General features: G+C 67.4%; 51 protein-coding genes (1 of these 51 only partly in view). 37 read left to right on the top strand and 14 right to left on the bottom strand.

Annotated features, from left to right (window positions below):
• Positions 1-49 precede the first annotated feature (49 nt).
• Complete coding sequence (locus RIE31_12030; protein MEQ8641314.1) at positions 50-673, top strand: copper chaperone PCu(A)C; 624 nt, start codon at positions 50-52, stop codon at positions 671-673.
• A 47-nt stretch (positions 674-720) separates the two neighbouring features.
• Here RIE31_12030 and RIE31_12025 read toward each other — a convergent pair whose 3' ends face one another.
• Together RIE31_12025 and RIE31_12020 are read right to left on the bottom strand one after the other, a co-directional pair.
• Entirely contained in the window at positions 721-1,593 is an 873-nt protein-coding gene (locus tag RIE31_12025) for a DMT family transporter (protein ID MEQ8641313.1), read from the bottom strand.
• A gap of 34 nt (positions 1,594-1,627) precedes the next feature.
• On the bottom strand, positions 1,628-2,488 hold the full coding sequence (locus tag RIE31_12020) for a LysR substrate-binding domain-containing protein (protein MEQ8641312.1): 861 nt from the start codon (positions 2,486-2,488) through the stop codon (positions 1,628-1,630).
• 184 nt (positions 2,489-2,672) lie between these two features.
• Here RIE31_12020 and RIE31_12015 point away from each other — a divergent pair, with 184 nt between their 5' ends.
• From RIE31_12015 to RIE31_12005, 3 genes are all read left to right on the top strand, one after another.
• Entirely contained in the window at positions 2,673-2,909 is a 237-nt protein-coding gene (locus tag RIE31_12015) for a DUF1127 domain-containing protein (protein MEQ8641311.1), read from the top strand.
• Positions 2,910-3,003: 94 nt separating this feature from the next.
• A complete protein-coding gene (locus RIE31_12010) occupies positions 3,004-3,405 on the top strand; it encodes a DJ-1/PfpI family protein (GenBank protein ID MEQ8641310.1) in 402 nt (133 codons plus the stop codon).
• 36 nt (positions 3,406-3,441) lie between these two features.
• Positions 3,442-3,606, top strand: coding sequence for a hypothetical protein (locus RIE31_12005; GenBank protein ID MEQ8641309.1), 165 nt, complete (start codon positions 3,442-3,444; stop codon positions 3,604-3,606).
• A 58-nt stretch (positions 3,607-3,664) separates the two neighbouring features.
• Here RIE31_12005 and RIE31_12000 read toward each other — a convergent pair whose 3' ends face one another.
• Positions 3,665-4,387, bottom strand: a complete 723-nt coding sequence (locus RIE31_12000) for an alpha/beta hydrolase (GenBank protein MEQ8641308.1) — start codon at positions 4,385-4,387, stop codon at positions 3,665-3,667.
• Between the two features lie 257 nt (positions 4,388-4,644).
• Between RIE31_12000 and epsC the strand changes: the two genes are divergently transcribed.
• The 8 genes from epsC to RIE31_11960 all read left to right on the top strand — a co-directional run bounded on the left by epsC (position 4,645) and on the right by RIE31_11960 (position 12,730).
• Positions 4,645-5,451, top strand: a complete 807-nt coding sequence (gene epsC / locus RIE31_11995; protein ID MEQ8641307.1) for a serine O-acetyltransferase EpsC — start codon at positions 4,645-4,647, stop codon at positions 5,449-5,451.
• 50 nt (positions 5,452-5,501) lie between these two features.
• Entirely contained in the window at positions 5,502-6,668 is a 1,167-nt protein-coding gene (locus RIE31_11990; protein ID MEQ8641306.1) for a cysteine desulfurase family protein, read from the top strand.
• Positions 6,668-7,930 (top strand): aminotransferase class V-fold PLP-dependent enzyme, encoded by a 1,263-nt coding sequence (locus RIE31_11985; GenBank protein ID MEQ8641305.1) that lies wholly within the window; start codon positions 6,668-6,670, stop codon positions 7,928-7,930. The genes RIE31_11990 and RIE31_11985 overlap by 1 nt, the downstream gene beginning before the upstream one ends.
• 85 nt (positions 7,931-8,015) lie before the next feature.
• Positions 8,016-8,348 carry a ferredoxin family 2Fe-2S iron-sulfur cluster binding protein gene (locus RIE31_11980; protein MEQ8641304.1) on the top strand — a complete coding sequence of 111 codons (333 nt, stop codon included), beginning with the start codon at positions 8,016-8,018 and terminating at the stop codon, positions 8,346-8,348.
• Positions 8,349-8,353: 5 nt separating this feature from the next.
• Positions 8,354-9,154, top strand: coding sequence for a TenA family protein (locus RIE31_11975; GenBank protein MEQ8641303.1), 801 nt, complete (start codon positions 8,354-8,356; stop codon positions 9,152-9,154).
• Between the two features lie 146 nt (positions 9,155-9,300).
• Complete coding sequence (locus RIE31_11970) at positions 9,301-10,044, top strand: hypothetical protein (protein MEQ8641302.1); 744 nt, start codon at positions 9,301-9,303, stop codon at positions 10,042-10,044.
• A 233-nt stretch (positions 10,045-10,277) separates the two neighbouring features.
• Entirely contained in the window at positions 10,278-10,757 is a 480-nt protein-coding gene (locus RIE31_11965) for an FKBP-type peptidyl-prolyl cis-trans isomerase (GenBank protein ID MEQ8641301.1), read from the top strand.
• Positions 10,758-10,918: 161 nt separating this feature from the next.
• Positions 10,919-12,730, top strand: a complete 1,812-nt coding sequence (locus tag RIE31_11960) for a HAMP domain-containing sensor histidine kinase (GenBank protein MEQ8641300.1) — start codon at positions 10,919-10,921, stop codon at positions 12,728-12,730.
• Here the strand turns inward: RIE31_11960 and gpmA are convergent.
• On the bottom strand, positions 12,727-13,449 hold the full coding sequence (gene gpmA / locus RIE31_11955; GenBank protein ID MEQ8641299.1) for a 2,3-diphosphoglycerate-dependent phosphoglycerate mutase: 723 nt from the start codon (positions 13,447-13,449) through the stop codon (positions 12,727-12,729). The genes RIE31_11960 and gpmA overlap by 4 nt on opposite strands.
• 93 nt (positions 13,450-13,542) lie before the next feature.
• Positions 13,543-14,319: a peroxide stress protein YaaA gene (yaaA, locus tag RIE31_11950; protein MEQ8641298.1), complete on the bottom strand. Its 777-nt coding sequence runs from the start codon at positions 14,317-14,319 to the stop codon at positions 13,543-13,545.
• A 266-nt stretch (positions 14,320-14,585) separates the two neighbouring features.
• Here yaaA and RIE31_11945 point away from each other — a divergent pair, with 266 nt between their 5' ends.
• Both RIE31_11945 and RIE31_11940 read left to right on the top strand, forming a co-directional pair.
• A complete protein-coding gene (locus RIE31_11945) occupies positions 14,586-15,260 on the top strand; it encodes a hypothetical protein (GenBank protein ID MEQ8641297.1) in 675 nt (224 codons plus the stop codon).
• A gap of 183 nt (positions 15,261-15,443) precedes the next feature.
• Positions 15,444-16,979 carry a trimethylamine methyltransferase family protein gene (locus RIE31_11940; GenBank protein ID MEQ8641296.1) on the top strand — a complete coding sequence of 512 codons (1,536 nt, stop codon included), beginning with the start codon at positions 15,444-15,446 and terminating at the stop codon, positions 16,977-16,979.
• Between the two features lie 43 nt (positions 16,980-17,022).
• Here the strand turns inward: RIE31_11940 and RIE31_11935 are convergent, their stop codons facing one another.
• From RIE31_11935 to RIE31_11925, 3 genes are read right to left on the bottom strand one after another with little or no spacing between them, the layout of a single operon-like run.
• On the bottom strand, positions 17,023-17,949 hold the full coding sequence (locus tag RIE31_11935; protein ID MEQ8641295.1) for a polysaccharide deacetylase family protein: 927 nt from the start codon (positions 17,947-17,949) through the stop codon (positions 17,023-17,025).
• Positions 17,949-18,866, bottom strand: a complete 918-nt coding sequence (locus RIE31_11930; protein ID MEQ8641294.1) for a polysaccharide deacetylase family protein — start codon at positions 18,864-18,866, stop codon at positions 17,949-17,951. The genes RIE31_11935 and RIE31_11930 overlap by 1 nt, the downstream gene beginning before the upstream one ends.
• 4 nt (positions 18,867-18,870) lie before the next feature.
• Positions 18,871-19,818, bottom strand: a complete 948-nt coding sequence (locus tag RIE31_11925; GenBank protein ID MEQ8641293.1) for a polysaccharide deacetylase family protein — start codon at positions 19,816-19,818, stop codon at positions 18,871-18,873.
• Between the two features lie 153 nt (positions 19,819-19,971).
• Here RIE31_11925 and RIE31_11920 point away from each other — a divergent pair, with 153 nt between their 5' ends.
• Genes RIE31_11920 through RIE31_11910 form a run of 3 tightly spaced genes read left to right on the top strand, consistent with a single transcriptional unit; the run spans position 19,972 to position 25,374 of the window.
• Positions 19,972-23,490 (top strand): FAD-dependent oxidoreductase, encoded by a 3,519-nt coding sequence (locus tag RIE31_11920; protein MEQ8641292.1) that lies wholly within the window; start codon positions 19,972-19,974, stop codon positions 23,488-23,490.
• The gene (locus RIE31_11915; GenBank protein MEQ8641291.1) at positions 23,487-24,410 is read left to right on the top strand and encodes a fatty acid desaturase; all 924 of its coding nucleotides are present in this window, start codon (positions 23,487-23,489) and stop codon (positions 24,408-24,410) included. Before RIE31_11920 ends, RIE31_11915 begins: the two co-directional genes overlap by 4 nt.
• A 22-nt stretch (positions 24,411-24,432) precedes the next feature.
• Positions 24,433-25,374 carry a D-2-hydroxyacid dehydrogenase gene (locus tag RIE31_11910; GenBank protein MEQ8641290.1) on the top strand — a complete coding sequence of 314 codons (942 nt, stop codon included), beginning with the start codon at positions 24,433-24,435 and terminating at the stop codon, positions 25,372-25,374.
• Between the two features lie 78 nt (positions 25,375-25,452).
• On the opposite strand, the gene RIE31_11905 is transcribed toward RIE31_11910, so the two are convergent.
• Positions 25,453-27,039, bottom strand: coding sequence for a trimethylamine methyltransferase family protein (locus RIE31_11905; GenBank protein MEQ8641289.1), 1,587 nt, complete (start codon positions 27,037-27,039; stop codon positions 25,453-25,455).
• A gap of 285 nt (positions 27,040-27,324) precedes the next feature.
• Here RIE31_11905 and RIE31_11900 point away from each other — a divergent pair, with 285 nt between their 5' ends.
• From RIE31_11900 to RIE31_11875, 6 genes are read left to right on the top strand one after another with little or no spacing between them, the layout of a single operon-like run.
• Positions 27,325-28,575 carry a sarcosine oxidase subunit beta family protein gene (locus RIE31_11900; GenBank protein ID MEQ8641288.1) on the top strand — a complete coding sequence of 417 codons (1,251 nt, stop codon included), beginning with the start codon at positions 27,325-27,327 and terminating at the stop codon, positions 28,573-28,575.
• 11 nt (positions 28,576-28,586) lie between these two features.
• The gene (locus tag RIE31_11895) at positions 28,587-28,970 is read left to right on the top strand and encodes a sarcosine oxidase subunit delta (protein ID MEQ8641287.1); all 384 of its coding nucleotides are present in this window, start codon (positions 28,587-28,589) and stop codon (positions 28,968-28,970) included.
• Positions 28,967-32,014 (top strand): sarcosine oxidase subunit alpha family protein, encoded by a 3,048-nt coding sequence (locus tag RIE31_11890; protein MEQ8641286.1) that lies wholly within the window; start codon positions 28,967-28,969, stop codon positions 32,012-32,014. Before RIE31_11895 ends, RIE31_11890 begins: the two co-directional genes overlap by 4 nt.
• Positions 32,007-32,678, top strand: a complete 672-nt coding sequence (locus RIE31_11885) for a sarcosine oxidase subunit gamma family protein (GenBank protein MEQ8641285.1) — start codon at positions 32,007-32,009, stop codon at positions 32,676-32,678. Before RIE31_11890 ends, RIE31_11885 begins: the two co-directional genes overlap by 8 nt.
• Positions 32,675-35,122, top strand: coding sequence for an FAD-dependent oxidoreductase (locus RIE31_11880; GenBank protein ID MEQ8641284.1), 2,448 nt, complete (start codon positions 32,675-32,677; stop codon positions 35,120-35,122). The genes RIE31_11885 and RIE31_11880 overlap by 4 nt, the downstream gene beginning before the upstream one ends.
• 26 nt (positions 35,123-35,148) lie before the next feature.
• Positions 35,149-37,146: an FAD-dependent oxidoreductase gene (locus RIE31_11875; GenBank protein MEQ8641283.1), complete on the top strand. Its 1,998-nt coding sequence runs from the start codon at positions 35,149-35,151 to the stop codon at positions 37,144-37,146.
• Positions 37,147-37,696: 550 nt separating this feature from the next.
• Here the strand turns inward: RIE31_11875 and RIE31_11870 are convergent.
• Entirely contained in the window at positions 37,697-38,635 is a 939-nt protein-coding gene (locus RIE31_11870) for a methylenetetrahydrofolate reductase (protein MEQ8641282.1), read from the bottom strand.
• Positions 38,636-38,721: 86 nt separating this feature from the next.
• Entirely contained in the window at positions 38,722-40,290 is a 1,569-nt protein-coding gene (locus RIE31_11865) for a trimethylamine methyltransferase family protein (GenBank protein ID MEQ8641281.1), read from the bottom strand.
• A gap of 316 nt (positions 40,291-40,606) precedes the next feature.
• Between RIE31_11865 and RIE31_11860 the strand changes: the two genes are divergently transcribed.
• From RIE31_11860 to RIE31_11835, 6 genes are all read left to right on the top strand, one after another.
• A complete protein-coding gene (locus tag RIE31_11860) occupies positions 40,607-41,311 on the top strand; it encodes a B12-binding domain-containing protein (GenBank protein MEQ8641280.1) in 705 nt (234 codons plus the stop codon).
• Between the two features lie 49 nt (positions 41,312-41,360).
• Positions 41,361-42,056, top strand: a complete 696-nt coding sequence (locus RIE31_11855; GenBank protein MEQ8641279.1) for a DUF1638 domain-containing protein — start codon at positions 41,361-41,363, stop codon at positions 42,054-42,056.
• 2 nt (positions 42,057-42,058) lie between these two features.
• A complete protein-coding gene (locus RIE31_11850) occupies positions 42,059-42,364 on the top strand; it encodes a virulence factor (GenBank protein MEQ8641278.1) in 306 nt (101 codons plus the stop codon).
• A gap of 84 nt (positions 42,365-42,448) precedes the next feature.
• Positions 42,449-43,357, top strand: a complete 909-nt coding sequence (locus tag RIE31_11845) for a methyltetrahydrofolate cobalamin methyltransferase (protein MEQ8641277.1) — start codon at positions 42,449-42,451, stop codon at positions 43,355-43,357.
• 138 nt (positions 43,358-43,495) lie between these two features.
• Complete coding sequence (locus RIE31_11840) at positions 43,496-45,508, top strand: ASKHA domain-containing protein (GenBank protein MEQ8641276.1); 2,013 nt, start codon at positions 43,496-43,498, stop codon at positions 45,506-45,508.
• Positions 45,505-46,431: a metFprotein gene (locus tag RIE31_11835; GenBank protein MEQ8641275.1), complete on the top strand. Its 927-nt coding sequence runs from the start codon at positions 45,505-45,507 to the stop codon at positions 46,429-46,431. The genes RIE31_11840 and RIE31_11835 overlap by 4 nt, the downstream gene beginning before the upstream one ends.
• Here RIE31_11835 and RIE31_11830 read toward each other — a convergent pair.
• Both RIE31_11830 and RIE31_11825 read right to left on the bottom strand, forming a co-directional pair.
• Positions 46,400-47,446 (bottom strand): GlxA family transcriptional regulator, encoded by a 1,047-nt coding sequence (locus RIE31_11830; protein MEQ8641274.1) that lies wholly within the window; start codon positions 47,444-47,446, stop codon positions 46,400-46,402. The genes RIE31_11835 and RIE31_11830 overlap by 32 nt on opposite strands.
• Before the next feature lie 118 nt (positions 47,447-47,564).
• Entirely contained in the window at positions 47,565-48,140 is a 576-nt protein-coding gene (locus tag RIE31_11825; protein ID MEQ8641273.1) for a hemerythrin domain-containing protein, read from the bottom strand.
• Positions 48,141-48,312: 172 nt separating this feature from the next.
• Between RIE31_11825 and RIE31_11820 the strand changes: the two genes are divergently transcribed.
• Genes RIE31_11820 through RIE31_11810 form a run of 3 tightly spaced genes read left to right on the top strand, consistent with a single transcriptional unit; the run spans position 48,313 to position 52,528 of the window.
• Positions 48,313-50,037 carry a thiamine pyrophosphate-binding protein gene (locus RIE31_11820; GenBank protein ID MEQ8641272.1) on the top strand — a complete coding sequence of 575 codons (1,725 nt, stop codon included), beginning with the start codon at positions 48,313-48,315 and terminating at the stop codon, positions 50,035-50,037.
• The gene (locus tag RIE31_11815; protein MEQ8641271.1) at positions 50,034-51,545 is read left to right on the top strand and encodes an aromatic amino acid lyase; all 1,512 of its coding nucleotides are present in this window, start codon (positions 50,034-50,036) and stop codon (positions 51,543-51,545) included. Before RIE31_11820 ends, RIE31_11815 begins: the two co-directional genes overlap by 4 nt.
• Entirely contained in the window at positions 51,542-52,528 is a 987-nt protein-coding gene (locus RIE31_11810) for an amidohydrolase family protein (protein ID MEQ8641270.1), read from the top strand. The genes RIE31_11815 and RIE31_11810 overlap by 4 nt, the downstream gene beginning before the upstream one ends.
• 26 nt (positions 52,529-52,554) lie before the next feature.
• Here RIE31_11810 and RIE31_11805 read toward each other — a convergent pair whose 3' ends face one another.
• A complete protein-coding gene (locus RIE31_11805) occupies positions 52,555-53,382 on the bottom strand; it encodes an aldo/keto reductase (GenBank protein ID MEQ8641269.1) in 828 nt (275 codons plus the stop codon).
• Between the two features lie 170 nt (positions 53,383-53,552).
• Here RIE31_11805 and RIE31_11800 point away from each other — a divergent pair, with 170 nt between their 5' ends.
• The 5 genes from RIE31_11800 to RIE31_11780 form a co-directional block, all read left to right on the top strand.
• Positions 53,553-54,314, top strand: a complete 762-nt coding sequence (locus tag RIE31_11800) for an ABC transporter ATP-binding protein (GenBank protein ID MEQ8641268.1) — start codon at positions 53,553-53,555, stop codon at positions 54,312-54,314.
• Positions 54,311-55,054 carry an ABC transporter ATP-binding protein gene (locus RIE31_11795; GenBank protein MEQ8641267.1) on the top strand — a complete coding sequence of 248 codons (744 nt, stop codon included), beginning with the start codon at positions 54,311-54,313 and terminating at the stop codon, positions 55,052-55,054. The genes RIE31_11800 and RIE31_11795 overlap by 4 nt, the downstream gene beginning before the upstream one ends.
• A complete protein-coding gene (locus RIE31_11790; protein MEQ8641266.1) occupies positions 55,051-55,941 on the top strand; it encodes a branched-chain amino acid ABC transporter permease in 891 nt (296 codons plus the stop codon). The genes RIE31_11795 and RIE31_11790 overlap by 4 nt, the downstream gene beginning before the upstream one ends.
• Before the next feature lies 1 nt (position 55,942).
• The gene (locus RIE31_11785) at positions 55,943-56,899 is read left to right on the top strand and encodes a branched-chain amino acid ABC transporter permease (GenBank protein ID MEQ8641265.1); all 957 of its coding nucleotides are present in this window, start codon (positions 55,943-55,945) and stop codon (positions 56,897-56,899) included.
• A gap of 77 nt (positions 56,900-56,976) precedes the next feature.
• Positions 56,977-57,087 carry the start of an ABC transporter substrate-binding protein gene (locus RIE31_11780; GenBank protein MEQ8641264.1) on the top strand. It continues 1,107 nt past the right edge of the window, so 111 of the gene's 1,218 nt are visible here — the first part of the coding sequence; it begins with the start codon at positions 56,977-56,979; its stop codon lies beyond the right edge, outside the window.

Raw genomic sequence — 57,087 nt, 5'->3', positions numbered from 1 at the left:
CGGTGTTCCGGCTGGTCCGTACACCCACCGATCATAGGAGGACTCCCTGATGCGCCGTTTTCTGGTTCTGGCCGGCCTGGCCGTCATTGTTGTTGTGGGCGCCATCGTGCTGCTGCGCGAGTCCTCGCCGGACCACGGCCAGTCGATGGACACAATGTCCGGCGACACCATGTCCACTGACACCATGTCCGGCGATGCCAGCATGGCGGATGAAGCGCTGGCGGAAGGCATGGTCGCGGCGGAGCTTGGCGATCTCCAGATCCTGGCGCCCTTCGCCCGGGCCAGCGCCGGCGCCAATGGCGCGGCCTATTTCACCATCCGCAACACCGGCGCCACCGACGATGTGCTGGTCAGCGCCCGCGCTTCTGTCAGCCAGGCGGTGGAGCTGCACAGCGTTCGCATGGACGATGACGGCGTCATGGCAATGATGCCCCTGGCCGACGGCATTCCCGTGGCCGCCGGTCAGATCGTTGTGCTGGCGCCCGGCGGTCTGCATGTGATGTTTGTTGGTCTCAACGATCCGCTGACGGAAGGCGGCAGTGTCAGCCTCACCCTGGTCTTCCGCGATGCCGGTGAAACCACCATCACCGTTCCGGTGGGTGACCTGGGCGCCGGAATGGCGATGGACGGGAACACGGACGGGGATGCAACGACAGACAGCGGCGACAACTAGCGCTCGCCTGCCACGGGCGGTGGCGTTTGCGCCGCCGCCCGTGGCAACTACCGCACTTTCCCGGCCCCTGTCGCCAACGCTACGGCAATCAGGGTTACCACCATGCCGCCAAGCTGCACCGGGCTCAGCGCTTCTCCGAACAGCAGCCAGGCGAACAGCACCGAAACTCCGGGCACCAGATACAGGTAGGTCGCCGCCTGCGATACGCTGCCGTCGCGGATCAGGATCATCATCAGGCTGATGGCGCCGATGGACAGCGCCAGCACCAGCCAGCCCAGCGACAGCATGAAGGCCGGCGTCCAGTCCACCGCCATGCTCTCGCCGAGCCACGCTGCGCCACCGACCACCAGCAGGGCGCCCAGATACTGAAAGACCGACCCGGTACGCAGGTCCATGCGCGCGCCGAACCGTTTTTGGTGAATGGAGCCAAGCGTAATGGCGGCAACCGCCCCCAGTGTCGCGCTGACCGTGGCCAGGGTGATGCCGCCGGCGCCGTCACCAAAGCGCGGCCACAGCACCAGAAGCAGGCCGGCCAGCCCCAGCCCGAGCCCGGCCCAGTGGCGCGGCCGGGTGCGCTCGCCCAGCATCAGACCGGCCAGCACCGCCGTCAGGATCGGCTGCAGCCCCAGGATCAGTGCCGACACACCAGCCGGCATGCCGCGGTCAATCGCCCAGAACACGCCGCCCAGATAGAGGCCGTGGATCAGGCCACCGGCGACCATGGCGTCCAGGGCCGGGCGTCGCCGTGGCCACGGTGCGCGAAAGATCAGCGCCACAACCGTCAGCACCACGATCACCAGGCCGAAGCGCAGGGCCAGAAAGGTGAACGGTTCGGCATAGGGTACGCCGGCCTTGGCGCCGATGACGCCGGTCGCCCACAACACTACGAAGGTTGCCGGCAAAAGCCGTGTGGCGGTCATCGCGGGTGCGTCTGTATCGGCCGCCAGGGGTGGCTCAACCGGCCGCCGCCGGCGCCATGCTGTCGCGGGCGAAGCTGTGCGCCACATAATCGGCGAAGCGCTGCGCCCCGGGGCTGAGGTTGCGGCCACGCAACAGGCCGAAGGTCTGGTCGGGCAGTGGCGGCAGGCCGTCCTCCGGACCCAGCACATGCAGTCCCGCCGGCACCGTGCTGCGCGGGATGGCGGTGATGGCGATGCCCGCCTGCACCGCGCACAGCAGTCCCACATGGCTGGGGCTCGAATAGACCAGGCGATAGGGCCGGCCGGTTCGGTCCAGCGCTTCGCACACCGCTTCGCGGCACGGACAGCCGGGGTCGAACAGAGCCAGGGGCAAGGGCTCCGTCTCATGCGCCAGGTGGCGCTCTGAGGTCACCCACACCAGCGGTTCATGGGCCAGGATTTCGGCTTCGCGCACCACCCCGCCGACGGTCACTACCGCCACGTCCAGCAGGCCGCCGGCCTGCATCCGGACCAGCTCGCTGGTCGGCCGACAGGTCATCTCGATCTCGATCTGCGGCATCTCGCGATGACAGCCGGCCAGGATCGGCGGCAGGAAGCGCGCCACATAGTCGTCCGGCATGCCGAACCGGACGGTGCCTTTCAGCTCCGGTTCGGCAATGGCGGCAATGGCCTCGTCATGCAGTTTCAGAATGCGCCGGGCATAGCCGGCAAAGGCAGTGCCTTCGACCGTCAGCGTGACGCCGCGATCGCCCCGTTCCAGCAGGCGCTTGCCCACAAGGGCTTCCAGCTTGGCCATCTGCTGGCTGACCGCCGGCTGGGTGCGCAGCACCATTGCCGCGGCGCGGGTGAAGCTGCCGGTGTCGGCGATGGCGGTAAAGCTGCGCAGCACGTCCATGGGGACTGAGGGCGGCACGGCGGGTCGCGCGGCGACAGGCGGCGCAACCGCGGGCGGGGAGGGGGTCGCAGTCATGACCAGAGAATAAGCAGTACTAATCGAAACGAAAAGAACTATTTGTTGGACGAATATAGTGGCCGTGGCCAGTGTGGCGTTTGCACGACCCACGGGACCGGAGGCCCCCATGACCCTGATCCGCTCCTTCGCCCGGCCTGCCGGCGGCCAGACCATCGGCGGCCGGACCGTTCTTGCCGCCGCCGGCCGGCTTGCGGCCGCCGCCATGGCGACGGTCGGCCTCTGGCGCCGTCGCGCCCGCGGCCGCCGTGATCTGGCCAGTTTGAGTGATCGCGACCTGCGCGACATCGGTATCGATCGCTTCACCGCCCGGCGGGAGGCGGCCAAACCGTTCTGGCGTGCCTAGGGGACGCTGAGTGACTGTCGCCACTGGCTTAGATGGAGAAAGCACGCTCTATGACCCACTGCATGAACGGTCGCTCAGAGGCTGATCGCACCCCATGACCCGCCGCACCCTTGGCGCACTGGTCTTTCCCGGTTTCGAACTTCTCGACCTGTTCGGCCCGCTGGAGATGTTCGGCATGTATCCGGACGCGTTCAGCGTACGGATCGTCGCGCAATCGCCTGGGCCGGTGGCCAGCACCCGCAATGGCCCGTCCGTCGCGGTGGATGACCTGCTGGCGGACGCGCCGCGCTATGACGTTCTGCTGGTGCCCGGCGGTCCGGGGACACGGAATGAGGTCGCTAACCATGCGCTTATCTCGTGGCTTGGCCAGGCGGCGGCGGAGGCGGAACTGATCTTCTCGGTCTGCACCGGCAGCGTGCTGCTGGCCCGCACCGGCATGCTGGACGGGCGGCGCGCGACCTCCAACAAGCGGGCGCTTCACTGGGCCAGGAGCTAGGGAGCAGGCGTACTGTGGCAGGACAAGGCGCGCTGGGTGGAGGACGGCGATATCGTCACCGCCAGCGGCGTCTCCGCCGGCATTGATGCGGCGCTGGCGGTCATCGCCCGCTTGCTGGGAGGTGAAGCGGCGCGACAGGCGGCGCTATGGGCAGAGTATGAGTGGCGGGGCGACCCGGCGCGTGATCCCTTCGCGTATTGAGGTGCGCGCAGTTATGCGAAAAGTGGCTCAGCGTTGACGCAAGTTTGGTAGGGTGCTTCTACCGCGCCGCTGCCTTCGCTTTATCACTGGCCGCCTTGGCGACTTCTTCCGCCTCCAGGGCGGCGGCCTCGGCGGCAGCGATCCGTTCGCGCGCGCTGAGCAGATAGCGCTCCACCACATTGCTCACATCGTCGGTGTGATTCTGGAACAGGTGATTGGCCCCCTCGATCAACGCCATCTCGATGGCGATGCTGCGTTGCCGGGTCAGCTTCTCGCCAAGCTTGGCCACTTCTTCCGCCGGCACGATCTCGTCGGCCGTGCCGTGCATGAACAGACCCGATGCCGGGCACGGCGCCAGGAAGCTGAAGTCATACATGTTGGCCGGCGGCGCCACCGCTATGAAACTGGTGATCTCCGGCCGCCGCATCAGTAGCTGCATGGCGATCCACGCGCCGAAGCTGAAGCCGGCGATCCAGCACTGCGCCGCGCCGGCGTTATAGCCCTGCAGCCAGTCCAGGGCCGATGCGGCATCCGACAGCTCGCCCTCGCCATAGTCGAAGGCGCCGACCGAGCGGCCGACACCGCGGAAGTTGAAGCGCAGGGTAGAGAAGCCCTGCCGCACAAAGGTCTGGTGCAGGGCGAACACCACCCGGTTGTTCATGGACCCGCCATAGCGCGGATCGGGATGGAGGATCAGCGCAATGGGCGCCGCCGGCGTGTCGGAGTGGGTATAGCGGCCTTCGAGCCGGCCTTCGGGGCCGTTGAAAATGACTTCGGGCATGGCGACTGTGTCTGGCCTCCCAGGGCAAACCGGTTCACTGTGGCGGGTGGTCGGCCGTTTGACCGGCTCCGTTCCGCGCTCTATATCCCGCTTGATGAACGGGCCGACGCGCCGTGGCGCCATGTCTCTGCCGTCGGGCAGGGGGGCTGGTGGCGCTGGCGGGCAGGCGCCGTCCGGACGGGTCCGTAGCAGGCGCTGATTGCCCGATGACTATAGGTGATGCGCCGGTCCAATACAACAATTGACGCGAGTTCACTATGTATTTCAAGGACTTGCAGAGGGATATCCAGGCGTTTATGCGGCGCGATCCGGCCGCCCGCTCGGCTGCCGAGGTGGTGCTGCTCTATCCCGGCTTCCACGCCATCTTCTGGTACCGGCTGTCGCACCGGCTGTGGCTGTGGCGGCTGCGCTTTCCGGCCCGCTTCATCTCCCTGTTCGCGCGCTTCCTCACCGGCATAGAAATCCATCCCGGCGCGGTCATCGGCCATGGCTTCTTCATTGACCATGCCACCGGCGTGGTCATCGGTGAAACGGCGGAAATCGGCAATGATGTGACGCTCTATCACGACGTCACCCTGGGCGGCATCTCGCCGGCAGTGGATTCCGCCGCGCAGGTCAATCAGAAGCGCCACCCCACCCTGCTGGACGGGGTGATCGTCGGTTCGGGCGCACAGATCCTGGGCCCCATTACCGTTGGCCGAAACGCCCGCGTCGGCGCCAATGCGGTGGTCCTCAAGGACGTGGCCGAGAACACCACAGTCGTCGGCATCCCGGCTCGCGCCGTCGGCCCCCGGCCCAGTGACGAGGTGACGCAGTTTGCCGCCTATGGCACGCCGGCCGGCGCGCCCGACCCGGTGGCCCGCGCTCTGGACGGCCTCAACCAGAAGGTGGCGGAGCTGACCCGCCGTCTGGCGGAGATGGAAAACGCCCGATCCGGCAAGGAATCTGCCGGTTCAGACGTCAGCGACCCGGCGGGTGCTGGTGGCACTACCGGCACTACCGGTAAGCTGGCCGGATCCGGTGCGGTGGCGCCCGATCAGCGTCGTTCCTCCTGCGGTGGCTAGGCCGGCTGCCTCTTGTCCGGCTTTTCGACCAGCCTGCTGACTAGGCGCCCATGACCGCTCCGCCCATGATTACTGCGCCGGCCGCGCCGCTGACCTATCTCGACTGGAACGCCACGGCGCCCCTGTCGCCGGTGGCGCGGGCAGCTGTCATTGCCGCACTGGAGGTGACGGGAAATCCCTCCTCGGTCCATGGCGCCGGCCGCGCCGCCCGCCGCCTGGTGGAGGATGCCCGCGAGCAGGTCGCCGCGCTGGCCGGTGTTGCGCCCTCGGGAATCGTCTTCACCGCGAGTGGCACGGAGGCCAATGGGCTGGCCCTGCACCAGGCGCCGGCCGGCCGTCCCGTCGCCGTCTCGGCCATCGAACATGACAGCCTCCTGGCGCCGCTTGGCGCCCTGCCGGCGGCGCGGCGGGTCCACCTGCCGGTGACCGCGACGGGCCGGCTGGACGTCACCGCGGCGGCCGAACTCATCGCCCGCCACCGGCCGGGTCTGGTGTCGCTCATGCTGGCCAATAACGAGACCGGCGTCATTCAGCCGGTGGCCGAGGTCGCCGCCCTGGCCCGCGCCGTGGGCGCCCTGGTTCACTGTGATGCGGTGCAGGCGCCGGGCCGCATGGCCTGTGACCTGCTGGCGCTGGGGGTGCACATGATGTCCCTGTCGGCCCACAAGCTGGGTGGTCCCAAAGGCGCCGCGGCACTGGTTCTGGCCGATGGGCTGGAGATCCGGCCGCTGCTGGCGGGCGGCGGCCAGGAGCGCCGGCGGCGGGCCGGCACGGAGGCGGTGCCGGCGCTGGCCGGCTTCGGTGCCGCGGCGGCGCAGGCGCTGGCCGGCTGGCGCCCTGCGGCCGGCCACATGACCGCTCTGCGCGACCGGCTGGAAGCGGCGGCGCTGGCCGCCGTACCGGCCGCCACGGTCTGGGGCCGGGATGTCCCGCGCCTGCCCAACACTACCGCGCTGGCCCTGCCGGGGGTTGCCGCCGAGACCCAGGTCATTGCCCTCGACCTGGCGGGAATCGCAGTCAGCGCCGGCAGTGCGTGCTCTTCCGGCAAGGTCGCCGCGTCCCCTGTGCTGGCGGCCATGGGGGCCGGTCGGCTGGCCGGCCAGACCGTGCGCATCAGCCTTGGCCCGACCACCAGCGAGGCGGCGGTGGATCATTTCCTGGCCGCCTGGATCCGCCTCGCCGCCGACGCCGCCGGGCCAGCCGTGCAGGTGGCCTGATGGACGGCGAGCGCTCGCGGCCTCTGATCTATCTCGATCATCACGCCACCACGCCGCTAGACCGGCGGGTGCTGGACGCCATGCGGCCGTGGCTGGAGGCGGAGTTCGCCAATCCGGCGTCCATCGAACATGTCATGGGCCGTACCGCCGAGGCGGCGGTGGCCACCGCGCGGCGGCAGGTGGCCGATCTGATCAACGCCGATCCGCGCGAGATCATCTTCACCAGCGGCGCCACCGAAGCCAATAATCTGGCGATCAAGGGCACGGCGATGTTTCACGTGAAACATCGCGCCCGCATTGGTGAGCTGCCGGGCCACATGGTCACTTTCGCTACCGAGCACAAATGTGTGCTGGAGAGCTGCCGCCGGCTGGAGGGTGAGGGCTGGCGCGTGACCCGCCTGGCGCCGGGCGCGGGCGGTGTGCCGGACGCGGCGGCGGTGGCGGCGGCGCTGCAGCCGGATACGCGGCTGGTGTCGGTGATGGCCGCCAACAATGAGATCGGCGTACTGGCGCCGCTGGCGGAGATCGGCCGGCTGACCCGCGCTCGCGGCATCCTTCTGCACTGCGATGCGGCGCAGGCCTTCGGCAAGGTGGCGCTGGACGTGCAGGCGCAGAATATCGACCTGATGAGCCTGTCGGGCCACAAGATGTACGGCCCCAAAGGCATTGGCGTTCTTTATGTACGGCGGCGGCCGCGGGTGCGCCTGGAGCCGCTGTTCGACGGCGGCGGCCAGGAGCAGGGGCTGCGCGCCGGTACCCTGGCCGCGCCGTTGATCATCGGCCTGGGCGAGGCGGCGCGCCTGGCCGGCCTGGAGATGGCGCAGGACGCGGCCCGCCTCGACCGCCTGGCGCAGCGCCTGCACCAGCGTCTGGCGCAGGAGGCGGGCGGCATCAGCCTCAACGGCGCCGGGCAGCCGCGTCTGCCAGGCAGCCTCAATCTGCGGGTGGCGGGCGTCGCCGCACAGGACCTGTTGGCGGCCGTGCCGGAGCTGTGCCTGTCCACCGGTTCGGCTTGCGCTTCCGGTGCGCCGGAGCCGTCCTATGTTCTGACCGCGCTGGGCCTCGACCGGCAGGCGGCAATGGAGAGCTTTCGCCTGGCCATCGGCCGCTTCACCAGCGATGACCAGGTGGCGCGCGCCGGCGACCTGCTGACCGCCGCCATCGGCCGTCTGCGCCGGGCCACACCGCCAGCCGCCGCGTCCGGCCAGGCGTCCGCCGCGCCGGCCAGCACCTCCGGCAAGGCTTCCGGCACGGCGACGTGAGTGCTACCAACCTGTCACGTATGCGGCGCCCGACCGATGCGCCGCGTGTGCCGTATTTCCGACCCGCCGAACCTGCAGGACCGCTATGCCGAAACTGACCTTCATCGACCCCGACGGCACCCGCCACCACGTGGACGCGCCGGTCGGTCTGTCGGTCATGGAAATCGCCCACCGTCACGGCATCAATATCGAGGGCGCGTGCGAGGGCTCGCTGTCGTGCTCGACCTGCCATGTGATCGTCGCGCCGGAAGACTATGAGCGGCTGGCCGAGGCCAGCGAGGACGAGGAGGACATGCTGGACCTGGCCTTCGGCCTGACCGCCACGTCGCGCCTCGGCTGTCAGATCATCATGACCGAAGAGCTGGACGGGCTGACGGTGCGTCTGCCGGACGAGGTCAACAACCTGCTGCTGGGCTAGACCCCATGGACTATGCGCCTCTGCCGGCGGATGCCTTCGCCGACCTCTACGGGGCGGACAGCCTGTTCGCCCGGCTGCGGGCCCGCAGTGCCGGAACGTGGCAGGCCCATGTGGGCCATCGCTTTGTCGCTGCGCTGGCCGACGGCAGCCTGCCCGCAGCGGCGTTCCGCACCTATCTGGCGCAGGACCATCTCTACATCGTGCAGTTTGCCCGCGCCCATGCGCTCGCCGCGGTCAAGGCGGATACGGTGGCGGCCATGCGGCACGCGCTTAACTCGGCGGTCAGCCTGCTGGAGGTTGAGGGCGGCATGCAGGATGACATGGCCGAGCAACTGGGCGAGAAGACGCCCGACACGCCCGGTGACGCGCCTGATAGTGGGCCCGATAGCAGGCCTGATGACGGGGGCGACGACTCCGCCGACGGTTGGCGGCCGCGCGCCATGCACCCGACGACGCTGGCCTATACCAGCTTTCAGATGGAACGCGGCATGTCCGGCGATCTGCTGGACCTGCGGGTGGCGATGACGCCGTGCACGGTGGGCTATGCGGAGATCGGCCGCTCGGTCGCCCGCGCCCTGGGCGACGGCCGGAACGGCGCGCCGTTCGATCCGGCCGGTCACCCCTATGGCCAGTGGATCGCCACCTATGCCGGCGAGGCGTATCAGACGGTGACGCGCCAGCACCTGGCGGAGCTCGACCGGTTGTGGAAGAGCCGCGGCGGCGACGCGCGCTTCGCCTCGCTCAGCGCCATCTTCGATCAGGCCGCCCGCTTCGAGGCGGCGTTCTGGGAGATGGGACTGGAATAGGGTCGCCAGCGGCGCAGGTGCAACGCCGGCTAGCCTGCCGGAAACGGCAACGGCGGGCCGCTCAGTTCTTGGGCTGCTCAGGTTGAGCGGGTCATGACCTAGAATGCAGCAGATTTTCCCCAACCGAGTAAACAGCCCCGAACGATATGCCAAGCGAAGCAATCCCTGAGAATCTCAAGTGCCTGCATACCCAGGAGGAACAACTACGCGAGAAGGCGCTGGCTCTGGTTAAGTCTGATGACCGCCTCTCCATACACCTTTTTGTCGTTGAAAGTGCGATGGATTTGGCTGACGTACTTCGACAATTTGAGACCGATGAGGAGGATATGAAGGTAGTTCAGATTCTCGGGATGCGAATGTTCAATGCGTTTGGCGCAAGCCTCAAGTTAGCGCTCTCCGGCTATGTGCAAAACAGCACTCTGATCATGCGCGACGTTTTGGAAACGGTCTTTCTTCTGGATTTATTCAAGACAGACCGAAACGCCATCAAGCGCTGGCGGTTTGCCGACAAACGAGAACGTATGAAAGAGTTCGCTCCAGTTAAAGTGAGAGATGCCCTAGACAAGCGTGACGGATTTAAGAGTGGGAGGCGCACGGAACTTTACGCACAGTTTTCTGAACTCGCAGGTCATCCGAGTATGAAATCGGTACACATGATGTGTCCAGAGAAGGGTAGCGATGCCGTGATTGGCCCCTTCATGGAGGCCACCGCGCTTGAAGCTGTTTTGTCAGAAATGGGACGTCTTGCCATTCAGGCTGGCGAGCATTTGGCTGCTTTCTTCCCGCCAGAGTGGGGCCACGGTAAGTGCTCGCGCGATGCCTTTACTAGAGTGAAGCTGGAATGGATTGGCAGATTCTACCCCCAGGCAACATCGCTAGGAGAGAGGTGACTGCCGCTCCGGGCGCAAAATGAGATAGCACCTCACGCAGCCGCGCCATGCCCGTCATCCTCAGGTGACGGGCATGGCGCGGCCAGCGGTGGGCGGATAGGCTCTTGCGGTGGCGTTCCGCCGGTTGCGCCGTAACACTTTGCCGCTCACATTGGCGCTGCACCCAGTGCGTTGCTGGCCAGCCCAACTCTCAACACACCTCCCCCCCAACGAACAGTCCCGGGAGTCACCTCATGCCACGCGGTCAGGCAACCCTTCTGATCCTCGCCGTTCTGGCGGCCATCGTCGCCATCGGTATCTACGCCTTTCGCGTCACCGACGGCGGCGGCCGGATGGACGGCGCCCAGGACGGCGCAGCGAGCAGCACCATGGCGGCGCCGGCGGACCTGCTGGTGAGTGACGATGCGGCGGGCGAAGGCGCGGTGGCCGAAGCCGGCCAGCGGGTGCGGGTCCATTATACGGGCTGGCTGTATCGCGACGGCGCGCGCGGCGAAAAGTTCGACAGCTCGCTGGATCGCGGCGAGCCCTTCAGCTTTGTCCTGGGTAGCGGCCAGGTCATCCGCGGCTGGGACCAGGGAGTCGCCGGCATGGCCGTGGGCGGCAAGCGGACCCTGATCATTCCGCCGCATCTGGCCTATGGCGCGCGCGGCCGCGGGCCGATCCCGCCCGACGCCACCCTGCTGTTCGAGGTGGAGCTGCTGGAGGTGCAGTAGGCCGGGCCTGTCCCTCCGGCGGGGGCAAAGCAGAGAATTTTGTGAACCAGTTAACATCGCTTAAGGAATAGTTGGTCAGTCTGGCGCAGCTTAGAACCCTTGCCTGCCGCCTGACCGGACCCCATGACCCTATTCCCCCTATTCCTGTGACAGCCTGCCCCATGCCAGCCTCCCCCACGCTTGTTTCCAACATGCCAGTTTCCACCACGCCTGTTTCCACCACGGGCGCTCCGGCCATTCCTGCCTGCGCCCCGCTGGCCAATGTCGATGCGTCCGACGAGGGGCAATCCACCGTATTGCGGACAGCCGCGTGGCCGGGCGCGGCGCAGTCCCCGGCCGGTAGACCGGCCACGGGGCCAGCCGCCAGCGATTCAGACGACGAGCTCAGTCCGGCCAATCCGGACGGACTGGCCGGTGCGCGTTCCAAGCTGCTGCGTTTTCGTCTTGAAGGCATGTGGGGCCGCGTCGCGGTCGTTCTGGCCAATCCGCTGGGCACCGGGCTGGTCGTCGCCTTGTTTCAGGACAGTGCGCCGCAGAACGGCCTGCTGATCTGGCTTGCGGCGGCAGTGGCGGCGGCGGCGGTGCGCATCGCCCACCTGCACAGTGTCGCCGGCCGGGCCTTTGCCCTGCGCGGCGCGGCGCGGCGGCGGGCCTATCGGGTCGCGGTCGCCGGCGCTACCGCCTCGGGCCTGGTGTGGGGCATCGGTGCGGCGTGGCTGGTGATGACCGTGCCTGGCCTGACCCCGGTCCTGCTGCTGGCGGTCATCCTGATCGGCATGACCATGGGCGCGCTGGCGTCATCCATTGGCGCGCTGGCCCCGTTCATGGGCTATCAGCTCGGTGCGCTGCTGCCGTTCGCGGCCGGATTGATGACCTGTCCCAGCCCGTGCCGTGAGATCGGCTTCTTCGCGCTGATGTATGCGGCGGTTCTGACTTATCTGGGGCGCAACATGGCGCGCCAGGCGCGGCGGGCGGAAGAAGCCCGCATCCGCATCGATCGTCTGGCCCGCCGGCTGTCGCGGATGCGCCGTGATCTGGTTCTGGAGCGGCGCGAGCGCTGGCGTGTTCTGGCCCACCTCAGCCACGAGCTGCGTACGCCGCTGAACGCGGTCAACGGGTTTGCCGATCTGATGGCCGAGGAGACCATGGGGCCGCTGGGCATGCCGGTCTACAAGGACTATGCCCGCAGCATTTCCCGCAGCAGCGGCCAACTGGTCGAGATGGTGGATCGTCTGACCCAACTGGCCGCGGCGGAAACCAGCGGCCTGGCGCTGACCATGCATCGCACGGATATCGAGAGCCTGGCCCGTGAAACCCTCGGCCGCTTCGCCCGCGCCGCGGTGGCGCGGGGTGTCACCCTGCGCGTCCATGCGGACAGCGCGATGCCGGCGGTGGCCAGCGATGCCACCCGTCTGGGCGAGGCGCTTGCGGCCCTTCTGGAAAACGCCATCGATCATTCGCCGCCGGGCGGCCAGGTGGTCGTGCGGCTGACGCAGGAAAGTGACGGGCGCGGTGTGCGTGGCGTTTGCCTGGCGGTGGTGGACACCGGCAGCGGCATGAGCGCGGAAGACCTGGAACGCGCCATCCTGCCTTTTGCCAGGCTGCGCGACCCGTCGTCGGCTGGCGCGTCGGGCATCGGCATCGGTCTGACCTATGCGCGACGCGTGGCGGCGCTGCATGGCGGCCGGCTGGACATCGACTCGGCGCCGGGTGTGGGCACCCGCGCCAGCCTGTGGGTGCCGCTGGCCGCCGGCAGCGCCGTCGCGCCGCAGGCCAGCGAGGCCGGCCCCGACGATTCATCAACCGCAAATGGCGCCCCAAATGACGCCCCAAATGACGCCTATGATGAAGCGGACGACGCAGACGACGGGGACAGTCCGGACGACGGGGCGCGGCACAGCCGGACCGTCGGCGCCCGCGAACGCCGCGAGCGTTTCGTGGCCTCCGGGTCCGTCGCTCCCGGATCGCCCTAGTCGGCGGTCGGCGCCGCCAGGGGCGGTGCCTCGTGCAGATAGCCGTGGGACAGCGGCTGCATGGCATCGTCCAGTTCATAGACCAGCGGCCGGCCGGTCGGAATCTCCAGGGCCGGCACATCCTCCGGCGACATGCGGTCAATATGCATGATGAGGGCGCGCAGGCTGTTGCCGTGGGCCGAGATCAGGACCGTGCGCCCGCCGCGCAGGGCGGGGACGATCTGGCCGTCCCACACCGGCACCACGCGCTTGACCGTATCGGCCAGACTCTCGGTGGCCGGCCATGCCGCCGGGCCGAGATCCGCATAGCGCGGGTCCAGCCGGGGAAAGCGCGGATCGTCCTCGGCCAGGGGGGGCGGGCGCTCGCCATAGCTGCGACGCCAGGCGCGTACCAGGTCCAGACCGACTTCCGCCGCTACCTCTGACCGCAGCCGTCCCTGCAGCGCGCCGTAGTGCCGTTCGTTGAGCCGCCAGTCGCGGATCACCGGCAGCCACATGAGGTCCATCTGCTCCATGACGATCCACAGGGTGCGAATGGCGCGGCGCAGATACGAGGTAAAGCAGACGCCCGGCGTGATGTGGTTGCGACGCAGCAGCGCGGCCGCGTGCTCGGCCTCTCGCACGCCGGTTTCGGTCAGGTCCACGTCAGCCCAGCCGGTGAACCGCTTTTCGTGATTCCACTGGCTTTGGCCGTGACGCAGGAGGACCAGACGGGGCATCGGCAGCCTTCAACGGATGGCGGGGGCCGGCGCGGGGCAGGCGGGTTCAGACGAACGCAGGTGGGGCGACAATTCCCCGAACCGCCGGTCGGGTCAATCGCCCTTGCGCAGAAAGATCCACTGGCTGTCATCGGACAGGGTCGACTGATAGCGGTAGCCGCCGTCACGGAAATCGCGCAGGCCGGCCGTCTCATTGATGCGCTGGCGGACGATGTAGCGGGCCATCATGCCGCGCGCCTTCTTGGCCGGAAATCCCTCGCTTTTGATCTTGTCGCCATAGCGAATTTTGAAGACCGGGGTAACCACCGGCAGGTCGAGAGCGGCCTGCGGCAGAGCGCGGAAATATTCATTGGAGGCCAGGTTGACGATGGTCCGATCACCGTCACTGGCGGCCACCGCCTTGCGCGCCGCCGCCGCCAGCTTGTCGCCCCAGAAATCGTAAAGAGTGGCGCCGCGGTCGGTCTTCAGACGGGTGCCCATTTCCAGACGATAGGGCTCTATGGCGTCGAGCGGCCGCAGCAGACCATAGAGGCCGGAGAGAATGCGCACATGGTCCTGCGCGAAGGCCAGATCCTCGGCAGTGAAATCATCCGCGGCCAGACCAAGATAGGTGTCGCCGCGAAAAGCGCGGATGGCCGGCTGCGCCGCCGCCCGCGACGCCTTGTCGCCCAGTGCCTGGAACCGTTCGCGAGTGAGGTCGGCCAGAGACTCGCTGAGCCGCATCAGGCGCGCGATGTCGGACCGTTTTAACTGTTTGACCCGCTGCACCAGCTCCGCGCTGTCACGGGAGAGCGCCGGTCGGGTCGGCGCCAGCGGCAGCGGCGCCGGCGTGAAATCCAGCTTCTTGGCGGGTGACAGGATGACCAGCATGGAGCCTCACAGGTGATGCGGGGGTGCGGCGCAAACATGGCCGGGTGGCCAATGGCCGGGAAGACGGCCATGGTCGCGCAAGCGGCCCGGCCAAGACAAGGGCGGTGGACGCAATCGGGCCGAATCAGGGCCCGGTGCCGGACAGCGCGGCGGCCGGCCGAAGGGCACCGGGAGCGGATGGTGAGGCTTTCCAAAGCTTCGCGGAATGTCGTAGGGTGCCACCCTGAGGGGCCCCGCGGGGGGAGTAACTATAAAAGGTCGGACCTATGAGCAGGAAGATCAGAAACATTTCGTCGCTTCTGGCGGCACCAGTCGTGGTGATCGGCCTTATGCTGGGGGCGGGGCAGGCCTCGGCCCAGGAGGCGCACGCCCACATCGGTCACATTACGACCACATGGGCGCTGGCGCCGAACCAACTGGGTCTTTTGCCGGCGGCCAATGCGGAAGCCTTCATGGCTCTGTCGCAGGCCGGCCTGATGGTGGCCAATCTGTCGGACCTGGCGAAGGCGCAGGAGCATGCGCGCAACGTCATCCACGCCATTGACCCGGCGTTCCAGGCGGAAGGTCCGGCGCTGAACTACGGCGTGCGCGCCGCGGCGCAGGACATCATCACCCACGTCAATCTGGCGGCGGCCAGTCCCGATGCCAGTGACAATGTGAAACTGCATGCCGAGCATGTGGCGACCAGCGCGCAGAACGTCATCGAGCGTTCGGAACTGCTGGTGGCGCAGGCTCTGGGCGTTCTGGCGGCCAGTTCCAGCCGGCAGGCGGCGCCCTTCGCCCGCGCGGCGGCGACCCTGGCCGATCAGATCATCGTCGGCGTCGACGTCAATGGCGATGGCCAGATCACATGGGCTGCCGGTGAGGGCGGCCTCAACCAGGTCAGCCAGCACATGGATCTGATGGTTGCCGGCGAAGACATGATGATGTCGGACCAGTAGACCTGTTGCGCCGGCCATCGGCCGGCAACAAGCAGAACAGAGGCGCCGCGGCCGGCTTGGCCGCGGCGCCTTTTTTTGGTGGGGCAGGCGGGTTGGCGGCGGATCGCGCCAGGGCCTTGCCCGCGGTCCGGTGCGCGGTCATCGTGCGGTCGGACACGCCAGAAGATATGTGAGGAGAGCCCCATGACCCGCACCCCCGCCGCCGGCCGCCGCCGCCGCCAGGACGCCCGCCCCACCGGCCTTACGGTCCGCCAGTTGCCGGCGCGTCGCCTGCGCCACCAATGGGAGCCCATGCGGGTCCTGAGCGACGATCAGATCGAGGACATCCACCGGGCCAGCCTCAGGGTGCTGAAGGAGACCGGCGTCGAGGTCATGGATCCGGAAGCCTGCCGGATTCTCCACGCGGCCGGCTGTGCCGTGAACCACACTACCGGTCGGGTGCGGTTCGAGGCGGACTTCATCGAGACCCAGATCGCCAAGGCGCCATCATCCTGGACCCACCGGGCCCGCAATCCTGAGCGGTCGGTGGAAATAGGCGGCCCTAATCTGGTGTTCAGTCCGGTCGGCGGTCCCGCCTTCATGAGCACCCTGGACATCCCGCGCCGGCGCGGCACCCATGCGGAGTGCCAGGACTTCCTGCGTCTGACCCAGCACCTCAATATCCTGCACCGGGCGGGCTCCGGCTTCGTGCCGCATGACCTGCCGGCGGAGACCCGCGGCTATGACCTGATGCTGGACAGCATCATCCTGGCCGACAAGCCCATGTATGGCGGCGCCTTCGGCCGGGCCGACGCGCGGCGCGGCATCGAGATGGCGGCCATCGCCTTCGGTGAGAGCGAGGAGGCGTTCTGCCGTCATACCAATGTGGATGGCGTGGTCAACATGAACTCGCCGCTGCGTCTCGACAAGGAGATGAGCCAGGGGCTGATTACCCTGGCGCGGCACAATCAGACGGTGATCTTTACGCCGTTTACCCTGGCCGGCGCCATGTGCCCGGTCAGCCTGGAAGGCGCCCTGGTACAGCAGAACGCCGAAGCCCTTATGGGCATTGCCCTGGTGCAGACGGTGCGCGCGGGATCCCCCGTCATGTATGGCGCGTTCACCTCGAACGTGGATATGCGGACCGGCGCACCGGCCTTTGGCACGCCGGAATATACCCGCACCACCATCGCCTCGGGCCAGCTTACCCGGCGCTATGGCGTGCCCTACCGGTCAAGCAATGTGACGGCGTCCAATGCGCCGGATGCCCAGGCGGCCTATGAGGCGGAGATGAGTCTCTGGGGAATTATCCTGGGCCGGGTCAATTTCGTCCTGCACGCCGCCGGCTGGCTGGAAGGCGGCCTCACCGCCAGTTTCGAGAAGCTGATTCTGGACGCGGAAATGCTGCAGATGGTGGCCGAATTCATGAAGCCCTTCGACACCTCGGAGGAAAATCTCGGCGTCGAGGCCATTGCCGGGGTCGGCCCCGGCGGGCATTTCTTCGGCAGCCCGCACACGATTCAGCGATACAACACCGCCTTCTACGAGCCCATGGTCAGCGACTGGCGCAACTTCGAGAACTGGTCGGAGGACGGTGCCCTCACCGCCACCCAGCGGGCCAACGCCATCTGGAAGCAGATGCTCAAGGACTATGAGCAACCGCCCCTGGACCCGGCTATCCGCGAAGAGCTGGAGGCCTATGTGGCCAGGGGCAAGGAAGCGGTGAAGTCCGCCGCGTGACGGCAGATGTCCTAATCTGGCGGCGGGTTGAACCGCCAGGATCCTAGCCCGCCGGCGGGTGGACCCTTCGCCAGTGGTCGGCGATCTGTTCGCGGCGGCAGAACCAGACATCGGGCCTGGCGGTCATGTGGTCGAGCAGGCGGGTCAGGCCGGCGATGCGGCTGGCATGGCCGATCAGCCGGCTATGCAGGCCGACGGTCATCATGCGAGGCCCCATGTCGCGGGCGCCCTCGTCATACAGCCAGTCGAAGTGATCCCTGAGGCAGGTGAAATAGTCGTCGGCGAAGTTGAACCCGGCACCGCGCAAATAGCGCGTGTCGTCGGTGTTGAGAGTCTCGGGAATAACCAGGAAGGGACGGCCCGCCACCGTCACCCACAACGGAATCTCGTCGCTATAGTCGTCGCAGTCATACTCATAGCCAGCCTCCATCGCCAGGCGGCGGGAATTGGGGCTGGGCAGGCCGGCATAGAAGCCACGCGGCCGTTTGCCGGTGAGGCGCGTAATGGCGTCGGTGGCGCGCGCCATCTGCTCGCGCTCCGTATCTTCCGCCATGGTGGCGTGGTCAATCCAGCGCCAGCAGTGATTGACCATGTCGCAATCGGCCTGGCCGAAGGCGGCGGCCACGACGGGATTGAGCTCCAGCGCCCGGCCGACCGCATAGACCGTGAAGGGCAGGTCAAAGCGCCGCAGAATCCTGAGCAGCCGCCAGACACCGATGCGCGCGCCGAAGTCATAGAAGGACTCCATGTTCTGGTCGCGCCGGCCGATCATCGGCTGCGGGTTGTATAGGTCCGACAGGCGGGTTTCCGACTGGCCGTCGCCGTTGAGGATGGTGCGCTCCGCCCCTTCCTCGTAATTGACCACGATATTGACCGCCACACGGGCGCCGCCCCGCCATTGCGGGTCCGGCGGATGCTCACCATAGCCGATCAGGTTGCGCGGATAGTTGTCGTGGCTGTGGATGGTCATCACGGGGCGTCCGGCGGATGGTTGGCGATCCAGTGGTCGGCGATCTGGCTGCGCTGGCAGAACCACACCTTGTCGTGCTTCATCATATAGTCGATGAGGCGGGCCAGCCCGGCGATGCGGCCGGGATGGGCGATGACCCGGCAGTGGAGAAAGACGCTGAGCAGGCGCGGCGTTTCCTCGCCCTCTGCATAGAGCCAGTCGAAGGAGTCCTTCAGGTAGGTGTAGAAGTCGTCGGCCAGGTCAAAGCCGTGGCCGCGGGCATAGCGGGTATCGCCGCTGTTGAGGTTGCCCGGAATGACCAGGAAGGGCTGCTCGCCGACGCGCACCCAATAGGGAATATCGTCGTTATAGGCGTCGCAGTCGAAGTCATAGCCGCCATGGTCCATGACCAGGCGGCGGGTGTTGGGGCTCGGCATGCCGGCGTAATAGCCGCGTGGCCGCTTTCCCGTCAGGCGGGCGATGGCGTCGGTGCCATGGGCGATGTCGGCCCGTTCCGCCTCCTCGGCCATGAGTGAATAGTCGAGCCATCGCCAGCAGTGGTTGACCATGTCGCAATCGGCTTCGCCCAGGGCCGCGGCGGCGGCCGGGTTGAGCTCCAGCGCACGGCCCACCGCATAGGTGGTAAACGGCACACCGCGGGATTCCAGCAAGCGCAGCAACCGCCACACACCGACCCGGCTGCCATACTCATAGGCCGATTCCATGTTCTGATCGCGGCGGCCGATGAGAGGAGCGGGATTGTAGATGTCGGAGAGGCGGGTTTCCGACTGGCCGTCGCCGTTGAGGAGGGTACGCTCGGCCCCTTCTTCATAGTTGAGGACGATATTGACCGCGAGGCGCGCGCCGCCGGGCCAGGGATCGCGCGGCGGATTGGCGCCATAGCCGGTGAGGTCGCGCGGATAGGAATCGATGGTCACAGGCTCAGCCCCCTGTCGCGGTCGGATGGGCAGGCCGGCCGGCCGGTGGGTGAGTGCGCCGCCAGTGATCGGCGATTTCCTCACGGCGGCAGAACCACACGTCCGGTTTGGTCAGCATATAGTCAAGGGTTCGGGTGAGTCCGGCGATGCGGCTGGGATGGCCGATCAGCCGGCTATGCAGGCCGAGCGACATCATGCGCGGTCCCAGGTCACGGTCCGCTTCATCATAGAACCAGTCGAAGGTGTCCTTGAGGACGGTGAAATAGTCGCGGGCAAAATTAAAGCCGTGACCGCGGGCAAATCGCGTGTCGCCATTGTTGAGGCTGGCCGGCAGGACGAGGAAGGGGCTGCCGCCGAGGTCCACCCAGAACGGGATCTCGTCGCTGTAGTCGTCGCTGTCATAGTCATAGCCTGCCGCCATGATCAGGCGACGGGTGTTGGGGCTTGGCATTCCGGCGTAGAAGCCGCGCGGCCGCTTGCCGGTGGTGCGGGTAATGACGTCGGTGCCGTGGGCGATCTGCTGGCGTTCGGTGTCTTCCGCCATCAGGGAGTGATCAATCCAGCGGTAGCAGTGATTGACCATGTCGCAATTGCCCCGGCCGAATGCTTCCGCCACGGCGGGGTTGAGTTCCAATGCCCTGCCCACCGCGTACACCGTGTAGGGCAGGTCATAGCGGCGGAGGATTTTCAGCAGACGCCAGACGCCGACCCGGCTGCCGAAGTCGTAGGCCGATTCCATGTTCTGGTCGCGCAGGCCTATGCGCGGCGCCGGGTTGTAGAGGTCCGACAGGCGGGTTTCCGACTGGCCGTCGCCATTGAGGATGGTACGTTCGGCCCCTTCCTCATAGTTGATGACGATATTGACGGCGATGCGCGCGCCGCCCGGCCAGCGCGGGTCCGGCGGGTGTTCGCCATAGCCGGTCAGATTGCGCGGATAACTGTCGATGGCCATGGCTGCCTCGGATTAGCGGGTGCCGCATCACTCTAGGCAAGGGCGGGCAGGGCGAAAATCCCGGCCGTCGCGCATTGCCGGGGCCGCTTGCCGGCCATAGTTTACCGGCCGAATGCCGCACGCCGCTTACAAGCCGGGGCCAGCGCCTGTCTCATGTCCGAACTCACGCTCGCCCACGGCCTGGCATTTGCCGATCTATATGACGATACGGGTCTGGGCCGCATCGACGCCCTGTTTGTCGAGCATCTGAACGCCGCCGACGACGGTCTGGCGGCGCAGATGGCGGCCGGCCGGGCCGATCCGGACAGTTTGGATGACAAGGCGGAATCCGACCTGCTGATTGCCCTGGCGCCGCACCTGGAGGATTTTCTGGCCGGCCTGTTCGCCATTACGGCGGAGGCCGGAGCCCTTGCCGCGCGCCACCACGAGCTGGCGCCGCTCTACCGGTGCAAGCGGCTGTTCGTGCAGCGCCGCGCCGCGCGCCAGGTAAAGCCAGCCGAGGCCCTGACCCTGGATGGCACGGTCCTGCGGGAGGGACTGGCGGCAGTGCTGGGGCCGGATTTCGGCGAACCGGATTTCGCCGGCGCGGTCATGGGCTGGCTGGACGACGAGGCGGCGCACACCGAGCGGCTGGACCTGGCGACCCGCTATGCCGGTTGGGCCCTGTTTCATCCGGAAGGGCGGGCCCGGCATGGCGACGGCGTGCTGTTCCAGGTGCCGGAAAAAGTGGACGGGTCCGATCTGGTGCCGGATGCCGTGCGCGCCTGTGACCAGGATGCGGACGTCGCCGCGTGGCGTCTGGCCGACGGTCATCTGCGGCGGCGTGAGGGCTTTGGCCTGACCGATCCGGGCTTTGACCTGACCCATGCGCTGGACGAGACCAACTACTGCATCTGGTGCCACAACCAGGGCCGCGACTCGTGCGCGCGTGGCCTCCGCGACCGGCGCAGCGGCGCGGTCCTGGAGAATGCTCATGGGGTGCGGCTCAACGGCTGTCCGCTGAGCGAGAAGATCAGCGAGTTCCAGTGGCTGAAAAGCGAGGGCGTACCTATCGGTGCGCTGGCCATGATTGCGGTGGACAACCCGCTGGCCGCGGCCACCGGCCACCGCATCTGCAACGACTGCATGAAGTCGTGCATCTATCAGAAGCAGGCGCCGGTGGACATTCCCCAGGCCGAGACGCGGACGCTGAAGGATGTGCTGGGCCTGCCCTGGGGGTTCGAGATCTACGGCCTGCTGACCCGCTGGAATCCGCTCAATCTGCGGCGGCCGCTGCCGCGCCCGGCGAGCGGTCGCACGGTGCTGGTGGTCGGTCTGGGGCCGGCCGGGTTCAATCTGGCGCACCACCTTCTTAACGACGGCCACCGGGTGGTGGCGGTGGACGGCCTGAAGATCGAGCCGCTTGCGGCGGACCTGTCGGGGGTGGCGGCGGATGGATCGCGGGTGCCGTTCCGCCCGGTGCGCGACCTGGCGGAGCTGGCCGAACCGCTGGCCAGCCGCGTCATGGCCGGCTTCGGCGGCGTGGCGGAATACGGCATCACCGTGCGCTGGGACAAGAACTTCCTGAAGATCATCCGGCTTTGCCTGGAGCGCCGCCGTCCGTTCGCCATGTTCGGCGGTGTGCGGTTCGGCGGAACCCTGACCACCGAGGATGCCTTCGCTCTGGGCTTCGATCATATTGCGCTTTGCGCCGGCGCCGGCCGGCCGACCATCCTGGACATGCCGAACGGTCTGGCGCGCGGTGTGCGTGCGGCGTCGGACTTTCTGATGGCGCTGCAACTGACCGGCGCGGCGCGCGCGGATTCCATTGCCAATCTGCAACTGCGGCTGCCGGTGGTGGTGATCGGCGGCGGCCTGACGGCGGTGGATACGGCGACCGAGGCCATGGCCTATTACCCGGTGCAGGTTGAGAAGTTCCTGGACCGTTTCGAGACGCTGACCGCCGAGCGCGGCGAGGATGCGGTGCGCGCCGCGTGGAGCGCCGAAGAAGCGGAGATCGGCGAGGAGTTCCTGGCGCACGGCCGCGCCGTGCGGGCCGAGCGTGCGGCCGCGGCGAAGGAGGGCCGGCCGGCCCGCGTGCGCGAGCTGGTGCAGGGCTGGGGCGGCGCCACAATCGCCTATCGCCGCGGCCTGCATGAGGCGCCGAGCTATACGCTGAACCACGAAGAAGTGCGGCTGGCGCTGGAGGAAGGCATCGCTATTGCGGACGGCCTGACCCCCATCGCGGTGGACAGCGATGCGCAGGGCCACGCCCGGGGGCTGACCTGCACCCGCCAGGCGCCGGGCGGGGATCCGGAGGCCATCACTCTGCCGGCGCGGGCCATTCTGGTGGCCGCCGGCACGCGGCCCAATACGGTTCTGGCGCGCGAGGAGCCGGGCCTCTATCACCTGGAGGGGCGTTTCTTTCAGGCGGTGGACGGGGCCGGCCAGCCGGTGGCGCCGGAGCGCAACGCCAAGCCGGCGACGGTTGAGGTGTTGCTGCACAGGCGCGATGACGGCCGCGCCATCAGCTATTGGGGCGATCTGCATCCGTCCTTCGCCGGCAATGTGGTGAAGGCCATGGGCGGCGCCAAGCAAGGCTTTCCGGTGGTGACGCGGGTTATGGGCGAACAGCCGCCGGTGACGGCAGGGGCCGCAGGGTCGCCGGGGCCGCAGGCCAGCGACCTGTTCGCCCGCCTGAACGGCGATCTGCGCGCCGTGGTCCATGCGGTGAACCGTCTGGCACCGACCATCGTCGAGGTGGTGGTGCGGGCGCCGGCGGCGGCCCGCGCCTTCCGGCCGGGGCAGTTCTTTCGCCTGCAGAACTATGAGAGCCACGCGCGCCGCGACGACGGCACGGTTCTGGCCATGGAAGGGCTGGCGATGACCGGCGCCTGGGTGGATGTGGCGGCCGGGCTGGTCGGCGTGATCGTGCTGGAGATGGGCGGGTCATCGGACCTCTGCGCCCACCTGCAACCGGGTGAGCCGGTGGTGCTGATGGGGCCGACCGGCGAGCCGACGACAATCGCCGCCAAAGAGACGGTGCTGCTGGCCGGCGGCGGTCTCGGCAATGCGGTGCTGTTCTCTATCGGCGCGGCGTTCCGCGCCGCCGGCAGCCGGGTCATCTATTTCGCCGGGTATCGCAACATGGCCGACCGCTACTATGTGGAGCGCATCGAGGCGGCGGCCGATCAGGTGGTGTGGTGCAGCGACCATGCGCCGGGCTTTGCGCCGACGCGCCAGGGCGATCTGTCCTTTGTCGGCAACATCGTGGACGCCATGGTGGCCTATGGCGAAGGGCGGCTGGGTCAGGCCAGCATACCGTTGCAGGCGGTGGACCGGATTATTGCCATCGGCTCCGACCGCATGATGGCGGCCGTGGCGACGGCCCGGCACGGCGCGCTGAAGCCGCACCTCAAGCCTGGCCACCGGGCCATCGGTTCCATTAACTCGCCGATGCAGTGCATGATGAAAGAAATCTGTGCGCAGTGCCTGCAGATTCATCGTGATCCGGCGACTGGCCAGGAGACGGTAGTGTTCTCATGCTTTAATCAGGACCAGCCATTGGACCTGGTGGACTTTTCCTGTCTGCACGAACGGCTGGGGCAGAACAGCGTCCAGGAAAAGCTGACGGCACAGTGGATTGATCGCAGCCTCAAGCGGCTGAACCTACGGGAGGAGGGCCGACCATGAGCAGCGATGCGGCGCCGCCGGTCAATATCCAGACCCTGGTGGGGGCGGAGCGCCTGCGCCGGCTGGAGCGGCTGCGCAACGGTCCGGGGCTGTTGTTCCTGGCTGGCCATTTCGCGGTGCTTGGTCTGAGCGGCGTCCTGGTATGGGCCAGCCGGGACAGCCTGTGGCTATGGCCGGCGATGTTCGTCCATGGGGTGGTGCTGGTGCACCTGTTCGGGCCGCAGCACGAGGCGGCGCACATGACCGCGTTCAAGAGCCGCTGGCTCAATACCGCCGTCAACTGGATCACCGGCGTACTGATTTTTGATCAGCCCACATACTTCCGGCTGGAGCATTCCGCCCATCATCGCTTTACCCAGGACGTGGAGCGCGATCCGGAGCGCATTCCGGCGGCGGACAGTGTTGGCGGCTATTTCTGGTATCTGACCGGCCTGCCGTATTACTGGGCACTGGCGACGACCCTGGTGCGCACGGCTCGCGGCCGCTTCATCAAAAGCGAGGAGGCGTTCATCCCGAAGTCGTGGCGCGGCCGGGTGGCTCGCCACAGCGCCATCATGCTGGCGATCTATGGGGTGGCGATCATCGCATCGGTGGCTCTGATGAGTGATGCCATCCTGGTCTACTGGGCCTTGCCGCTGTTGCTGGGGCAGCCGGTGCAGCGGGCGATCCGCATGACGGAGCATGGCGGATGTGACAAGTCACCGAACTTCCTGCGCAACACCCGCACCACCCTGACCAATCCCGTGCTGCGGTTGCTCGGCTGGAACATGGCCTATCATGCGGAGCATCACGCCATGACCACCGTGCCGTTCTTTCGTCTGGGCCGCGCCCATGACGCGGTGAAGGACCATTTGCAGTTTGTCGCTCGTGGCTATGGCGCGGCGACGGCGGACGTGCTGCGGCGCGCCCGCGGCTCATGACCACGACAAAGCGGAATGGCCTATGAAGGTTCTGATTCACGACGACCGGCCGGACCTTTATCAGGATCTGATGGCCGACCACCTGGCCGGCGATACCACCGCCATCTGCCAGACCTATGACGGACTGGCCGCGGCCGCCGCGGCGGCGCAGCCGGAGGTCGTCTATAGCTGCAAGTTTGCCGGGGTGCCCTATCCCCACGCCGCGATCACCGGGCTGGACAGCGTCAGGTGGATTCACGTGGCGGGGGCGGGCTTCGACCATCTGGAGCCATGGGACCGCGACCGCATGGTCATGACCAACTCGGCGGGCTCGCAGGGCGAGGCCATGGGCCAGTATGTGCTGGGCGCGGTCTATGGCCTGAACTTCCGCTACCACACCTTCCTGCGCCAGCAAGCCGACCATGTGTGGCGCCAGGAAGATGTTCATACGACGCTGGGCAAGACCATGCTGATCGTCGGCCTTGGCCGGATCGGCCGTGTCGTGGCGCGCTATGCGCAGAGTGTCGGCATGACCGTGATCGGCGTCCGCACACGGGCCGAGCCGGTGGCGCCGGTGGACGAGGTGCACGCCATCGCCGACCTAAAGGCGGTGCTGCCGAAGGCCGATTATGTGGTGGTGCTGACGCCGCTCAATGAGACGACGCGCGGTCTGTTCGATGGGGCGGCGCTGGCCGCCATGAAACCGGGCGCCTATCTGATCCATATTGCCCGTGGCGGTATCGTTGACGAGGCGGCGCTGGTGCAGTCGCTGGCCGCCGGCCACCTGGGCGGGGCGGTGGTGGACGTGTTCGATCGTGAGCCGCTGCCGCCGGAGAGTCCGCTGTGGACGGCGCCGAACCTGATCGTGACGCCCCATGTGGCGGCCATCTTCGTCGGCTGGCAGCGCGCCTGTTTCGAGATTTTCGTGCAGAATCTGGCCCTGTGGCGGGACGGCAAGCCGCTGATTAACCGGGTCGGGGCCTAGGGCGCGCGGAAGGTTGACGGCGCCGTCGGCTCCATAGCGGATGGGTATTTTCCGGCGGGATGGCGACCGCTTTCCGTCCTAAATCCCGTCTTTGGCGATCTCTTCCTTGCGCTTTGCCACATAGGCCGCCAGTTCCTCGCGGCGGTCGACCGCCATGGCGGGCTCTTCATATTCGTCCAGGAGCTGCTTCCACAGGGCGGTGGCGCGCTGGGTGGCGGTCAGGCCGCCGGCGATTTCCCAGTTCTCATAGTTGCGCCAGTCCGACAGGAAGGGCGCGTAGAAGGCCGTCTCGTAGCGCGCCATGGTGTGGGGCTCGCCAAAGAAATGCCCGCCCGGCTTGACACCCTTGATGGCCTCGAAGCCCAGCTCGTCCTCGTCGAACTTGACCGGCTTAAGAAACTCCATGACCTGCTGGATCAACTCGGCGTCGAGCATCAGTTTCTCGTAGGAGAAGAGCAGGCCACCTTCCATCCAGCCGGCCCCCTGATAGACGATGTTGGCGCCGCCCAGCACCGCGCCCCACAGCGAATTGAGCGACTCATAGGCGGCCTGGGCGTCCACCGTGTTGGCCGAACAGGCATTGGACGAGCGGTAGGGCAGGTTGTAGCGGCGCGCCAACTGGCCGCCGCCCATGGCGGCAACCATGTATTCCGGCGTGCCGAAGGCCGGCGCGCCCGATTTCATGTCCACGTCCGACACATAGCAGCCATAGGCCACAGGCGAGCCGGGGGCGGCGATCTGGCTCAGCACCACGCCGGTCAGGGCCTCCGCGTTCTGCTGTGACAGGGCGGCCGGTATAGACACCGCCGTCATGGCGCCCATCAGGGTGAAGGGCGTGATGATCGACGGCTGGCCGGCCTTGGCCATGGCGACCAGGCCCTCGGCCATGGGGCCGTCGAAGCGGCGCGGCGAATTGACCGAGATGACCGTGGTGACACCGGGGTCCTTGGCCATCTCATCCACGGTCATGCCACGGGAAATGGCCATCATGTTAATGCCGTCCATGGCGCGGTTGGCGCCGATGGCGGTGGTGTGATAGCTGCGGTCGGTCAGGGTCAGGTTGGCGAAGTAGCAGTCCAGATGGCGGCTTTCTGCCGGCAGATCGATGGGCGCGATGACCTGGTTGCCCACATAGTGGATGCAGTTGAGCTGCTGGGCGATGCGCAGAATGTTCTCAAAATCCTTGAAGTTGGCAGGGCGGCGGCCGCGTTCGGCATCGTGCACGCTGGCCGCACCGGCCATCAGGGAAAAGACGACGCTGTTGTCGCCGATGGTCAGCCGCCGCTCCGGGTTGCGCGACGTCAGCGTGAAGGTGCTGGGCGCCCTGGCCACATACTCCATGACCATGGCGCGGTCGAACTTGACCAGCCCGGTGGAGTCGTTCACATCGGCGCCGGCCTTGCGCAGCATATCCAGGGTCACCGGGTCCATGAACTCGATGCCCAGCTCTTCCAGAATACGCATGGAGTTGTTGTGGATGGCCTCGATCTGGTCCTCGGAGAAGACCTCCACCGGCTTGTAGGGCCGCACCACATTGCGCCAGGGCAATTGGTTGAACAGCCCGGTCTTGCGCGGCCCGCCGCGCGAGCGGGCGCGGACCGGCCGGCTGGAGCGGCCGCGACCGCGTTCGCCGTCGGGAGCCTTGGTGCTGGCGTCGGAAACCATGAGGTATCTCGCTGTTGCAGGGCGGTTGGTCGGGTGCGGGCCTGGGCCGCGAGCGGTCTGGTGCTGCCTGGTTCAACAATCGTGAAGGCAGGTCATGAGGAATGGCTTGTGTGCGGCAAGGACTGTCCGGTTTCCGACAGAGCCCGGGGCGCTCCGTCACAGCCACGCGACGGAGCCATGCGGCGGGGCCATGCGACGGGGCCATACGGCGGGGCCGCGCGCAGCCGGGCCGCGCGCAGCCGGGCGGCGTTTTGGCAGGGCCCGGCCCGTGCTACCAAATCGGCCATGGACCGCTACTCTTTCCTCTCGCTGCTGCGGCACGCGCTGAACGGCCATCAGGGCTGGCGGCCGGCGTGGCGCGAGCCTGACCCGGCGCCATCCTATGACGCGGTGATCGTCGGTGGCGGCGGCCACGGCCTGGCCACCGCCTACTATCTGGCGAAGGAGCATGGCATCACCAATGTGGCGGTGTTGGAGAAAGGCTGGATCGGCGGCGGCAATACGGGCCGCAACACCACCATCATCCGCTCCAACTACCTGTTCGACGAAAGCGCCCACCTGTACGAGCACGCGCTCAAACTGTGGGAGGGACTGAGTCAGGAGCTTAACTTCAACATTATGCTGAGCCAGCGCGGCGTGATGAACCTGGCCCATGACCAGCATGAAGCGCGCGACCTGCGCCGCCGGGTGCACGCCAATCGCCTGAACGGCATCGACTCCGAATGGCTCGACCGGGCCGGCTGCGCCGCCTTCTGTCCGCCGCTGAATACCCGGCCCGACATCCGCTATCCGGTGGTCGGCGCCACCCTGCAGCGGCGTGGCGGCGTGGCGCGCCATGATTCCGTGGCCTGGGGCTATGCCCGCGGCGCCGACCGCAGGGGCGTGGACATCATCCAGAACTGCGAGGTGACCGGTTTTCACATACAGGACGGGCGGGTCGCGGGAGTGGAGACCACGCGCGGCCGCATCCGCGCCGGCAAGGTGGGAATCGTCGCCGCCGGCCACACCAGTGTGCTGGCGACCATGGCCGGTCTGCGGCTGCCCCTGGAAAGCCATCCATTGCAGGCGCTGGTCAGCGAGCCGGTAAAGCCGGTGCTGGACACGGTGGTCATGTCCAACGCGGTGCATGGCTATGTCAGCCAGTCGGACAAGGGCGAATTGGTCATCGGCGCCGGAATAGACCCCTATGTGTCCTACACCCAGCGCGGCGGCTTTGACGTCGTGGCCGATACCATACGGGCCATCGTCGAGTTGTTCCCCATGTTCGGGCGGCTGCGCATGATGCGGCAGTGGGGCGGCATCGTGGACGTGGCGCCGGACGCCAGTCCGATCATCTCGAAGACACCCGTCAAGGGCCTGTATATCAATGGCGGCTGGGGCACCGGCGGGTTCAAGGCGACGCCGGGCAGCGGTCATGTCTTCGCCCATACCATCGCCCGCGACGCGCCGCATCCGCTTAACGCCGCCTACAGCCTGGAGCGGTTTTCCAGCGGCCGGCTGGTGGCCGAGCACGGCGCCGCCGCCGTGGCGCACTAGGGCAGCATTCGATGCTGCTGATCACCTGTCCCTGGTGCGGCCCGCGTGACGGGTCGGAGTTCAGCCATGGCGGCGAAGCGCATATCCGCCGACCGGACGCGGCCAGCGAACCGGATGACGGCCAGTGGGCCGATTATCTGTTCATGCGGTCAAACCCCAAGGGGGTGCATCTGGAACGCTGGTGCCACAGCCATGGCTGCGGCAAGTGGTTTCATGCGGCGCGCAACACGGCGACAGACGAGTTCCTGGCATTCTATGGCATGGACGCGGCGCGGCCGGAGGTTGCGGCGCTGGCGCGCACGGCGCGTCTGCCGGCGACCCCGTCGGGCGAACCCGCGCTCGGCTCCGGCAACCGGCCGCTGGCGCCGCCCGGCGACGGCGAGGACGGGCCATGACCGGGCAGCCGTTTCGCCGGCAAACGGGCGGGCGCATCGACCGTACGCGCCCGGTGCCCTTTCGCTTCGACGGGCGGGCGTTCGAGGGCTTCGCCGGCGATACCCTGGCCAGCGCACTGCTGGCCAATGGTGTGCGACTGGTCGCCCGCAGCTTCAAGTATCACCGGCCGCGCGGCATCGTCAGCGCCGGGGCGGAAGAGCCCAACGGACTGGTGACCATCGGTGACGGCGCCTGGCGCGAGCCCAATGTGCGGGCCACCCAGGTGGAGATCCATGACGGGTTGGATGCGGTCAGCCAGAACCGCTGGCCGTCGCTTGGTTTCGATACCGGCGGTCTGGCCGACCGCCTGTCGCCGCTGCTGCCGGCCGGCTTCTACAACAAGACCTTCATGTGGCCGGCCGGCGCGTGGCCGTTCTATGAACGCATGATCCGCCGCATGGCTGGTCTGGGGCAGGCGGCGACGCTGGCCGATCCGGACCTGGGTCCGGGCTATGAACAACGTCATGTGTGGTGCGACGTGCTGGTCGTGGGCGGCGGCGCGGCGGGCCTTATGGCGACGCTGGCGGCGGCACGCAGCGGTGCGCGGGTCATGGTCTGCGATGAGCAGGCGGAGGTCGGCGGCGGGCTCCTGGCCTATGGCGCCGGTGACGGCACCCGCATCGGCGGTCGCTCGCCGGGGGCGTGGCGCGATGACGTTCTGGCCGAGCTGGACAGACAGCCGGACGTGACGGTTCTGCCGCGGACCACGGCGGCGGCATGGCATCACGGTAATTATCTGGTGCTGGCGGAGCGTGTGAGCGATCACCTGCCGCCAGCGGCTCGCGGCGATGGTGTGCCGCGCCAGCGGCTGTGGCTGGTCCGTACGCGGCAGGTGATCCTGGCCAGCGGGGCGCACGAGCGGCCGCTGATCTTCGCCGACAATGACCGGCCGGGTGTGATGCTGGCCGACGCGGCGCGCACCTATGCCAACCGTTACGGGGTGCTGGCGGGGCGGCGCGCCATCGTCGCCACCGGCAATGACAGCGCCTACCGGGCGGCGCTGGATTTGCAGGCGGCCGGCGTGGCGGTGGCGGCGATCTTTGATATGCGGCCGGCGGGATCGGAGCCGGGCGGGCTGGCGCGGCAGGTGACGGCGGCGGGCATCGTCGTGCGGCACGGCACGGCGGTGGTCGGCAGCCACGGGCGCAAGAGCCTGAAGGCGGTCAGGGTGCGGCAGCTCGACAGTGCAGGTCAGCCGAGTGGCGCGGAAGAGGTCTGGCCGGCCGATCTGCTGGCGGTCTCGGGCGGCTGGACGCCGGTGGTGCACCTATGGTCACAGGGTCGGGGAACCCTGCGCCACGACGAGACCATCGGTGCGCCGGTGCCGGCGCGCATGGCCCAGGCCGGCCGCGCCGTAGGGGCGGCCGCGGGCACATTTGATCTTGGCGCGGCGCTGGCCGAAGCGGCTATGGCCGGCCACAGGGCGGCCGCCGCGGCCGGATTCGACGGGACCGCGCTGGCGCCACCGGCGGTGGAAAACGATAGTGCCGGGCCAGCGCCGGTCGGGCCGGCGCTGTTTGTGCCGGCGATCGCCCGGGCCGGCGGCGAGGAGGGGCGCAAGGCCTTTGTGGATCTGCAGAACGACGTCACCGACAAGGATCTGAAACTGGCGCTGCGCGAAGGCTATCGCGCGACGGAGCACGTCAAGCGCTATACCACCACCGGCATGGGGACGGACCAGGGCAAGACCGCCAATGTCAACGCGCTGGCCATCATCGCCGAGCAAAGCGGTGTGCCACTGAGTGATCTGCCGCCCACCACCTTCCGTCCGCCCTATACGCCGGTGACTTTCGGTACGCTGGCCGGGTCGCGGGTCGGGCCCCTGTTCGATGCTGAGCGCACGACGCCACTGCATGTCTGTCATGTGGCCGCCGGCGCGCATTTTGAGCCGGTCGGCCAGTGGCAGCGCGCCTGGTTCTATCCAGAGCCGGGCGAGGACATGGCGGCGGCCGTGCAGCGCGAGGCGCTGGCGACGCGGCGGGCGGCCGGGCTGCTGGACGCCACCACCCTCGGCAAGATCGATATTCAGGGGCCGGACGCGGTCGAGCTGCTGAACCGGGTCTATACCAATGGCTGGTCGACGCTGGCGGTGGGCCGGGCGCGCTATGGCCTGATGCTGGGCGAGGACGGCATGGTGATGGACGATGGCGTCACCACCCGTCTGGGAGAGCATCATTTCCACATGACCACCACCACCGGCGGCGCGGCGCGGGTGCTGGCCTGGCTGGAGGAATGGCTGCAGACGGAATGGCCGGCGCTGCGGGTGCATGTGGCTTCGGTGACTGAACAGTGGGCGGTCATGAGCCTGTCGGGACCGAAGGCGCGGGCCATCCTGGAGCCGCTGACCGAAGGCGTGGACTTCGCCGCCTTCCGCCACATGAGCCTGTCTGAAGGCCGCGTCGCCGGTGTGCCGGCGCGCCTGTTCCGCGTCAGCTTCACCGGCGAGGCGAGCTATGAGATCAACGTGCCCGCATCATGGGGCCGGCACGTCTGGCAGGCGCTGATGGAGGCCGGCGCGCCGCATGGCCTGACCGCCTATGGCACCGAGGCCATGCACCTGCTGCGGGCGGAGAAGGGCTATATCATCGTCGGCCAGGAAACCGACGGCACGGTGACGCCCTTGGATCTTGGCCTGGAGCGGCTGGTCAATCTGAACAAACCGGACTTCATCGGCCGCCGCTCTTTGTTCCGCGCCGACATGCAGCGCGAGGACCGCAAACAGCTTGTCGGCCTGCAGACGCTGGACCCTGACCTGGTTCTGGAGGAGGGAGTGCATCTGGTGGCCGAGGCCACAGTGCCCGAGCCGCCGGTGGCGATGCTGGGCCATGTGACGTCGAGCTATCGGAGCCCCAGTCTCGGCCGTTCCATTGCGCTGGGTCTGGTCAAGGGCGGCCGGGCGCGCCTGGGCCAGACGATCCATGCGGCGCTGGCCGACGGCACCCACCCGGTGCAGATCACCACACCGGTATTCGTTGACCCGGACGGGGAGCGGTTGCGTGGCTGAGGCATCGCGTCACACGGTGCTGGCCGATGCGCCGCCGCCGCCGGGTGGCGGACCGCTGGCCATGGGTGAGGTGGCCTACGTTGAGAAGGTCGTGCTGCGCGGTGATCCGGCGGACGCCGCCTTCGTGACGGCGGTGCGCGACGGGCTGGGCGCCGCACCTCCGGTGGAGCCGTTCCATGTGGCGACAGGCAGCGATTGCCACCTGCTTTGGCAGGCGTGGGATACGTGGCTGGTGCGTGGGCCTGACGGACACACGCAAGCCGGCCCGGGCGCGGGCGCAAAGTTCGGCGGACCGCTGGTCGGCCTGTTGCGTGAGGCGCTGGCTGATGTAGAGCACGGGTCGGCCACCGACATCAGCGAGGCGGAGACCATCATTCGTCTGGCCGGAGACGAGGCGCGGCTGGTGCTGTCCAAGGGCTGTCCGCTGGATTTGCACGTCCGTGCCTTCCGGCCGGGCGAGGCGCGCCGTAGCCTGCTGGCCGGCGCCGATGTGACGTTGCGGTTGCTGGATGGGCCGGGTCAGGACACATTTGATATCCATGTGCGGCGGTCGTTTGCCGCCAGCCTGTGGCGCTGGCTGGCCCAGGCCGGGCGCGCCCACGGCCTAGGGCCGCTGCCGCCCGCACCGGCCGGACCGGTCCGTGGGGAATTGGGGGACTCATGAAGAGCCATGCGGAATACGTAATCATCGGCGGCGGCATCGTCGGCCTGTCCGTTGCCTATCATCTGGCGAAGCTCGGCAAGCGCGATGTGGCGCTGCTGGAGCGGCGCGACCTGACCCACGGCTCCACCTGGCATGCGGCCGGCCTGCTGCCGCTGTTCAACATGAGCTACAGTGTCGGCCAACTGCATAAATATTCCATCGACCTGTATCAGCGCCTGCAGGAGGAAACCGGCCAGGGGGTCAGTTTCCACAAGACCGGCAATCTGCGCCTGGCCAAGACCAAGGCGCGCATGGACGAGTATCTGGCCTATTGCGGCACGGCCAACACCATCGGCGTGCCGTTCGAGGTAATCGGTCCCGATGCGGTGGCGGACCTGTGGCCGCTGGCGAAAATGGACGGAATTATCGGCGCGCTGTTCCACCCGGACGACGGCCATGTGGCGCCGGTGGACGTGGCCCAGGCGCTGGCCCGCGGCGCCCGCGACGGCGGCGCCGAGATCAGCCGCTCCTGCGAGGTGACCGCCATCGCCCGCCACAACCGGCAGTGGCGGGTCACCACCAGTCAAGGCGAGATCACCGCCGATACGGTGATTACCGCCACGGGGTCGTGGGCGCGCCAGGTGACCGCCATGGTCGGCCTGGACATTCCGGTCATCCCGGTGGAGCACCAGTACATTATCACCGAGCCGGTGCCCGAGCTGCTGGAGCGCAAGGCGCAGGGCCTGGCGGAGATGCCGGTGCTGCGCGAGAGCGACGAATCCTATTACCTGCGCGAGGAAGTGCAGGGCCTGATCGTCGGGCCGTATGAGAAAGGCGCCAAGGCATGGGCGGCGGACGGTGTGCCGGCAGCCTTTGGCCGCCAGCTTCTGACGCCGGACCTGGAACGGCTTGACCCCTATATCGAGGCAGCCATCGAGCGGGTGCCCATGCTCGGTGAGGTGGGTATCCGTGAGACGGTCAACGGTCCCATCCCCTATACGCCGGACGGCAGCCCGCTGATCGGCCCGGCCTATGGCCTGCCCAACTTCTGGCTGGCGGAAGGCTTCAGCTTCGGCATCACGGCGGCCGGTGGCGCCGGCAAGGTGCTGGCCGAATGGATCGTCGGCGGCGAGCCCAGCATGGACATGCTGGCCATGGATCCGCGCCGTTTCGGGGCCTATGCCAGCCGCAACTATACGGTGGCGAAGAACGTGGAGGCATATGAGAACGTCTTCACCATCCACTTTCCGGACGAGGAGCGGCCGGCGGCGCGGCCGGCCCGCACCAGCCCGATCCACCACAAGCTGGACAACGCCGGCGCCGTCTGGGGCCAGCGCTATGGCTGGGAGCGGCCCAACTGGTTCGCCGCGGAAGGCGAAGAGCGGCGTGACACATGGAGCTTTCGTCGCAGCAACTATTTCGCCGCGGTGGGGCGTGAGTGCCAGGCCCTGCGTCAGGCGGCCGGCCTTATCGACATCACCAGCTTCGCCAAGTTCCAGGTGACGGGAGCGGGGGCGGAAGCCTTCCTCGACCGGCTGGTGGCCAACCGCCTGCCGCAGCGCGACGGACGCATCGCCCTGACCCACGCCCTGACGCCATCGGGCGGCGTACGCAGCGAGTTCACCATCATGCGCGACGGGCCGCAGGCCTTCTATCTGGTGAGCAGCGGCGCGGCGGAGCGCTATGACCATGATCTGCTGCTGAAGGAAATGCCCGATGACGGCAGCGTCAGGGTGGAGAACATCACCACCAGCCATGGGGTGCTGGTTGTGGCCGGCCCGAAGTCGCGGGACATACTGCGCCAGGTGACCGATGCGGATCTGTCGAGCAACGCCTTCCCGTGGCTGAGCGGTCAGATGATCGACGTGGGCATGGCCCGGCTGCGCGCCATGCGGGTCAATTTCGTCGGCGAGCTGGGCTGGGAGCTGCATCACCCCATCGAAATGCAGCATGTGATCTTTGACGCGCTGATGGCGGCGGGGCACGATCACGGCCTGACGCTGGTGGGTATGCGGGCCATGGACAGCCTGCGGCTGGAAAAGAGCTATCGCATGTGGGGGCAGGACCTGACCACGCAATACACCCCGCTGGAGGCGTCGCTGGACCGTTTCGCCCGCCTCGACAAGGGGGACTTCACCGGCCGCGCCGCGCTGCAGAAACAACTGGCGGCGGGCATCCCCAACCGCTTCGTCACCCTGGCGGTGGCGGTGGATGAGAAGGATCCCGACGGCCCGGCCGACGCCCGCGGCAATGAGCCGGTCTATAAGGACGGCCGCATGGTGGGGCGGGCGACAGCCGGCGGCTATGGCCACACGGTGGGCCAGAGCCTTGCGCTGGCCTATGTGGCGGCCGGCGCCGAGGCGGTGGGCACGACGCTTGAAATCGACATACTGGGCAAGCGCCATCAGGCGGTGGTCATCGCCGAATCGCCGCACGACCCGGGGAACCAGCGCCTGCGCGCCTAGGGCAGGCCGAAGGAGGAGAGGCAGTCATGACCGTCCCGGAGTTCCCGACGCTCTTCTCACCCCTGGCCCTGCGCCACAAGACCCTGAAGAACCGAATCGTCTTCGGCGCCCATACCGCCAACATGGCGGAAGACGGTCTGCCCGGCGAGCGCCATCTGGCCTACTACCGCGAGCGGGCGCGCGGCGGGGCGGCGATGATTGTGGTGGAGCCGACCCCGGCTCACCGCACCGGCGTTCTGACCCGTGGCAATTTCCGGCACGAGGACGATTCCGTCATCGCCCCGTTCCGCCGGGTGACCGACGCCTGCCATGAGCACGGCACGGTGATGATCCACCAGATCTATCATGTGGGCGCGCACGGCGATCTGGATAATTCATGGCAGCCCTACTGGTCGCCATCAGGCACCGTGTCGCATCACGACCAGTATGGCAGCCACGCCATGAGCCAGGCGGAGGTGGAGGAGATGATCGACTCCTTCATCGCCGCCGCCCGCCGCGACCACCAGGCAGGGTTTGACGGGGTGGATCTGTTCGCCGGCTATAACGCGCTGATGGACCAGTTCTGGTCGCCGCTCACCAACAAGCGCAGCGACCAGTGGGGCGGCAGCCTGGAGAACCGCCTGCGCTTTACGGTGCGCATCATCGAGGGCATCCGCGCCGTCGCCGGCCAGGACTTCATCATCGGCCTGACGGTCTCCGGTGCGGAGCCCTATCCGGGCGGGCTCAGCCTGGCCGACAAGCAGGAGATCGCTGCCTGGCTCGATGCGCGCGGTCTGGTGGACTATTTCTCGTGCGGCACGGGCAGCTATCTGAACGACTTCTCGAAGATCGTGCCGTCCTCCATCTTCGACATGTTCCTCGGCGCCGACGATGCGGCGGCCTACAAGGCGGCGGTGCGCCACGCCCGGGTGACGGCGGAGGCGCGCATCAAGACGCCGGCCAACGCGGAACAGGTGCTGAGCGACGGTAAAAGCGATCTGGTGAGCATCGTGCGCGGCCAGATCGCCGACCCGCACCTGGCCAACAAGGCGTTGCAGGGCCACGGCGACGACATTCGCGGTTGCATCAGCTGCAATCAGTTGTGCATCGGCCGGCGCATGCGCGATTACTGGATCAGTTGCCTGGTCAATCCGTCGGTGGGCCGCGAGGCGGAGATGGACGGGGACTCATACCCGACGGCCGACCGGCCGAAGCGGGTGCTGGTGGTGGGCGGCGGCCCGGCCGGCATGGAGGCGGCGCGCACCGCGGCCGAGCGTGGCCACCAGGTGACTCTGGTGGAGAAAAGCGACCGGCTGGGCGGCCAGTTCCGCCTGGCCGGTCATCAGCCCTATCGCGGCGAAATCCGCGACCTGATCGAGAGCTGGTATCCGCGCCAGTTGCAGAAGCTGCAGGTGCAGGTGCGGCTCAATACGGAGATGGACGAAGCGGCGGTGCGCGACTTCGCCGCCGACAAGGTGGTCATCGCCACCGGCGCGCGCGCCGCGGGCACCGGTTTCCAGCGGGCCCTGCCGCACATCGAGCGGCTGCCCGGGGCCGACGCGGACACGGTGCTGAGCGTTGCCGGGGTGCTGGCGGAAAAGGCGGTGCCGGGCAAGCGCGTGGTCCTGTTGGACGATGTGAAGGGGTCATGGCCGGCGACAGGGACGGCGCTGTACCTGGCCGAGCGTGGCCACGACGTCACCATCATCACCGCCGAGGCGGGCTTCGCCGGGGCGCTGGGCGGCAGCCTGTCAGCCGGGGTGCGGGGCCGTATGCGCCAGTTGGGGATCGGAGCGGTGACCGACGCTGCACTGCTGGCGTGGACGGCGGAAGGGGCGAAGGTCAAAGACCTGCTGAGCGGCGAGGAGCGGGTGATCGCCGCCGACAGCCTGGTGCTGGCCACCACCAACACGCCGGAGGACGAGCTCGCCCGCACACTGGACGGCGACCAGACGGTGGACAGCACGGCAATCGGCGATTGCGTGGCGACCCGTTCGGCGGCCATGGCGATCTATGAAGGGCGCAGGCTGGGGCTGGCGCTTTAGTTGCTTTCTATGCGGCTTTCGCAACTCTCAATCCACGCAGATATTCTTTGGCCAGCTTCTCCAGTTCGGGATTCCGGAATTAGACGCTCCATACGTTGCGCTCCGGCAACGGCCTCCATCAGCTGAGCTCTGGCGTTCGGGTAGCGGAGCAATACCGCACCAGCCAACATATACCACTTGAGAGCTTCGATAGCGTTCTTATCAACTCCCAGGCCTTTTTCATGCATAACGCCAAGCCGGAGCATGGCTCTGCCGTTCAGGTGGTCTGCGGCTCTGAGATACCACTGGACCGATTGCTGCAGGTCCACGGGAACACCGATACCATCTTCGTAGTGGGAGCCGAGGAGCGCCATGGCGGAGGCACTGCCATCGTCCGCCGCGCATTAGAGATCGCGAATGGCGGCCTCGATATTACCCCGTTGGAAGGCGATCATGGCTTCTTCCACGCTGCAAGCCAGGGCCGGCACGGGAACAGTCAGGGACAGGGGAAAAGCAAGCCTGCGAGTATGCCGCCAACCCTGCCAGTCATGAATTCATTCCTCGGCGCGGCCTATGCCGCCCGCTTCTTCAGCAGGCCGGACTCCTCGATGCACTGGGCGCAGGCCGCTTCCTGGCGCGGCGCCATGAGGTGGACGCCGGCAACCCCGGGAATCTCGGCCAGGACCTGCATCATCTCGACGCAGATGCGCCGACCCTCGGCTTTCTCGTCCTTGGCCTGCTCCATGCGCTTGAGGATGGGATCCGGGATGTGTACGCCGAACAGGTTGTCGTTCATCCACTTGGCCGAGCGGAAACTGGCCAGCGGGCCGCAGCCGATGATGAAGTGGGCCTGCTCGGTGAAGCCTTCCTCGCGCAGGCGCGAAGCATAGGCCTTGGCGGTGGCCGGCTCAAAGCAGTACTGGGTCTGGAAGAAATCAGCGCCGGCGGCGATCTTTGAGGCAATGCCGTCCGGCTTCCAGTCCGGCCCCGGCACACTCGGCAGTTCGGTGGCGCCGACCATGACCGCCGGCGGCGTGGCGATGTCGCGCCCTGACGGCAGCTTTGCGGTATCCCGCATGTCGCGGATCAGGCTCATGAGTTCGCGGCTGCCCGGCACGTCATAGACCATTTTGGCATCGGGCTGGTCGCCGCCATCCACCTTGTCGCCGTGAATGCACAGGATGTTGGGCACGCCGAGCGCGGCAGCGCCCAGGATATCGCCCTGCAGGGCCAGGCGGTTGCGGTCGCGCAGGGTGAATTGCAGCACCGGCTCTATGCCCATGCCGATCAGGATGGCCGATGTGGCGAGGCTGGAAAGGTGCGCCCGGGCGCCGGCCCCATCGGTGACATTGACCGCATCGGCCAGCCCCTTGAGCGGACCGGCCTTGGCCTGCACGTCCGCCGCGCTGGCCGACAGTGGCGGCGTCGTCTCCGCGGTCATGACAAAGGTGCCGGCGCGCATCAGCGCCTCCAGGCGGCCCGGCGAGCGGAGGGGGGACGTTTCAGTCAAGGGAAGTCCTTTCTGTTCGGGTCTTCTCGGGTCTTCTCTGGTCTTCTCTGGTCTTTTCCGGCAGATCAGCCGCCGCCGCGGCCGGCTCAGACGAACGCGTCGGGCATGGCGCCCTTGCGTTTGGCGATGAAGGCCTGCAAGGCCTCGTCAATGGCCGGGTCCATCGGCGGCTTCTCATAGTCCTTGAGCATCTGTTTCCAGATGGCGTTGGCCCGCTGGGTGGAGTCGAGCGAACCGTCCGCCTGCCACTGCTCGAAGCTGTTATTGTCGGCCACATTGGAGCGATAGAAGGCGCTTTCGAAGTTGTCCTGGGTATGTTTGCAGCCAAGGAAGTGCTTGCCGGGACCCACCTCGCGGATGGCGTCCATCGCCTGGCCGTTCGCCGATGTGTCGAAGCCCCTGGCCAGCACATGCATCATGCCCAGCTGGTCGGCGTCCATGATGAACTTCTCATAGCCGGCGGCGAGGCCGCCTTCCAGCCAGCCGGCGCCGTGCAGCACGAAGTTGGTGCCGGCCAGCATGGCCGGCCACATGGTCTGGGCGCTTTCATAGGCCGCCTGGGCATCGGAAATCTTCGAGGCGCACAGCGCGCCGCCGCTGCGGAACGGCACACCGAGACGGCGGGCGAGCTGGCCGGCGGCGAGAATCACCATGCTGGCTTCGGGCGTGCCGAAGGTGGGGGCGCCCGACTGCATGGACATTGAGCTGGCGAAAACGCCGAAGACGGTCGCCACACCGGGGTTGAGAAGCTGGGTGAAGGCCATGCCGACCATGGCTTCGGCCAGGGTCTGGGTGAGGGTGCCGACGGCGGTGACCGGGGCCATGGCGCCGGCCAGGATGAACGGCGTCACCAGGGTCGGCTGACCGGCCCGGGCATAGACTTTCAGTGCGCCCATCATGGTGGCGTCGAGCACCAGCGGCGAGTTGAGGTTGATCAGGCCGAGCACCACCGGATTGTCCCGCACCACGTCGGCTCCGAACAGAATCTCGCACATGGCGATAGTGTCGGCGGCCCGCTCCGGCGCCGTGACGGAACCCATGAAGGGTTTGTCCGACAGCCGCATGTGGGCATAGACCATGTCCAGGTGGCGCTTGTTCACCGGCACATCCACCGGCTCGCAGACCGTGCCGCCGGAATGGTGCATGTAGGGCGTCATGTAGGTGAGCTTCACGAAATTGCGGAAGTCCTCCATGTTGGCGTAGCGGCGCCCTTCATCCAGATTGCGGATAAAGGGCGGACCGTAAACCGGCGCGAAAATGGTGTTGCGGCCGCCGAAGGTGACGTTGCGCTGTGGGTTGCGGGCCCGTTGCACGAACTGGCGGGGGGCGGTGCGGGTGATCAGGCCGCGCACCAGACCGCGCGGGAAGCGGACGCGCTCGCCATCGGTATCGGCGCCGGCGGCCCGCCAGATCTCCACCGCCTCGGGATCGTCGCGAAACTCGACGCCCACTTCCTGCAGGACGGTTTCGGCGTTGGCTTCGATCAGCTCCAGTGTCTCATCGCTGGCCAGGTCATAGAGCGGGATGACCGGCGAAATATTGCTGAGAAACTCCTGGCGGAAGGTCTGGCGCAAGTGACGCCGGCCCTGAGCGCCGCCACTGCGTCGCCGGCCGCCTGAACGGTCCTTGTCTGCTGTCGCCGCCGCTCTGGCCATGGCTGTTCCCCTGATTGTTTTCTGCCTGCCTGCCGGCGGTCCGGGCCAGCCGGGCTTATGCTAGGGGAAAGGCAGGCGGGACGGAACGCGGCGCGGCGGTGGAGCGCGACGTTCGGCCGCATGGATTCGGCCTCGTCGCATGGGGACCAACTGCCGTCGCGGACTGGACAGCGGGGCCGTTCTGCCCTACTAGCGTTTGAACCGACCCTGGTGCCGGACGACGGCCCCGGGTGCGGCATGTTCAGGGCGTCGATCCATACTGGTGGCCGCCTCTGATTTTCCACAGCCATTGACGCCTGGGGGGGTATTGGTCCCGATGTCCGACGACGCCAAAGATCAGGAAGTTGACCTGCGTTCCCTGTCCGATCAGGAACTGACGGAGCAGATGTGGGACGACCTTTATGACGGGCTGAAGGATGAGGTCCTGGAAGGGACCAACATTCTGCTGGAGCGCGGCTGGGCACCATACAAGGTACTGACGGAAGCCCTGGTGGAGGGCATGCGCATCGTCGGCATCGACTTCCGCGACGGCATCCTGTTCGTGCCGGAAGTTCTGATGGCGGCCAACGCCATGAAGGCCGGCATGTTCGTCCTGCGGCCGCTGCTGGCTGAAACCGGCGCGCCCAAGGTTGGCAAGATCGTCATCGGCACGGTCAAGGGCGACATTCACGACATCGGCAAGAACCTGGTGGGCATGATGCTGGAGGGGGCCGGTTTCGAGGTCATCGATCTCGGCATCAATACCGATGTGGACGAGTATCTTGGCGCTCTGGAAGAGCACCAGCCGGACATTCTGGGCATGTCGGCCCTGCTGACCACCACCATGCCCTACATGAAGGTGGTGATCGACACGCTCAAGAGCAAAGAGTTGCGCGACAAGTATATCGTCATCGTCGGTGGCGCGCCGCTCAACGAGGAATTCGCCATGGAAGTGGGCGCCGACGCCTATTGTCGTGATGCGGCGGTGGCGGTGGAGACGGCCCAGGACTGGATCAAGCGCCGTCACAATGTTCGCGGCTAGGGCGCGGCCAGGGCGCGGCTAGGGTGGCCGGCGGCGGAATGGTCAGGCCATGACGACGCGGGCGCCTGGCGAACCGTCTGCCGGCCTGTCGCCCGCCCCGTCGCTTGCCGGGCCACCGCGCAGCCTGATTATCGCCTGCGGCGCCCTGGCGCGGGAGCTGCTGGCGATCATCCGGGTCAACGGGTGGAGCCACATGGATATCACCTGCCTGCCGGCATCCCTGCACAATCGCCCCGAGCACATTCCGGAGCGGGTGCGCGACCGTATCCGCGAAAATCGCGACCGCTACGACGCCATTTACGTGGCCTATGCCGATTGCGGCACCGGCGGGCTTCTGGACAGAGTTCTGGCGGAAGAGGGCGTGACCCGTATAGGCGGCCCGCACTGTTATTCCTTCTTCGCCGGCCATGAGGATTTCGACCGGTTGATGGACGAGGAGCTTGGCAGCTTTTTCCTGACCGATTATCTGGTGCGCCATTTCCATACCCTGATCATCAAGGGGCTCGGGCTCGACCGTCATCCGGAATTGCAGGACATGATGTTCGGCAACTACCGTCGTCTGGTTTATCTGGCGCAGACCGACGACGCCGATCTGGTGGCCAAGGCGCAGGCGGCCGCCGACCGGCTGGGCCTGGCATTCGAGATGCGCCGGACCGGCATGGGAGAGCTGGCGCGTTTTGTGCAGGACGCGGCCGGCGGTCGCGCCACCGGCGGGACGACGGGTAAGGATTTGGAGACGCACTGACCATGGCCGAACTAATCATCATGTACTGGCGGGACATTCCGGCCCAGGTGATCGCCAAGGCCGGACGCCGCAACCAGTCCAAGGTGGAGCTGCATCCGCGCTTCAGCGCGGCGATCGATGCCGCCGCCATGGGCGACGGCTTTACCGATACCGACCAGTACCTGGCCGAGTGGCGACGTGGCGACCCGGCGCCGTGCGGCGACGACCTGGCGGCCGAGGCGCAACGTGTAGCGGACGCGCTGGAGGCGGAGTATGACGAAGACCGGCTGCGCCTCCTGGTCCGCAACAAGGGGCGCCTGCCGGGCTGACCGGCGCCGGCGGCAAGCCGCACCAGAAAACGACACCAGCGCCGGATGCCAGAAGGCGGCGGCGCGGAAGCAAGCGAGGAAGGCATGACCGATACCGTCATCAGCTCAGCCACCAAGGAGGTGGTCATCGGCTTTGATCGCCCATTCTGCGTGATTGGCGAGCGGATCAATCCGACCGGCCGCAAAAAGCTGGCCGAGGAAATGAAGAACGGGGACTATTCCACGGTCGAACGCGACGCCATCGCCCAGGTCGAGGCCGGCGCCATGATGCTGGACGTCAATGCCGGTATTCCGCTGGCCGACGAACCGCGCATCCTGGCCGAGTGCATCAGGCTCGTGCAGTCGCTGACGGACGTGCCGCTGTCTATCGATTCATCCATTGTCGCCGCGCTGGAGGCCGGTATCGCCGCCTATAAGGGGCGGCCGCTGCTCAACTCGGTCACCGGTGAAGAGGAGCGGCTAGAGGTCATCCTGCCGCTGGTCAAGAAATATGACTGCGTGGTGGTGGCCATCTCCAATGACGAGACAGGCATTTCCGAAGACCCGGACGTGCGCTTTGAAGTGGCCAAGAAGATCGTCCAGCGCGCCGCCGACCATGGCGTACACCACTCGTCCATCGTTGTTGATCCGCTGGTCATGCCGATCGGCGCCATGCGCTCGGCCGGACGCTCGGTCTTCGAGCTGGTGCGCCGTCTGCGCGACGAGCTGCAGGTCAACACCACCTGCGGCGCGTCGAACCTGAGTTTCGGCCTGCCCAACCGGCATGGCCTGAACGCCGCCTTCCTGCCTATGGCGGCAGCGTGCGGCATGACCTCGGCCATCATGAACCCGCTGCATGAGCCCGAAATGCAGGCCATATTGGGGGCCAATGTGGTGAACGGCGTGGATCCCGATTGCGCCACCTGGATTCGCCGCTTCCGCGAGCCTGTGCCGGACGGTGACGGCGGCGGCCGCCGCTCCACCGGACGGCGCGTCCGGCGCGGCGCGGCCTGAGGCGCCTAGCGCGGTCAGCCAGTGGAGGACAATCCCATGAACGCCGACGGCAGCCCCCCAGCAGCCCCTGACCCGGCCGCGGCCGATCAGGATGGCGAGACGCCGGCCGCGGCCAGCGGCGAGGCGCGTATCGCCTTCATGCCGTCCGGCCGGCGCGGCCGTTTTCCCATCGGCACCACGGTGCTGGAGGCGGCCCGCAGTCTGGGCGTGGACATTGACAGCGTGTGTGGCGGCAACGGTATCTGCGGCCGCTGCCAGATCGTTGTCAGCGAGGGTGAGTTCTCCAAATTCGGCCTTGAAAGCCGGGTCGATCATCTGTCCGGCTACGGCGCCAACGAGGTCGCCTATCGCGAACGGCAGACCATGAAGCCCGGCCGCCGCCTGTCGTGCTCGTCAACCATTCGTGGCGATCTGGTGATCGACGTACCGCCGGAAAGCCAGGTTCACAAGCAGGTGGTTCGCAAGCGGGCCGAGGTGCGGGCCATCGAAATCGATCCGGTGGTCACCCTGCACTACGTCAAGGTGGAAGAGCCGGACATGCACAAGCCGTCCGGCGATTTCGAGCGCCTGAAGCAGGCGCTGGCCGACCAGTGGCAACTGGAGGGGCTGACGGCGCGGTTGGCGGTGATCCAGGGACTGCAGGCGGCGCTGCGCCAGGGCGACTGGAAGGTGACCGTGGCGGTGCGCGAGCGGAGCGAGATCATCCATGTCTGGCCGGAGTTCCACGACGCCGCCTTCGGTATCGCCTACGACGTGGGCTCCACCACCATCGCCGCCCACCTGACCGACCTGCATTCGGGCGAGGTGGTGGCCTCGGTCGGCCGTATGAACCCGCAAATCCGGTTTGGCGAAGACCTGATGAGCCGGGTCTCCTACATCATGATGAACCCGGGCGGCGACGTGCGGCAGACCGAGGCAGTGCGCGAGGCGGTCAATGAGCTGGCCGGGGAGGCGGCGGAGCGGGCGCAGATCAACCGCGAAGACATTCTGGAAGTGGTGGTGGTTGGTAACCCCATCATGCATCACCTCTATTTCGGGATTAATCCCATTGAGCTAGGTGGCGCGCCGTTTGCGCTGGCGACCAACGGTCAGGTTGACGTGCGGGCAAGCGAACTGGGCCTGGACATCAACCCCGGCGGCTATGTCCATTCCCTGCCGTGCATTGCCGGCCATGTGGGCGCCGATGCCGCCGGTGTGGTGCTGTCGGAAGAGCCCAATCGCCGCGACGAACTGACCCTGGTGGTGGATGTGGGCACCAATGCCGAAATCGTGCTGGGCAACAAGGAACGGCTGCTGGCCTGTTCCAGCCCGACCGGACCGGCCCTGGAGGGCGCGCAGATCCTGCACGGCCAACGCGCCGCGCCCGGCGCCATAGATCGTGTGCGTATCGACCCGGTGACCCTGGAGCCGACGTTCACGGTGATCGGCTGCAATCTGTGGTCGGACCATGAACACTTTGTGTCAGCGACCCGCCGCAGCGGCATCACCGGCATTTGCGGCAGCGGCATCATTGAGGTGATCGGCGAGATGTTCCTGGCCGGGATTCTCACCGCCGACGGCGTACTGGACCCGGCCATGGCGGAGAAGAACGATCGCGTGGTCCCGAACGGCCGCACCGCCGACTATATCCTGTGGCGTGGTGACGAGAGCGGCGAGGGCCAGGTGCGCGTCACCCAGAACGACGTGCGCGCCATTCAACTGGCCAAGGGCGCCCTGTATGCCGGGGCCCGGCTGCTCATGGACAAGCTGGATGTGGCCAGCCCGGAGCGCGTGGTGCTGGCCGGCGCTTTCGGCAGCCACATCGATCCCAAATACGCCATGTTGCTGGGTCTCATTCCCGACTGTCCGCTGGACAAGGTGTCGGCCGCCGGCAATGCCGCCGGCACCGGTGCCCGCATTGCCCTGCTCAATCGCAAGTCGCGGGAAGATATCGCCGATGTGGTGCGGCGGATTGAAAAGATCGAAACGGCGGTGGAACCCATGTTCCAGCAGCACTTTGTGGAAGCCATGGCCATTCCCCACAAGACGGCGGCGTCCACCTACCTGTCGCAGGTGGTCACGCTGCCGGCGCCGAAGGAAGTGAATCTGGGCGGCGAGGGCGGCGGAGAGGGCGGTCGCCGCCGCCGCCGCGGACGGGGAGCGGCGGCATGAGCGCTGATGCCATGGCCGGGCTCCATCCGGTACAGGCTTTTCTGACGGACGCGTCCATCGAGGTGACGCCGCGCGAAGCGGAGAAGATCGACTCGTTCCGCGACTTGCTGGCGCCGGACACGCGGGTCTTTGTGACCTTCCTGCCGGGCTCCGACTTCGCCGATACCATTCGCACAGCAGAGCGCCTGCGCCGTGACGGCATGCGGCCGGTGCCGCACATCGCCGCCCGGTCGGTGCCGGATGCCGCCAGCCTCGACCGCTGGCTGCGCGATCTGGCGGAAGAAGCGGCGCCGGTCGAGGCGCTGGTCATCGGCGGCGGGCTCGACCAGCCGGTCGGCGGGTTTGATGCGTCCATCGAGGTGCTGCGCACCGGCCTTCTGGAGAAGCACGGCATCCGCCGCATCGGCGTCGCCGGCCACCCGGAAGGCTCACCGGATATCTCCGATGCGGCCATTGCCGAGGCGATTGCCCAGAAGAACGCCTATGCGGAGCAGTCCGGTACGGCGCTGTACATCGCCACGCAATTCGTCTTTGCCGCCGACCCGGTGATCGCCTGGGACAAGCGCCTGCGAGTCGAGGGCAATCGCCTGCCTATCGAAATCGGCCTGCCGGGTCTGGCCACCCTTAAGTCCCTGCTGCGTCATGCCAAGGCCTGCGGCGTCGGCAACTCCATGCGGGTCATCACCCGCCAGGCGGCCAATCTGAGCCGGCTGCTGCTGCCGTGGGAACCGGATGCGCTGGTCGCCGGACTGGCCCGCTATCAGGCCAATGACCGGGAGTGTGGCATTCGCGCCGCACATTTCTTTGCCCTCGGTGCGCCCAAGCGCACGGTGGGCTGGCTGCGGGCGGTGCAGGACGGCGCTTTCGAGATGAAGCGCAATGACAGCGGGTTCAAACTGACTCGTCCGCTCGATCAATCCTAGGATCGCTGCCCTCGTGCGGCCGGATATGCGGCGGCGCCGGCAGATTGAGGCGCGCCTCGGCCCGCCGCTGACGCGGTGTTCGTCCGAAGTGGCTGCGGTAGGACTTGGCAAAGTGCGACGCCGAGACAAAGCCGGTGGCCAGCGCCACATCCAGGATCGGCATGGCCGTCTGGCGCAACAGGGCGTCAGCCCGCTCCAGCCTTAGCTGGAAGTAATAGCGCCGGGGCGATACGGCAAGCTCACGGGCAAACAGTCTTTCGACCTGGCGTTCCGACAAGCCGGCCCGCTCGGCAATGTCGTGGCGGCCGAGCGGAGCTTCGATGTTCTGCTCCATCAGATCAACGATGGCCATGAGGGTGGGATTGCCAGTGCCGAGCCGGCGCCCGGTGGCCATGCGCTGCCGTTGACGGGACTCGCGAATCGCCTGGTGGATGAACTGGTCCGACACCGCCGCCGCCAGACCGTGACCATGCTGGGCGACGATCAGGTGCAGCATCAGGTCCATGGCGGCGGTGCCGCCGGAACAGGTGAAGACGGGCCCGTCAATCTCGTACAGATCGTCGGTGACATTGAGATCGGGCCAGTCCTGGCGGAAGGAGTCCAGATTCTCCCAATGGATGGTGCACCGCCGGCCAGCCAGCAGACCGGCCCGGGCCAGCACATAGGAGGCGGTGGAGATGGCTCCCATGATGGTGCCGGTGCGGGCAAGCCGGCGCAGGGCCGCCAGGGTGCGCGGATCGTCGAACGCCTGCATACCATAGCCGCCGCAGACGACGATGCACGGATGGCGCGTCACGTCTGTGATGGCCCGGTCGGGGGGTATGGCCACGCCATTGCTGGCGACCACCGGCCGGGCATCGGGGCCCAGCACCTCCCAGCTGTAGAGCGGTCGGCCAGCCAGACGGTTGGCGGCGCGCAACGGCTCTACGGCAGAGGCAAAAGCCATGAGAGAAAACTGGGGCAGCAGCAGAAAAGCCAACGACTGAGGCAGATGGTCAGGCGGACCTGCAAACATGGGCGCGTTGCTTTCGGCCGGGCGGCAGCCGCGGCAGCGGTGACACGACGCGAACAGACTAGTCCAGGTCGGAACAGGAATAAAGGCGGGCGGCCGGCCCCGTCTGCTCCCCGGGGGCCTAGGCGTTCTGCGCCTCGTGTGCCTCCTGCTCCATTAGGCGGATTTCCTGCTCCAGAGCCTGAAAGCGCATGTCTGCCGTGCCGCCGAACAGGGGATCGCTGCCGGCCCGTCCCTCGACATCGGCGCTGGCCCAGTCCGCATCGGTCAGATAGGCCGCGGCAACCGGAAAGAAGATCTCGTTTTCCTCGTGCATGTGATGGAAATAGAAATCCACAAAGTCGCGTCCCAGGCGCACCAGCTCGTCGCGCTCCATGGCTGCACCGTCGTGTGAAATCTCGCGCACGGCGTCGGCGAAGCGGCGGGTGCGCAGGGCCAGATCGCGGTGTTCCGCCAGCAGGCCGCCGATCTCCGCCGCCGCGTCCGGGGCGCGGGCCTGCAGCAGGCCCAGCAACATGTCCTCCTTGGGGTGATGCACCTGGTCAGGAAAATCGAGGAAATAGTCGAGCAGCAGGCCAAGCAGAAAATAGTCCGGCCGCTCCGCCGCCGCCAGGCGGTCAAGCTGGCGCTCCGCCACATGCAGAAGCCTGGCCATATTGCGGTGTTCGGCGCCCAGTCGGTCTAGCAGAGTGATCATGGCTGGCGTTTGGCCGGGTAGGGTTGCGGGAAAGGCGGGGTCGCGGAGCAAGGTTAGGCAAGACTGCCGCCCTATGCCAGCCCGGACCGGCGGCGCCCGGCTGCGGCAAATACTGTCGCTGCCGCGGACCGTGCGCTATGACTGAACGGTCAGCGTAGCGGAGGACCGGACAGTGGCAGACACGACAGGTGGCAGTGCAGGTGCGGCCGCCACAGGCGGCGAAGGCGTCAGGCGCAGCGGCGGCCAGCTGGTGGTGGACGCCCTGCTGGCGCAGGGCGTCACAACGGTCTTTACGGTGCCGGGCGAGAGCTTCCTTGCGGTGCTCGATGCCTTGCATGATGCAGCCGATCATATCCGCGTCATCACCTGCCGGCATGAGGCGGGTGCAGCCAATATGGCTGAGGCCCACGGCAAGCTGACCGGCTGGCCGGCGGCGTGCCTGGTGACGCGAGGGCCGGGTGCCTGCCATGCTGCGGTCGGCGTCCATACGGCGTCACAGGATTCGACGCCGATGCTTTTGCTGATCGGTCAGGTCGCCCGTGATGTGCGCGACCGTGAAGCGTTTCAGGAGGTGGATTTCACCGCCATGTTCGGGCCGCTGGCCAAGTGGGCCGGCGAGGTCCGCGAGGCCAGCCGGGTCGGCGAGTATATGCGCCGCGCGGTGCAGACCGCCGTAAGCGGCCGGCCAGGCCCGGTAGTGTTGAGCCTGCCGGAAGACATGCAGAACGATGCCGCGCCGGCCCTGCGCCAGTCCCGGGTGCGCCCGACCCAGGCGGCGCCGACGGCGGCGGCCATGGCCGAATTGCGGCAGCGGCTTGACGACGCGGAATGGCCGTTGCTGTTGCTCGGCGGGGGCACCTGGAGTGCGGCCGGCGTGGCTGACATCCAGGCCTTTGCCGAGGCCAACGGCCTGCCGGTGACCACCAGCTTTCGCGCTCAGGACCGCTTCGACAACCGCCATCCCAACTATGCCGGCCATGTGGGAATCGCCATTGATCCGGCCCTGGCGCAGCGGGTGCGCGACGCCGACCTGATCATCGCCGCCGGACCGCGGCTGAGCGAGATCACCACCTCGGGCTATACGTTGCTGGTGCCGCCGCGCTCACGTCAGACTCTGATTCACATTCATCCCGACGCGGATGAGCCAGGCCGCACCTATGAGCCGGACCTGGCCATCGCCGCCGGCATGGACGCCTTTGCCGCCGCCGCCCGGGCCATGGAGCCGGTCAATGGCAGCGAGTGGCTCGACTGGCGGGGTGCGGCGCGCGCCGATTATGAGGCAAGCCTGAAGCCGGGGCCGTTTCCCGGTGCGCTGGACCTGGGCCGGGTGATACAGCACCTCGATGCGACCCTGCCGGACGATGCCATCATCACCAACGGCGCCGGCAATTACGCCACCTGGGTCCACCGCTTTTTCCGCTATCGCGGCTTTGGTACGCAACTGGCACCGACCAGCGGGGCCATGGGCTATGGCGTACCGGCGGCCATCGCCGCCAAGGCCGCCTTTCCCGACCGGGTGGTGGTCAATATCAGCGGTGATGGCTGCTTCATGATGAGCGCGGCCGAGCTGGCGACAGCCCGCCAGCATGGCCTGGACCCAGTGTTTCTGGTGGTCAATAACGGCATGTACGGCACCATCCGTATGCATCAGGAGCGCCACTATCCCGGCCGGGTGGTGGCGACGGACTTGATCAACCCGGACTTCGCCGCGCTGGCCGAGGCGCATGGGGTGCTGGGCCAGGTGGTGACCGAGACCAGTCAGTTTCCGGATGCGTTTGAGCGGGCGCTCAACGCCGGACGGGCGGCGTTGATCGAGTTGCGGATCGATCCGGACGGCATCACCACCCGCGATACCCTGTCGGCCATCCGCCGGCGAGCCCTTGAGGCACAGGCGTGACCGTCACCCTGAACGGTCTGGACGATTTCGGCCTCAGCCAGTTCCGCCGGGTGGCTTGGGACGGCGAGGCGGTGGCCATCGGCGCCGATGGCGAACGGGCCATGGCGGAGGCTCGCAGCGCCTTCATGGCCTATGTGGATGACCCCGAGCGGGTGGTCTATGGCGTCACCAGCGGCTATGGCGATTCCGCCGGCCAGCATCTTGATGCGGCCGGCCGCAAGGCCATGGCCGAATCGCCGCCTTATCATCTGGGGGTCGGCTTCGGCCCGGCCTATCCGCTGCGGCTGGCCCGCGGCATCCTGTTCGCGCGCCTGGCCAATTTCGTCAGCGGCCTGTCGGCGGTGCGTCCGCGCCTGGCGCATGAGGTCGCGGCGTTGCTGGATGGCCGCGACGTGCCGGTGCTGCATCGCCATGGGCAAATGTCGTCGGGCGAGGTGGAGCAGTTGCTGCCGCTGATCGGCCACCTGATCGGCCCCGGCCGGGCCGAGAAGGAAGCGAGCGCCCTGCTCAACGGTTCGCCCTGTGCCGCCGCCCTGTTGTCGGACGCGGCGCTGCGCGCGCGCCACCGGGTCGGTGTGATGGCACGAGTGCTCGCATTGGCGACGGATGCGGCCGGCCTGCCGGAAGAGGCATGGGATCCGGCGCTGGCCAGGGCCAGCCGTGACCGGTGGATGGGCCCGGCCTTTGCCACCCTTGCGGCCCTGCGTCAGGGTGCGGCCCGGCCCCGTCGCGCCTGGCAGCCGCCCGTCAGCTTTCGTATCGCACCACAGCTTCTGGCGGCGGCCATGCGGGCGGCCGATCAGGCGGCGTCGGCAGCGGCGGACTGGCTGGCCACGGTGACCGACAACCCGACCTTCTTCACTGACGAGCCGGCGTATGAGGCAGGCCGGGTTCTGACCAACGGCGGATTTCATAACCCGGTGGCCACGCCGCATCTGGCGACGCTGGCTTTTGTGTCGGCCGACCTGGCGACGCTGGCCGGCCGTCTGGTCACCAAGCTGCACGACGAGCGGGTGACGGGGCTGACCAACGCCCTGGCGCCGGCCGGCACCAAGCTGTCCACCCAGCGTCTGCGGGCGGTCCAGATGTGGTTCACCGAGCGGGCCCGCGACGCGGCGCAGCCGGCGTTCATTCCGGCCAGCGACGGCGGCGTTTTGCAGAGCGATATATTTCTGCCGGCGTTTCCCGCCTATGACAAGGAAGAGACGGCGGCCGATGCGTGCCTCGGCGCGTTTGCCTGTCTGGCGGCGACGGCCAGCCAGGCGTTGTGGGCCGATGGCGACCGCGCGCCGGCGCCGCCGTTGCGGCCGGCATTGGCGGCGGTGCGGGCCGTCTTCCCGCCAGTGGACACGGTGCGTGACCAGGGCGCGGCGCTGGCGCGGCTGATCGCTGCGCTGCAGGAAGCGTGCCTGGGCAACCGGCCGGAGCTGGCCGGCAACCACGCGGCCGACAGGCCTTTTGCCAGCCACTCGCCAGCGCCGGAGCCGGACGACGGAGACAGGTCATGAATACGGACATGCACTCGCACTATTACGGGCGCGGCCTGATGGCCCATCTGGCAACGCGCAGCCACCGGCCGCGACTGGCCCGGGACGAGTCCGGCCGCCAGTGGTTGCATACGCCGACGACGGAGTTGCCGTTTCTGGACCATCACATGGACATGGACGAGCGTGTCGCCTTTCTCGACCGCTTGGGCCTGCAACGCCAGATGCTGACCTTTCCCGGCGCGCTTGGCGCCGATGCCCTGCCGATTGCGGAGTCGGGGCCGCTGGTGGCCGCCTATAACGACGAGCTGGCGGAGATCATCGCCGGCTCCGGCGGGCGCTTTGTGGGGCTGGCCGGCCTGCCGCTGGCCGATATGGATCGGGCGGCGGCGGAACTTGGCCGGGCGCGGCGCACCCTGGGGCTGCTGGGGGCGATTCTGCCGGCCAACTATTTTCTGTCCGGCGACGAGGCCGTGGCGTTGGAGCCGGTGCTGCGCCAGGCAGACCAGGACGGCGGCCACATCATGATCCATCCGGGCTTGCGCGCCGACCAGGAATTGTCGGTGCCGAAGTTCGCCGACCACCATCAGCACCGGGCCAGCACCATCGCCCTGCAGACGGCTCTGTCGCACGTCATGGTGACCCTGATGTTCGGTGACCTGACCGAACGCTTTCCCAATATCAGCTTTCAGGTGATCAATCTCGGCGGCACCCTGCCTTATCTGCTGGAACGCATGGACGAGGTGTCACGGCTGCGCACACCGGACGATCCCCTGCCGTCGAGCCGGGCGCGACGGGTATATGTGGACAGCGCGTCACTGGGACCACGCGCCCTGGAGCTGGCGGTCAGGACCTATGGCGCCGACCGCATCATGCTTGGCAGCGACTTTCCCATCTTCACCGGAGACGGGCCGCGTCGGGCGGTGGAGGAGGCGGCCATCGGCGATGACGACAAACGCCGTATCCTGTCCGGCACGGCGACGGCGATCATCGACCGGCTGGCCTGATCCGGCGGCCCCGGTCAGGCGGCCAGTCAGTTATCCCAGTCCAGACCCTCTGCATCGACGCCGGTCTGGCGGCCGTCCGGCCGGGCGAGAGCGTGAATGCGCGCCATCTCGTCATCGCTCAGGGTGAAGTCGAAGATATCCAGATTGGCCTTCATGTGTTCGGGCCTGCCGGCCTTGGGAATGGCGATGACGCCCGGCTGCTGTATCAGCCAGCGCAAGGTCACCTGCGCCGCGCTCTTGCCGTGGCCGGCGCCGATCGCGGCCAGGGTCGCGTCTTTCGCGGCGCGACCCTTGTCTAGCGGTGAATAGGCCACCAGCGGCACATTCATGGCGCGCAGCGCGGCCAGCAATGTGGCCTGGCTCAGTCCCGGGTGGTATTCCACCTGATTGCAGAAAATGTCGCCGACGCCGGCGGCCACCGCCGCCTCCATGCGCCGGACGTTGAAATTGGATACGCCGATGTGGCGGGTCAGGCCTTCATCGCGCAGGTCGGCCATGGCGCGCAGCGACGGATCGAGGGGCAAATCCGGGTTGGGCCAGTGGATCAGCAACAGGTCCACATAATCGCAGCCGAGATCGGCCAGGCTGGATTCCGCAGAGCGCCTGAGGTCGGCGGCGCGCAGGTTGGCCGGCGCCACCTTGGTGGTGACGAACAGGTCCTTGCGGGCGATTGCGGAGTCGGCGATGCCAGCGCCCACTTCGGCCTCGTTCTCATACACGCGGGCGGTGTCGATATGGCGGTAGCCAAGGGCAATGGCCTCGGCCACCGCGGTCCGCGCCGCCTTTCCCCGCAGGTCCCAGGTGCCAAGCCCAAGCACCGGGCAGCGCGCGCCGTCGCGTTCGATCATGTCCATGGCGTTTCCCTTCCGTGTCTGATGGTGTTCGCCCAGTCTACAGATAGCGGTGGAGAACAGAAGCTGCGGGCGACCGCGCTTGACCTTGCCGCGTGTGATTCGCACCCTGTGCCGGCCAAGAAACGGGGGGCATTCATGGCGCGTCGCGGGTCGGTCCGGCGGATGATCGCGTGCTGACGGTCGAAGGGCTGGCCAAGTCCTTTGGCGGCGTCACGGCGCTGCGGGGCGTCAGTCTGGAGATCGCCGCCGGCACGATCACCGGCCTGATCGGCCCCAACGGCGCCGGCAAGACGACCCTGTTCAACTGCATTGCCGGGGCGCTGAAGGCGGACAGCGGGCGTATCCGTCTGGACGGCGAGGACGTCACCGGGCTGCCGACCCATGCCCTGTTTCATCGGGGCATTGTGCGGACCTTCCAGATTCCCCATGAGTTCGGCCGCCTCAGCGTTGTGGAGAACCTTATGGTGGTGCCGGCGGCGCAGCCAGGCGAGGCGTTGCTGGCCAACTGGCTGCGGCCGGCGGCCGTCGGCCGGCGCGAGGCGGCGATCCGCCAGAAGGCAGAGGAGACTCTGGCCTTCCTGACGCTGCATCACTTGCGGGACGAAGTGGCCGGCAACCTGTCGGGCGGGCAGAAAAAGCTGCTGGAGCTGGGCCGGGCGATGATGGCCGAACCGCGGCTGGTTCTGCTGGATGAGCCGGGGGCGGGGGTCAACCCGACTCTGCTGCAGGTTCTGGCGGACCGCATTCGCGCACTGAACCAGGACCGTGGCTATACCTTCTGTGTTATCGAGCATGACATGGACCTGATTGCCGGGTTGTGCGACCCGGTCATCGTGCTGGCCGATGGCGCAGTCCTGACCGAAGGACCGTTCGGCCAGGTGCGGCGCGACCCGCGTGTGCTGGACGCCTATCTGGGCGGAGCGGCGGCATGAGCGCGGTTCTGGCCATGCGCAACCTGTCGTGTGGCTATGGCGGTGCGGATATCCTGCGCAACGTAAGCCTTACCGTGCAGCCGGGAGAGATCGTGGTGATCATCGGCCCCAACGGCGCCGGCAAATCCACCGCCATGAAGGCGGTCTTTGGCCTGGCCCGGGTGAGCAGCGGCGACATCCTGCTGGACGGCCTGTCGATCCGTGGTCTGTCGCCGGATCGGATCGTCCGGCGCGGTGTGTGCTATGTGCCGCAGACAGCAAATGTGTTCGCCAATCTGACGGTCGAGGAAAATCTGGAAATGGGAGCCTATGTGCGGCGCGACGACTGGCGACCGCGCCTGGCCGAGCTCTATGGCCTGTTTCCGCCGCTGCAGGAGCGCCGACGCCAGGCGGCGGGCACCCTGTCCGGCGGCCAGCGGCAGATGGTGGCCATGGCCCGCGCCCTGATGCTGGAGCCCAAGCTGCTGCTGCTGGATGAACCGACGGCCGGTCTGTCGCCTCTGTATCGCGGCGAGATCTTTGCCCTGGTGCGGCGGATCAACGACGCTGGCACCGCCATCCTGATGGTCGAGCAGAACGCGCGTCAGGCGCTGGCGGTGGCGGACCGCGCCTATGTTCTGGTGGATGGCGAGAACCGGCTGGACGATAGCGGCCCCGCTCTGCTGGCCAATCCCGAGGTGGCGGAGATGTTTCTTGGCGGTGGTGGGGGTGGCGGCATGACGGCGGCGGACGCGTCATGATGGATTTCATCAATTTTCATCTGCTGCCGGGCATAACGCTTGGCGCGATCTATGCCCTGGGCGCCATCGGCGTGTCGCTGACCTTCGGCATTCTGCGCTTCGCCAACTTTGCCCACGGCGCCACCATGACTCTCGGCGCCTATATCTCGCTGACCCTGGTGCAGGCCACCGGCTGGCACCCGATTGCTGTACTGCCACTGGCCATGGCGCTGACCGGAGCGGTGGCGCTGGCCATGGATCGCGCCTTTTTCCGGCCGTTGCGGGCCAGCCAGACCATCGTCCTGGTGATGGCCAGCTTCGGCCTGATGCTGATGCTGCGCTCGGCCATCCAGCTTGTCTGGGGCGTTCAGTTGCAGGCGATGGTGACCGGTATTCAGCGGCCGTGGATCGTGTTCGACGCGCTGCGGATTTCACCGCGTCACCTGATGATCGTCGCGGCGGCGGCGGGTCTCATGCTGGCGGTGCACTGGCTGCTGAGCCGCACCCGCACCGGCAAGGCCATGCGCGCCATGTCAGATTCGCCGGAGCTGGCGCAGGTGACCGGCATCGACACGGAGAAAGTGATTCGCGCCACCTGGCTGGTTGGGGCGGCGTTGGCCGCGGCGGCCGGCACCTTTCTGGCCATCGACACCCATGTGGAAACCCAGATGGGCTTCAAGATCCTGCTGCCGGTGTTCGCCGCCGCCATTCTGGGCGGCATCGGCCGGCCCTACGGCGCCATGGCCGGCGGCCTGGTGATCGGCATCGCCGAGGAACTGTCGAGCTATGCATGGATCGGCACAACGCCGCTGCTGGAGCCGGGATACAAGGCCGGCGTCGCCTTCGCCATCATGGTGGCCATGCTGATCTGGCGGCCGTCGGGCCTGTTCCGCGGCCGGAGCTTCTGACATGGAGCAGGCCACCGGCATTTTCCTCTATGGGCTGTCGCTGCTGACCATGGGCGGCATCTATGCGGTGCTGACCCTGGGGCTCAACCTGCAATGGGGCTTTACCGGTCTGTTCAATGCTGGTGTCGGCGGCTTCTTCGCCGTCGGCGCCTATACCGCCGCCATCCTGACGACGCCGGCGGCGGCGTCCCATCTCGGTGGCTTCGGCCTGCCCATCGCCGTGGCGGCGATGGCGGCCATGGCCCTGTCGGGGGTGATGGGCTGGGGCGTGGCGCGCATCTGCGTGCGCTTGCGCGCCGACTACCTGGCGATCGCCACCCTCGGCATCGCCGAAATCTTCCGCCTGATCCTGAAGAACGAGACATGGGCGACCAACGGCGCGCGGGGGATTGCCCAGGTGCCCAAACCGTTCGAGAGCCTGGCCGGTCCGTGGAACATGGTGGCCATGACCCTGGTGGTTCTGGCCATCGTCGGCGTTCTGTACGTTCTGTTGGAGCGGGCCCGCCTGTCGCCGTGGGGCCGGGTGATGGCGGCGATCCGCGACAATGAGCCGGCGGCGCGGGCGGCCGGCAAGGACGTGGAGCGTTTCCGTGTGCAGGCCTTCATCTTCGGCAGCGCCATCATGGGGCTGGGCGGCGCCCTCATGGCGCACAACCTGAAATTCGTAGATCCCAACCTGTCGGAGCCGATCACCGCCACCTTCCTGGTGTGGGTCATGCTGATCGTCGGTGGCAGCGCCAGCAATCGCGGCGCCATTGTCGGCGCCATGCTGTTGTGGACCATCTGGTCGGCGACGGAAATCCTGACCAGCCGCTTGCCGCCGGACTGGGCGATCCGCTCGGCCTATATCCGGATATTCCTGATTGGTCTGCTGCTACAGGTGGTTCTGCAGCGCTTCAGCGGCGGAATCCTGCCGGAGCGGCGAGGTTTGGCGCGACGACCCAGCGGCGGCGATTGACGGTCGTTCGGGCGGCTGGATATGGTTTGGCGGCGTCCGAACGAAATCGGACAACACGACCCGGGGGAGGGCAGAGAATGATTGGCGGAACTTGGAAGATGGCGCTGGCGGGCGCTTCAGCGCTGGCCATGGCCAGCGTGTCGGCCATCGCGGCGGACATCAAGGTGGGCTCGCTTGGCGGGGTGACC

The sequence above is a fragment of the Alphaproteobacteria bacterium genome (genome assembly GCA_040218575.1).
Lineage (GTDB): Bacteria > Pseudomonadota > Alphaproteobacteria > JAVJRE01 > JAVJRE01 > JAVJRE01.
This window is presented reverse-complemented; position numbering and strand designations above follow the sequence as displayed.

Bases quoted from the DNA above. Each gene is read 5' to 3' on its own strand.
- RIE31_12030 (MEQ8641314.1), top strand. From the start codon at position 50: ATGCGCCGTTTTCTGGTTCTGGCCGGCCTGGCCGTCATTGTTGTTGTG.
- RIE31_12025 (MEQ8641313.1), bottom strand. From the start codon at position 1,593: ATGACCGCCACACGGCTTTTGCCGGCAACCTTCGTAGTGTTGTGGGCG.
- RIE31_12020 (MEQ8641312.1), bottom strand. From the start codon at position 2,488: ATGGACGTGCTGCGCAGCTTTACCGCCATCGCCGACACCGGCAGCTTC.
- RIE31_12015 (MEQ8641311.1), top strand. From the start codon at position 2,673: ATGACCCTGATCCGCTCCTTCGCCCGGCCTGCCGGCGGCCAGACCATC.
- RIE31_12010 (MEQ8641310.1), top strand. From the start codon at position 3,004: ATGACCCGCCGCACCCTTGGCGCACTGGTCTTTCCCGGTTTCGAACTT.
- RIE31_12000 (MEQ8641308.1), bottom strand. From the start codon at position 4,387: ATGCCCGAAGTCATTTTCAACGGCCCCGAAGGCCGGCTCGAAGGCCGC.
- epsC (MEQ8641307.1), top strand. From the start codon at position 4,645: ATGTATTTCAAGGACTTGCAGAGGGATATCCAGGCGTTTATGCGGCGC.
- RIE31_11990 (MEQ8641306.1), top strand. From the start codon at position 5,502: ATGACCGCTCCGCCCATGATTACTGCGCCGGCCGCGCCGCTGACCTAT.
- RIE31_11985 (MEQ8641305.1), top strand. From the start codon at position 6,668: ATGGACGGCGAGCGCTCGCGGCCTCTGATCTATCTCGATCATCACGCC.
- RIE31_11980 (MEQ8641304.1), top strand. From the start codon at position 8,016: ATGCCGAAACTGACCTTCATCGACCCCGACGGCACCCGCCACCACGTG.
- RIE31_11975 (MEQ8641303.1), top strand. From the start codon at position 8,354: ATGGACTATGCGCCTCTGCCGGCGGATGCCTTCGCCGACCTCTACGGG.
- RIE31_11970 (MEQ8641302.1), top strand. From the start codon at position 9,301: ATGCCAAGCGAAGCAATCCCTGAGAATCTCAAGTGCCTGCATACCCAG.
- RIE31_11965 (MEQ8641301.1), top strand. From the start codon at position 10,278: ATGCCACGCGGTCAGGCAACCCTTCTGATCCTCGCCGTTCTGGCGGCC.
- RIE31_11960 (MEQ8641300.1), top strand. From the start codon at position 10,919: ATGCCAGCCTCCCCCACGCTTGTTTCCAACATGCCAGTTTCCACCACG.
- gpmA (MEQ8641299.1), bottom strand. From the start codon at position 13,449: ATGCCCCGTCTGGTCCTCCTGCGTCACGGCCAAAGCCAGTGGAATCAC.
- yaaA (MEQ8641298.1), bottom strand. From the start codon at position 14,319: ATGCTGGTCATCCTGTCACCCGCCAAGAAGCTGGATTTCACGCCGGCG.
- RIE31_11945 (MEQ8641297.1), top strand. From the start codon at position 14,586: ATGAGCAGGAAGATCAGAAACATTTCGTCGCTTCTGGCGGCACCAGTC.
- RIE31_11940 (MEQ8641296.1), top strand. From the start codon at position 15,444: ATGACCCGCACCCCCGCCGCCGGCCGCCGCCGCCGCCAGGACGCCCGC.
- RIE31_11935 (MEQ8641295.1), bottom strand. From the start codon at position 17,949: ATGACCATCCACAGCCACGACAACTATCCGCGCAACCTGATCGGCTAT.
- RIE31_11925 (MEQ8641293.1), bottom strand. From the start codon at position 19,818: ATGGCCATCGACAGTTATCCGCGCAATCTGACCGGCTATGGCGAACAC.
- RIE31_11920 (MEQ8641292.1), top strand. From the start codon at position 19,972: ATGTCCGAACTCACGCTCGCCCACGGCCTGGCATTTGCCGATCTATAT.
- RIE31_11915 (MEQ8641291.1), top strand. From the start codon at position 23,487: ATGAGCAGCGATGCGGCGCCGCCGGTCAATATCCAGACCCTGGTGGGG.
- RIE31_11910 (MEQ8641290.1), top strand. From the start codon at position 24,433: ATGAAGGTTCTGATTCACGACGACCGGCCGGACCTTTATCAGGATCTG.
- RIE31_11905 (MEQ8641289.1), bottom strand. From the start codon at position 27,039: ATGGTTTCCGACGCCAGCACCAAGGCTCCCGACGGCGAACGCGGTCGC.
- RIE31_11900 (MEQ8641288.1), top strand. From the start codon at position 27,325: ATGGACCGCTACTCTTTCCTCTCGCTGCTGCGGCACGCGCTGAACGGC.
- RIE31_11895 (MEQ8641287.1), top strand. From the start codon at position 28,587: ATGCTGCTGATCACCTGTCCCTGGTGCGGCCCGCGTGACGGGTCGGAG.
- RIE31_11890 (MEQ8641286.1), top strand. From the start codon at position 28,967: ATGACCGGGCAGCCGTTTCGCCGGCAAACGGGCGGGCGCATCGACCGT.
- RIE31_11880 (MEQ8641284.1), top strand. From the start codon at position 32,675: ATGAAGAGCCATGCGGAATACGTAATCATCGGCGGCGGCATCGTCGGC.
- RIE31_11875 (MEQ8641283.1), top strand. From the start codon at position 35,149: ATGACCGTCCCGGAGTTCCCGACGCTCTTCTCACCCCTGGCCCTGCGC.
- RIE31_11865 (MEQ8641281.1), bottom strand. From the start codon at position 40,290: ATGGCCAGAGCGGCGGCGACAGCAGACAAGGACCGTTCAGGCGGCCGG.
- RIE31_11860 (MEQ8641280.1), top strand. From the start codon at position 40,607: ATGTCCGACGACGCCAAAGATCAGGAAGTTGACCTGCGTTCCCTGTCC.
- RIE31_11855 (MEQ8641279.1), top strand. From the start codon at position 41,361: ATGACGACGCGGGCGCCTGGCGAACCGTCTGCCGGCCTGTCGCCCGCC.
- RIE31_11850 (MEQ8641278.1), top strand. From the start codon at position 42,059: ATGGCCGAACTAATCATCATGTACTGGCGGGACATTCCGGCCCAGGTG.
- RIE31_11845 (MEQ8641277.1), top strand. From the start codon at position 42,449: ATGACCGATACCGTCATCAGCTCAGCCACCAAGGAGGTGGTCATCGGC.
- RIE31_11840 (MEQ8641276.1), top strand. From the start codon at position 43,496: ATGCCGTCCGGCCGGCGCGGCCGTTTTCCCATCGGCACCACGGTGCTG.
- RIE31_11835 (MEQ8641275.1), top strand. From the start codon at position 45,505: ATGAGCGCTGATGCCATGGCCGGGCTCCATCCGGTACAGGCTTTTCTG.
- RIE31_11830 (MEQ8641274.1), bottom strand. From the start codon at position 47,446: ATGTTTGCAGGTCCGCCTGACCATCTGCCTCAGTCGTTGGCTTTTCTG.
- RIE31_11825 (MEQ8641273.1), bottom strand. From the start codon at position 48,140: ATGATCACTCTGCTAGACCGACTGGGCGCCGAACACCGCAATATGGCC.
- RIE31_11810 (MEQ8641270.1), top strand. From the start codon at position 51,542: ATGAATACGGACATGCACTCGCACTATTACGGGCGCGGCCTGATGGCC.
- RIE31_11805 (MEQ8641269.1), bottom strand. From the start codon at position 53,382: ATGGACATGATCGAACGCGACGGCGCGCGCTGCCCGGTGCTTGGGCTT.
- RIE31_11795 (MEQ8641267.1), top strand. From the start codon at position 54,311: ATGAGCGCGGTTCTGGCCATGCGCAACCTGTCGTGTGGCTATGGCGGT.
- RIE31_11790 (MEQ8641266.1), top strand. From the start codon at position 55,051: ATGATGGATTTCATCAATTTTCATCTGCTGCCGGGCATAACGCTTGGC.
- RIE31_11785 (MEQ8641265.1), top strand. From the start codon at position 55,943: ATGGAGCAGGCCACCGGCATTTTCCTCTATGGGCTGTCGCTGCTGACC.